Source organism: Caballeronia ptereochthonis, from assembly GCF_001545075.1.
GTDB classification, from domain to species: Bacteria; Pseudomonadota; Gammaproteobacteria; order Burkholderiales; family Burkholderiaceae; genus Caballeronia; species Caballeronia ptereochthonis.
Map to the genome: position 1 here is coordinate 281359 of NZ_FCOB02000003.1, position 48289 is coordinate 329647.

The window sequence follows — 48289 nt, forward strand, 5'->3', positions numbered from 1 at the left end:
TCGTTCCTTGCTCGTAGCGCATGCTGGTCCGGCGATGGAGCGCCTGGCGCTCGGCGCATGCTCGCCAATGGCCTGGTAGACGGAAGACGAACGCATCGTCGCTTGCTCCGTATCCCACGCGCGACGCGACGGTCGCGGAGCGCGCAAGTGTTCGCAGTGTCGATAACTTAGTCATGAGCCCCCCAGGCATGTACCTAGGCCGTCGCGTGAACGTGGAATCCCTCCCTCGATATGCGCCCCGGCGCTCCAACCGGCGAAGCAATTTTCACTGGCGCGTAGTCGATGCGCCGAGGGACTCAGTTTCTTGCCCTGCGATTCATACGCTCGCGAATAAGGCATCAACCCGCCACGTAATCTGCTTGCGCGCGGACCTAAGTTCAGCGGGCGCCCCCGTCCAGTCGATCACGTTTCGTGTGTTCGCCTTGCGCTTCGATGCACGGACACAGCACCTTCATCGCTTCTGCTGCTTTGCGCCGATGAGCCGGTCCGGCGCTCACCTGGCACCTCTTAGCTTACAAACGCCCGCGCCGCGTTGATGAACCAGTGGAATCGGCAGCGGGCACGCTTCGCTGGATATGCAAGATGCGGCGATCTGGCGACTTCTCCTCGCGGCGCCCATCACGCTTGCATCTTGATCTGGCAGTCTAACGCGCGTAACTTGACGACAGCGTCAGCTACTCGTTCGTGTTGCTACCCGCGTCTGCGTTATGCCAGGAAGACCCGAGATGAGGCAACAGCGTTTTGCTCAACCACCGATGGACACTTCTATGCCGCTGTTTCGCCGGATACGCGCGCTTCCGAAGCACTGCATGCATGCCGCGCTGGCGGCGGCGATTTTCGTCAATGGAGCTGGCGTGCAAGCCCACAATCTCAACTTCCTCGACGACACGCCCTTGTCATACATGAAGCCGCGTGACATGACTTCGATCAAGCACGCGCTGGCCGAAGTGCTCAGCACGAAGGGCGACGGACAAACAAGTCAATGGACGAACGAGGGCACGGGCAACAGCGTGAAGATCGAGGCAAGCATGACACCTGAGCGAACGACCCAAGACGCCAACAAGACCTGCCGCCAGATCGCGGTGGTGCTATCCGCGAAAGGCCAGTCGTTGAATCTGCACCCGTTATTTTGCCGCGCGGGAAAAACAGACTGGGCGCTTCAAAAGCGGTGACCGTCGAGGAGCGAACATCGCATGTCCGAACTGAGCGTCCATAGACTGCCGTCGCAGGCGCAATTGCCAAGCCGACGACGATGACCATGCCCCATCGAACCACCAACTCGTCATGATTGCGTATTCTGATCTTTGTTCGCGGCGCAGTGGGCATCTTGCGCATCGCTGGCCGGCAGCAGAAGCACTTCCCAGCCTGCTGCGACACTCTCTGCTTCTCGCCGCGCTGATGAGTGCCGCAGCGAGCGTGCACGCGGCGAATAAGCTGCCCGACCGAGATGACACGAGCGACGGATGGCAGTTTGCGATCACACCGTATCTTTGGTTGCCCACTGTCGGTGGCACGCTGCGGTTCTCGCTACCGGGCGGCGGCGCCGACGCCTCGACCGGACCATATAACTACCTCCAAAATCTCAAATTCGTGTTCATGTTGCAGGGCGAGGCGCGAAAGGGCGACTGGAGCATCTTCGCGGACGCGGTCTACCTGCGCTTCGGGCGCCACGAAAGCTCGGTGAATGCCGCAAACGGTCTTTTCGGCCCTCTCAACACCGAGCGCAGCTTGGAGACAAGCTTACGCGGCACGCTGATCCAAGTGGGAGGCGGACGCACGGTGACGGGAACGTCCTGGGGAACTGTCGACGCGGTCTTGGGAGTGCGTTACCTTGGTGTAAAGACGACGCTTGACGCGGCGGCCATGAGCTCCCTCGCTACGGGGGCGAGCGTCAACCGGGCAGTCGAGGTAGCCCAGGTGCAGAATATTCTCGACGGCTTCGCTGGCGTTCGTGGACGTGTGTCAATTAGCTCAGATGGCCGCTGGTATCTTCCGTTTTACCTTGATGCCGGTGCCGGCTCGTCAAAATTCACCTGGCAGGCGCTGGCAGGCGTTGGATACTCAATGAAGTGGGGTGAGCTCAGTCTCACCTACCGCTATCTCGCGTTCTATGGCTCGGGAGATCAACTCGTGCAGACCCTGCGCTTTAACGGTCCGAGCGTCAATGCGACTTTCAAATTCTGAATATGAGGTAGCAGGACAATAATGCCACGATGAATGACACGCACCGGTCTCGGCCCCTCTCGCCGCAACCGGACAATCGTCGTTCGACCGATCGGAGAATACCGGTCTGGACTTTTGTGAGGTCCACGGCGTTGGAGTTCCCACTTTTCGCTCGTTACTTGTTTCCTGCCGGCTGCACGGTTATGGCGAGGGCCTCCGTATAGACTACCTTCACCTGATCGCCTTTTTTAATGCGCTTAAGGTGCGCGGCGTCGTTGATATGCAATTCGACTGTTTCGCGCGGCCCACGCAACGTGACCGTGTTCGCGTGCCGGTCCACCGCGATTACGTCGGCGAGAACGGTCACTTCGCGTCCCACCGTGCCGCCCGGTTTTTCGCCGGCCAGCGCTCGCTCTGCAGTCTCGTTCTCCGAGCGGGACGGCTGCGCTTTTTTGTCAACGAGGCTGAGCGTGAGCGACTCGCGATATTGCGTTGTCACAACGTCGCCGACAGCGAGCTGTTCGAAATTGCGCACTTCGTTCGGTATCTCGAGCTCAAGCATTTTCCCGGCCGCGCTCTTTAGCGTAACCGTGCGCGTCGCCGGATCGATTGCAACGATGGTCGCCGTCATCCTGGCGACGCCCTGCAACGTCGCGTCGCTCGCACCGTGCGTGATGCTCACATCTGTTTGAGGCTCGGCGCACAGGGCACTCGCGGCGATTAAACATGACACAGCGACGGCGCTAATGTGCTTCATGGTCGCACTCCTTCTTTTCATTGAATACGCCAGCACGCTACTGGATCGAATAGCCTTTCCCCTGCATGCAGGCTGCCCAAGCGCGGTAGTACGTGGACATCGCGCCCTGGCTCTGCGCCTGCGCGTTGGCGTCCTGCGCGCGTCGGTTCTGCCGCGCGCGAACGCCCCCGGCCATCGTACCGGCGGTCGCGCCGATCGCTGCGCCCTTGCCCGCGTCGCCCGCGATCGCGCCGATCACCGCGCCACCCGCCGCCCCGCGTGCGGCTCCGCCCAAGCGCTCTCCGCCGCCTACGGCAGGCCCGCTTTGCGGAGGCGGCGCCGTTGATGCCACTGCAGGATCGATGCCCGAGCTGCTTTTGGCCCAGCTATAGCACGCGCCATCGTCGCTTTGCTGTTGCTGCGCACTTTGCCCTTTCGCCGGATACGCAATGGGCTTGCCCTGCCCGGCAGCGTCCAGCGTGATCATGGTAACCATGACGGCAAAAGCCAAGCTCAACGTCCTTTTGGTCATACTTGCTCCTTGTCTGAAACGGGCGCTCGGGCACCTCGACAGCTTGATCGGACCTGTGCCTGCAAACTCGTCAAGGCTCCTGCACACGGGTCCAAGACGCATCGGGATCGAACGCCGTCAACGGCTTTGCCGCTGCGCCGCGATTCTTCTGATACACCACGCCATTGTTGTTGACAACGAAAGTCATCACGCCGCTTGCACCGTATCGCGCAGGGTACGCGGCCATCGCGAAGCCGGCGAGCATGCGCCCGTTGATGATGTAATTGAAAGCGCCGCCCGCCGCGTGCTTACCCTGTCGGGTGAGGATGCGAAAATAGTATCCGTGGTAACCATCACCCGGGGTTCGGCCCTCGAAATAGTTCGCGCTTGCGGCAATCAGAGGACCGAACGGGCTCGGCTCCTCGCCCTTCGATTCGTCGGCGGCCCAATAGAGGCCGTCGCGCTTGCCCGGCAAACTGCCGAGCCTACGCGCGTATTGCAGCACGCCGTCGCCCATGCGATCTTGCGTCGAGTACTCGCGTTGCGCATCCACGTACGTGCGCAGAACCTTGATCGCTTCGAGCTCGTTCGCGCCGATGCGCCGGTCCAAGACTTCTTGCTCGCCCTCTTCAGTTGCAAAGCGCCACCCGCCATGTTCCCGAACCAGTGGAATCGGCATCGGCCAAGCTTCGTCGCCGATGCGCAGGATGCGGCGGTTCTGCGACGTTTCCTCGAGCATGTGATATGCATTGAACTCGGCGAGCGCGTTAGCGCGCAGATCGCGGTTTTCGGCTTCATCCGGCGTCACAACGAGTTCCTTGTGTGCATTGCCGAAGATCGCGATGAGCGCGGCATCGTCGTTCGACTTTAGCGCCTGCTGGAGCGCGCTGATCGCTTCGTCGGGCGTGGCGAACGTCTGCTGCTGATCGGCGACAGCCGCGCGCAGCGGGATGACGAGCATCGCCCAGACAAGGCAAGGAACAGTTAGACGAGACCATGTGCTCACGACGCCTCTCCTATCGGCGGCCCATGCGACCGCCGCCTCCGCCAAATCCACCGCGCCCGCCCCCGGAAATGCCGCCTCCCTGGAAGTTGCGCCCGCCCTGCCCGCCGGACATCGACTGACGGCTGGCGGCGCCGCGCGCGCCATCCGCCCGCGCACCCTGGGCAGAGCCATAGCCGCTGAACGCTTCGCCGCCGCGTCCTTGGAAGGTGCCGCTACCTTGACCGCGTGCCGCTTGCGCGGAATTCGGCGCGCGCGTGGCGGCTCGATTGCCATCGCCGGCTGCGCCGAAGTTGCCGGCGCCGGCGCGCGACGGCGGATCACCGACACGTTGTGACGTGGCACGCGTGCTGGCGCCCGACACCTGTCCCGGCTTTTTTTCCGAGCGCCACTGCGTCGAGCGCTGAGAGGCAGATGTCCCGTTCGCCGAGCGGTTCGCCGCGCGATTGCTCAGTTCGTTCTTGACCTCGGCCCGATTGACGCTGCCTTCGCGGTTGATGTTGATCGTGTTGTTGCCGCCGTTATAGTTCGTCTCGTAGTGGCCGCCGTGCCATGCTGCCGTGATCGCCGCGCCCCAGATGAGGCCCGTCGCGAACGCCGCGCCCGGTGCGTACGGATAGTAGTAGACAGGGTAAGGCGCAGGCCAGTAGCTATAAACCGGTGTCGGGCTGCTGACGACGACCGTCGTCGGGTTGTACTGCGGCACGTAGATGATCTCGGGATTGGACGGCACGATCTTGATAACTTCCTTCTCGACCACCACCGTCTGCTTGTCATCCGTTTTAAGATTCCCCGCCGATTGCGTCTGACGCCGGAAACGCTGCACGGCCTGCAAGACCGCGCTCTGGTCCGCGACCACCGCCTCACCGAGCGCCACTGTCCAGTCCAGGTCGGTGCTCATTTTCTTCACGACTTCGGGGTAATTCAGCAGCGCCTTGACCGGGTCCTGCCATGCTTCATTGACCGGCAGGTCCTTCTCGGTTTTTCTCCGGTCAAGAAAGCGATCAGCCTGCACGATTTCGACGGGATACGTCGACGCCGGGAGAATGATCGCGACGAGGTCATCAGGAAACAGGGCGATCGGACCGACAAGCACGTCGAGGGAGGCGGAATCCATCGAGACCACTTGCGCACCACTCGGCGCCGACGCAGGTTGGGCGGTTGCCGCACCGCTTGTAGCCGGCGGCTGAACAACGGCCTGCGCACCCGTCTCCGTCGGTGCCTGGGGGCCCGCGCACGCGCCCGCACAAATCGCCAACACGATGCTCAGCAGCCGGGAGAACTCACGCATTTCGACACCCGAACGGAGAACTGTAGAGCCCATGTTTTGAGGAACGCCGACACTGTACTCGCGCCGCGAACTCCCGGGTGAGTGCGGAAAGTATCCAAATACACGTCTCATTCGACGCTAAGCGGATGGATCGAGTTCATGACATCGCCCCTGCGCCCAATTACGTACCGGGGCGTGCTCGAACCCACTTGGTCAAGAGGCGCTCCGGATTCCCCAGCAAAGCCGCAGCATCTTTATTGGACTGATAATCTATCGCTAAGGAGTTGTCATCCGGGTTTATCCGGCGTTCGACTGAGGGTACTTGAGATCGCGGCAAATATTACATGTGGCCGTAAGAAGTGGCGTTGCGTGACTTTTCAATCGTCTGCGCACGTAGCTGCCAACAACTCGTCGAGACTTGCCACGCGCCCGTCACCATAAGCTTGGATCGCTAAGTATTGGCCACGGCGCTCCGAGGTACTCGAACGTTTCGCCTTTGCGCCAGCGGTCCCACATCAGTGCCTTCTGACTCTCAGAATAATAGATCCTCGGTCTCTGCTTCATTGCAACACCTCCACTGCTCACGCAGATTCTAGTGTGTTGCATCGACCGGTTGAATCCGCCACCCACTTCGGTCAGATCACCTCCTCCAAACCGGTCACTCAGCCGAAGTCGGTTCCTGCGAACTGAAGTGCCAATGAACGGCCGTTGGCGACCCCAACCAATCGGCCCATCTACAGCCGTTCGCACATCGTCTGCAAATGGCGGATCTCGAGCGTATCGCTGACTTTGGCCGCGAGCAAGCTGGGGATTGAATCCGCCAGCGGAGCAATCTTGGTCGAAGGCCGGACGCTGCTCTGCACCGTTTCCGCCCGTCCCGGGCCTACCGGCCGCCGAAGCGCTTCTGGACGCTCAGCTTGTTGATAGTTTGGCGCGACCTGACGCGACTGCGCGAGAACGGACGTCCCCCCCGGGACGCGGGCGATTTCTGCGACTTTGTCGATCGGAGGCACGTCCGACAGAAGCGCGCTGTCACGCTGATGGCTTGAACCGTTTTCATGCGCAACTATGCTGTAAAAGTCGAGGGGCCGATATTCAAGAAGACCTCGAAAGCTCAGACGATTTCGGCTGTAATGACGGTCCAGACGGACCGAGCGCAAGGCTGAATCCCGACAAATTCGGTGTGTATGATGCGTTTCGCTCGTGCGTGCCTGCTATCAGGCTTGTTGTGCGCTTCGCTTTGCTTATGGAGCGCAGTTTTCGCTGCGGCTCAACCGGCATCCGCGCCGTCATCTGCGTCTGCGTCACCGACAGTGTCCGCGCCGATTCCTGCGAGTGCGACACGCCGCATTGATCTGACCAACAAGCCTTGGCGCGGCGATTTCGACGCGATGCTAGACCGTCGCATAATTCGAGTTCTCGCCCCCTTTAGCCGTACGCTCTACTTCAACGATCGCGGACACGAGCGCGGGGTGACCGCGGATACCGTGCGCGACTTTGAGCGATTCGTCAACAGGACCTACGCCGATCGCCTCGGCAAACGCCCGATTACGGTCATCATAATCCCGACAACACGCGACCGGCTGCTGCCCGGGCTCGCGGAAGGCGTCGGCGATATCGCAGCCGGCAATCTGACGGTAACGGAGGATCGCCTGAAGCAGGCCGACTTTGTTACCGCACACGCGCTCAGGCCGACGCGTGAACTCGTTCTGACCGGTCCGAAGTCACCTGCGCTTTCCGCTCTCGATGACCTGAAGGGAAAGTCCGTCGACGTCCGCCGCCATAGTAGCTATTACGAAAGCCTGATTGCACTGAACAACCACTTCCGGCAGGTCGGAAAGCCACCGATCCGGATCGTGCTGTTACCGGATGCGCTCGAAGACGAAGACGCGATGGAGATGCTGAATATCGGCCTGCTTCAGATCCTGGTCGTCGACGACTGGAAGGCGCGCATGTGGGCGCAGATGCTACCGAACGTCAAGGTGCACGAGAACATGGCGGTGCGGGAGGGCGGCGTCATCGGCTGGGCCATTCGCAAGAATAGCCCTCAGTTGAAGGCGGTGATCGGCGACTTCTATGAGAAGGTCATCAGGAAGCAAAGCATAGCAGAGGTCCGCCTCAAACAATACGTGCAGGGTGCGAAGCAGATTCACAACAACACAGAAACGGCCGAACTCAAACGTTTCAGACAGACGGTGGCGTATTTCGAAAAATATGGCCGGCAATACGATTTCGACCCATTGATGCTCGCCGCCCAAGGGTTCCAGGAATCGCAGCTCAATCAGGATGCGAAGAGTCGGGTGGGCGCGGTCGGCATCATGCAACTCATGCCGGCCACAGGGAAAGAACTCAACGTCGGGGACATCAAGGTTACCCAGTGGAACATACAGGCCGGCGCGAAGTATCTTGATCAATTGATGACCCGCTACTTCCAGGATGCCCATTTTTCCGAGGTGGACCGGCCGTTATTCGCTTTTGCCAGTTATAACGCCGGTCCGGGAAACATCGCGAAGATGCGCAAGGAGGCTGCTGCCCGCGGACTCAACCCCGATGTCTGGTTCAACAACGTGGAGATCGTGGTGGCCGAGAAGATCGGCATCGAGACGACCACGTATGTGCGAAACATCTACAAGTACTATGCGTCCTACCACCTTCTCAAGGAAGCGCAAGCGCAGCGCAGCCGCGTCGTTCGGCAGCGGAGCGGCTGACGGGGGCAACGCACATCGTATAGCCGACGCTCAGCCGACACGCGGCGAGGTTGCTTCGCGTCTGGTGGAACGCGGGAATCGCGCGACGTGATTTGCAACTCTCGGCCCCTTGGCGCATTTCTTCTTTCCAGTCCACTCCGGCCACTAAATGCGACGGGCCGAATGACGCATAGGGGTCGGGCTGCGTCAGTCCTCTCCCCGACCTCATTGCTCGAAAACGGTCACTGGAATTTTGCGGCCCCTGAGCGGCCAGTCGGCTGCGCGTAGTCCCGACCTATTGTCGACGGTGGCGTTGTCAGCAGTCCGAAGGCCGGTCTCGGAAGCGGTCCGGTCACTTCGCACCCTCAATGGCAACACCCTTGTAGCCGCGATCGACGAGGACGACTTCCGGCTTCACGTCGCTCAAGATCGCCGCTTGCATCAACGCCTCAGGCAGGGTGTGACCGTGGTATGGGTCGCCCGACATCGAGCGGGCAACTCGCGGCCCGTAGAGTCCCTGGAGCGCGAACTGTTGCTTCGCGGCCTCGAAAACGCGTCGACGGGTGCCCTCGGATTTCCTTTTCACTCGCGGCACGTTCATAGTTGGCGCCTCCAGCCTCGCAATGTAACGGAAAACTTCGCTCACCTCCGCCACATTATGCGCGCCCACTCACCCTGCGAACCGTTTCCCCCGCGCGGGCCACGAGCGCAACCTCCTCCGCACGGGCTCGAGGCACGTTGCGCCCTTCTCGTCCGTAGCTTACCGCCCGCTTGAACAACGGCTTCTATCGCGCTCAAATCGCCCCCTAGCGCGACTTGGCCGCTTGGGAGCTTCCAATCAGAAACGGTGACGCACGCCGACGGTTGCCTCAATCTGATTCGATGTCGATGCGGGCGAACTCACACCGTTGATCCAGGCGACCCCCAGCGGGTTGCCAGCCCTCGCGCTCACACTTTGGTAGGTGCTTTGAATATAGACGTCCGTGCGTTTTGAGAAGGCGTAGTTCGCGAGCCCGCTCACCTGATTCCAGTGCGGAGCACCGCTCCCGGCATTGCCTCCGGCCCGTGAGTAAGTGTAAGCGGCCGCGAGCATAACGGCTGGTGTCAAAGCGAACCGGATGTTTCCTTCATAGTTCTGGAAGTGGGTGTTGAAGCCAGTCAGGAACAGCTCGGTCAGGTTCGTTTGTGTATAGACGAAGCCCGCGACCAACGGACCGAACGCGTAGTTGACGCCTCCGCCCCACGTCTGTTGCCGGCGAGCAAGTGCACCTAATGGCACCGAGGTCGGAGTCAGAAGGCCTGATAGCGACGTTCCGAGCGTATCGGTGACTGCTCCGTTCGTGTTGAGTTGTGCCGGGCTGCCGGCGGCGTTGTTCAGGTGTAGATACCCCGCGCCGAAGTTCAACGGCCCCCACGCGTACGACATGCCGACGCTGTACGCACGATTGTTCGCGAACCCACCGGCCTGGTTCGAGAAGCCATACAGGGCGCCGAGTTTGAAGCCGGCAAAATCCGGGCTCTGATACTTGACGGAATTGTTAATTTGGAACGAGTCGTTCAGATTGTCGACGTCGAACGGGTGCGCGAAATGCGTCCCGCCATACTGTGTTCCGGTCAACGAGAGCGGCCCGAGGAAGTCAACCATGCCGTCGGTTTGACGTCCCAAAGTCAGCGAGCCGAAGTCACGACTGGAAACTCCGACGTAGGCCAAACGGTTGAAGATGCGATTGGCAGACGACAACTGCCCGTTGTTCAGGTTAAACCCGTTTTCCAAAGTGAAGATCGCCTGCAACCCGCCGCCTAGATCTTCCGCTCCGCGCAGCCCCCAACGACTGTACTGCACACCTCCACTGGTCATCTGCCAGTTGCTGTGACCACCTGCTCCGGTGCCGGTGATTTGGCTGTTCGTGTAAGTCAGGCCTGCGTCGATCAGGCCGTAAAGCGTCACGCTGCTTTGCGCTTGCGCCACACCGGCCAAGGAGGCCAGCGCGGTACCGGCTATCAGAGTTTTCTTCATTCGTTACTCCAGGGTTCGAAGTCTGTTTTCATTAAACGCTCACGCACCCCGTACCGCGACTGTCCTCTCTGCGGAGAAGTTGCTGTCGCTGTAATACGATAACGGAAATTGGGTGTCCGAATCTATCGAGTCGTCAAGTTTGTCGCTGGATCGCAACGTCTGCGGATATGCCGTATGAGACGACCGTGCTGCGAGGCAAGCAACGCGGAATTTCCTTCGGCATCCCTTTATCCGGAACCGGCGTTCGAATGCCGCGATCGAATCTTCGCCTTGTGTTTTTCCGGTTACGCGCTAACCTACCTCTGCTCCGGCTGAAATTGAGCGGGGTTTAAATCTCCAAGGTGGTTCACCCGCTTCGGCGGGTTTTTTTTCGCTGGCGCGTTCGCGACGGGTTTTCAAACAAGCGACCTCGGTTGAGTCGATCGTCTTCACACTGCTGTGCTATAACACTTCGTGCATCTCGCTAGTGCTTTATGGCGTTTTTTTCATTCCACGATGGAGAACTTCGATGCAGAGACGGAACTTCATGCGCAAGTCCACCGCCGTCCTGGCACTGGCAGGCCTCGCAGTAGCTGGCTGCACGACCAACAGGAACGCTGGAGGCGAACAGGCCGCAGGCGCGGCCGATCTGCACCGGTCGATCGACGCCGACGTCGATAGCACCCTTCAGCGTCTATACGCCACGGTAGGCGGCTCGCGTGAGTTGGTCGCAAAAGCGAGCGGCGTGCTCGTGTTTCCGTCCGTAATCCAAGCCGGCCTCGTCGTCGGCGCGCAATATGGCAAAGGCGCGCTGCGCGCGGGCGGCCACACCGTCGGCTACTACAGCACAACTTCGGGCTCGTTCGGCCTGCAGGCAGGCGCTCAATCGAAGGCGCTCATCTTTCTCTTCATGACTCAGGACTCGCTCAGCAAGTTCCGCAACTCCGATGGCTGGTCAGCTGGTGCAGACGCCTCCGTGGCGCTCGTTAGGATGGGCGCAAATGGTGCGATCGACACGAACACAGCAACCAAACCGGTTCAGGCATTCGTTCTGACGAACGCCGGCCTGATGGCTGATGCCTCGCTCCAGGGAACGAAGGTTTCGCACCTGACGGAGTAAGCGCGTCGCGCTGGCATGGCGCGTCGCGCAACCGCCCATATGGCGTGATCGTCTCGATCGCGCCATTCTACGTTGCCAAGCATGCTTCTTGAGAGTTTCGCCGCGCGACACTGAACTGGCCGCGCGCCTTCTTCGCCAGAACCAGGTTGCCCCTTGGGAACCAGCAACGTTGCCCAAGTGCCTTGATTGGCGCGGAGGGAACTTACTTTTCGAATGCGACACGGAACGACGAACGGTTTGGATGCTCATTGGTGCCGGCTGCACTGCGATCGCATACACCCATGCTCGGCAAGGCCGTTCGTCGTGAACTGCTCCGTCGCCGCTCCGCGAACGCGCCTGCGGCTAGCCACCGATTCCGTGGCCAAGCCTTCCGAAAACTAAGAATCCTTGGCATTCGAGATATTCGTTGCGACTGGCGAAACCACGGCACTGACTTACCGCCGTCGCCATCACTCTCCTCGCCTCCTTCGCCGACAAGCCCGTAGGCAATTTGACGTAATACGCACCAAGCCAAGTGTTTCGATAACGCGGATCAAACGAGGTGGTTCGTTCAGAATCGCTCGGGCACGTATCGAAGGGGTCGGCCAGGCTCATGATAGCCCTCCCGCTTCTGACGCTTTGGCAGCTTCACCTTCTCTCGCGCCACAGCTTCATACGGAACGCTGTCGAGAAGATGGCTGATCAGGTTCAGCCGAGCGCGGCGCTTATCGTCCGACCGCACGACGTGCCACGGCGCTATATCCGTATCTGTCGCTTCGAACATATCGTCGCGCGCACGCGAATAGTCGTACCAGCGGCTATAGGAGCGAAGGTCCATCGGCGAGAGCTTCCAGATCTTGCGCTCGTCGTGGATGCGCTCTTCGAGGCGCCGCGTCTGCTCTTCCTGGCCGACCTCCAGCCAGTATTTGAGCAGAATGACTCCAGAATCGATGATCGCGCGTTCGACGAGTGGCACAGCCTTCATAAAGTCGCGCGCCTGATGCTCGCTGCAGAAACCCATCACGCGTTCGACGCCCGCGCGGTTGTACCAGCTTCGATCGAAGAGCGTGATTTCGCCCGCTGCCGGCAAGTGCGGCAGATAACGCTGCACATACATCTGAGTCTTTTCGCGTTCGGTGGGTGCGGGTAGCGCCACGACGCGGAAGATGCGCGGGCTCACCCGCTCAGTGATCGCCTTAATGGTTCCCCCCTTCCCCGCGCCGTCGCGTCCCTCGAACACGACGCAGATCTTCGCGCCAGTCCGGACGGCCCATTCTTGCAGCTTCACAAGCTCGATATGCAGGCGCGCGAGTTCCTTCTCATACCGCTTGCGGGAGAGGCACTCCACAACCGCGTCTTCACCCACGCCCTTCGCTTCGCTGGCTTCCTTGTCCTTTTCATCTTTCATCGCGGCCCCTGATGATGCCCGATGCGACGCTTGCGGCCACGCCACCACCAACTCGTCGCCAGTTTTTACGGCACACCGTCAGTCACGGTGATAGCACCCTCAGAGTTCGTGGCGCTCGGGCATGACCTGCACCACAAGCCTGTGATTCTTCCAAAACATATTGTGGATGCGCGGCTGGAAAGTGCGCAGCACGTGAGGTTCGACCGAATCGAAGCTTACGACCGCCGCCGGACGGTTGCCGGTTCCGGACACTCGCTTGATCGAATCGCTCAGAGGAAACCCGTACTTGCAAAGAAAATCCCGGATTTCCTCGTCGGTCGTCGACTCGTCAACATTACCTACCCAGAGATCACCCATCGCGAAGCTCCCGTTGTTCCTGCAGCAGCTTCTAACCCGTCGGACTCGAACGAGAAAACGTATTGGCCGTAGCGCTTTTGTGACGCCGCCTCCAGCCAAGCGCGGCCACCATTCAATGGATACCACATTTCTGAACTCAAACGCCAGCATTTCACTTGCGAATGTACTGGTCCTTTCCACACATCCGGGCGTCGCTTGAAGATGACTTGTGCCATGAGCTTGGCGTAAGGCGATCGCTCGGCTAAATTCGCTGCGTATGCCCTCTGGAGAGCCCCCGACCGCGCTGGGATAGCGGCAAAGCAGCCGCATGCAACGTACATCCAACCAGACGCAAAACGTTCAAACGAACGCACCACATGCGAAAGCCGGTCCTCTTCCTATCCTCGTTGCGTCTCTTCCCTGCGCTCGTCTGCCTTGCATCAATGGGACCAGCTATGTCGCACGCGCAAGGGGCGCCAGACCGAACAGTCGTTGTCACCAACGTGAGGAACTACGCAAACGCCGTCCTTGCAATCACGTCGTACACCGCGGTGCCGGACGTCGGCAATGAAAAACATCGCGCCGCATGCTCCATATTGCGCGCGTTAGGCGGCCATCGCGAAGCCCGCGAGCCAGCCTCGTTCGACGATGTAGGTCAAAGTTGCGCCCGGTGCGGGCTTCCTGTCGCACAGATATCGAACCACGACGCCGGTCTGCCGCCAGATGAGCTTGATCGACTGATCGATTCGCGCCGACTTGCCAACGAGCGCGTACACCTTACCACTCGTGACTCGGTTGAGTGTTCGCGCGGCGCGTTCGAACGGCCGCGCATGTTGCACGAGCGCGAACAGCAAGAGCACCGGCATGAGGCCCGCCAGGCCCCACGCCAGCCTTCCCGCAAGGCGCACGGAGTCCGACGAGGCCAGCTCCGCCACGTATCCGAGGGCGATGAGTGCGAAGACGACTTGGCTGATCAACGTGAGCTGCATGTCCACGACGAGGCTCGCCACGGCCGTTACTGGGCGCACGCCGACCCGGCCGAGCAGCCGGAATGAAACGATCTCCCCGCCGATGCGCGCCACGCGCAGCAGTTCGTTGATCGACTCGCGAATCCAGACAAGCTTGAGCATGGTCGCAAGCGAGGGGCGCTCCGCATCACGTATCAGCATGCGCCAGTCCCATGCGTTCGGCAGCATCGCCAGGATATGGACGAGGGCGGCCAGCACCAGGCCCACTCCGGCCGACTCCAGCAGCTGCAGAATCGCAACAGGATCATCGCGCCAGATGAGCCACGCTGCGATCGCCGAGCCGACCAAGGCGGCAAGAGATCCGAGATGTTTCATCCGGGCACGGCCGGTCCAATGCTGCCGGTGCGATGGTCGATGCCCAATTCGAAAAATCGAGGATTGCGTCAACGTCGGTCCCCAGCTTCAAGAACCATGGCCCGATGAAAACGCCCGCCACCAGATAGCCGGAAACCACGCCGAAGCCAAGGCGTATTGATAGCGGTAGCGGCACGGGGATCAGTGCCGAAGCAAGAAAGAACGTCGCGCCCGCCCGGCTGGGCTATCCTTCATTTGGAACGGCAGTGCCGCACACTCCGGATCGCGACTATTTCGATCACAACCATCCGACAAATGCAATCCGACCGTCCTATTCATGAAGGTGGACAGGCTGGCGTCGGCGCAACGCGATGGTCGCGTTGGCTGCCAGGCCTGGCGATGCTCAAGACGTATCGGGGTAGCTGGCTGCCCAACGATCTGGCTGCCGGACTGGTGCTCACCACGATGCTGGTACCCGTCGGTATCGCATATGCCGAGGCGTCAGGCGTTCCAGGCGTCTATGGCCTCTACGCGACGATCGTTCCGTTGCTGGCCTATGCCGTCTTTGGTCCCAGCCGGATTCTGGTGCTCGGTCCGGACTCGGCACTCGCCGCGCCAATTCTTGCCGTCGTTATCGCTACCGCGGGCAGCGACCCCTCGCGCGCGATAGCGACGGCCAGCATGATGGCGATCGTCTCTGGGCTGTTCTGCGTCGTGATGGGACTTCTGCGGCTCGGCTTCATCACGGAACTGCTCTCCAAGCCCATCCGTTACGGCTACATGAACGGCATTGCGCTGACCGTCCTGATCAGCCAGTTGCCGAAACTTTTTGCCATCTCGTTTGATGATCGGGGGCCGCTGCGCGATCTGCTGGCGCTTGGAACGGCCATCGGTGCGGGCAAAGCCAACTGGTACAGTTTCGCCGTCGGCGCGGGAAGCCTTGTGTTGATTTTGTTGCTCAAGCGTTTTGAGAAGGTGCCGGGCATCCTGATCGCCGTCGTTCTCGCGACGCTAAGCGTCATCGCATTCGGGTTGGACAGCGTCGGCGTTAAGGTACTCGGCAAGATCCCGCAAGGCCTTCCGTCGTTCGCATTACCATGGGTCGGTGACGCCGATCTCGTCAGGATTCTGCTTGGCGGCTGCGCGGTCGCGCTGATCTCGTTTGCGGATACCAGCGTGTTGTCACGAACCTTCGCTGCGCGTTTTCATATGCGCGTGGATCCGAACCAGGAGATGGTCGGTTTGGGGGCGGCCAATCTGGCGGCCGGTTTTTTTCAGGGTTTTCCGATCAGCAGCAGTTCTTCGCGCACACCCGTGGCCGAAGCAGCAGGCGCCAGAACGCAGGTGACGGGCGTGGTCGGCGCGGTGGCGGTTGCGGTGCTCCTGATCGCTGCACCGAATCTGATGCGGTATCTGCCAAATAGCGCACTGGCCGCTGTCGTCATTGCCGCCGCCCTCGGCCTGTTCGAATTTACGGATCTCAAGCGCATCTACCGAATCCAGCAATGGGAGTTCTGGCTCTCCGTTGTCTGCTTCGCAGGCGTCGCCGTTTTCGGTGCGATTCCCGGTATCTGCATTGCAATCGTGATCGCGGTCATCGAGTTTCTCTGGGACGGTTGGCGTCCCCATTACGCCGTTCTCGGGCGTGTGGAAGATCTGCGCGGCTACCATGACATCAAGCGCTATCCACATGCCACGCGGATTCCGGGGCTGCTGCTGTTTCGCTGGGATGCGCCGTTGTTCTTTGCAAATGCCGAGCTTTTCCAGGAATGCCTGCTAAAGGCCGTCGACGAGTCATCGACGCCCGTGCGCAGGATCGTAGTGGCCGCTGAACCCGTAACCAGTATCGACGTGACCTCAGCGGACATGTTACGGGAACTGATTCTGATACTGGGCGAGCGCAATATCGCGTTGCACTTCGCCGAAATGAAGGACCCGGTGCGCGACAAGCTCGAACGTTTCGAAATGTTGGACATCGTCGGCGACGATCGATTTCATCCTACCGTGGGCAGTGCAGTCGACGACTACGTCGACCAGGACTGAGCGCGATCGCTCGTCCTTAGTGCGTATCGTAGCGAAACAGCGAACATGGTCTTGCCGCGGCCGTGACCTGCTGAGCTTGCGCCATATACCAGTCGGGCGGCGTCGCGATGTCGCGATAGTGGGCCTAACGGCAGGTGAGATTCTTCACGGCCTCATGATGAAACGCATAGCAGTGAACGTCGCCCGAGGCGCCTTCACATTGGATGCGGTGTCCACTGTGGGACATCGCTCGTGATCGCTCCCTCACGTTCGCCATCACATTCGGCGCGTCACACCGAGCAAGAATATGGCAGGCAATGGCGATCACAAGCCCCACCCGTTCGTTCAATTAGCTGGCGCAGGCGTGGCACGCCGCGACTGGACCATTTGCCGCAACACGACGTCCCGCTCGGGGTCAGGCATCGCAAGTATGGCGTGCATGGTCACCCGCATCGCCCAGCATGCGTCGACGGGAGGCACGCTTCGCGGATTGGCGGAGAAGGCCGAATAGCGCGCGACATTGCCGGGAGCGTAGTCCAGCTCCCGAAGCAGCGAGAGCTTGAGGCTTGTCTCCGCCTGCGCATATTGCTGCGGGCTCGGCGTGTCGAGCGTGGTCCCGGTTTGCGCCGCGCGAAGCGCCGCCAGCAGCATGCGGAAGTAACCGTCGATATCCGCGTCGGACATCGCGTTCAGCGAGACTCGGTCAATCACCGCGTCCATCTCGTATAAGCCGAAGCAGTCGGGAGGAACGAGAGTGTCGAGTACCTTGGCGATCAGCGCGACGTACTGCAAACGCAGTGCGGGCGCCATGCGTCCGAGTCCGTCGGCCAACGCTTCGGCGCGCGCGCCCGGATTCAGCATGAGATTGCTCATGCGCTGGACGTTGCCGGCGACCGCCGGATCGCTGTTGATGCGCACGATCCACGCGAGAATCAGCTGCCCTTTTTCGGAAGCCGGATCGACGCCTTTCTCGACCAGCACTTCGTCATAGACAGACGGCCTGGGATTCGACGCGGATGCCCCGGACTGGGCCATCGACGGCGCGACATAGCCCCAGAGTTCGTCGTACCGGAATGCGGCATTCGCCGCCGTTGCGCTGGCCAATACAATAAGGCAGCCGGCCAGACCTGCGACCTTCGCTTTCATGTCCCCCCCGGGTCTTTTTAAACGCGTCTGCGCGCATGTTTTTATCAGGCTCTCACTATCACGATAGGTCAGCGCGCGCCATTGGCACAGCATTATCAAAGGTGGCGGGCGGGGAACAGTCCCTTCTAGTTGCCGCGTGCTCCTAAGGACGCTACTCAACAGCTTCATGTCGATGGCGTAGAAAGACCCCGCGTGGTCGGACGTGCCCCTAACCCTTCGCTCTCTGCGCCACATGCGCTATCCGGTCCCGCACGACCCCAATCGCCTGTTTGAGAGCATAGACGTCCTGAAAATACCGATACGGAATCCGTATCCGGCTCGCGTTCGCGTCGATGCTCTCGATCTCGTCGCTCCATTGCGCAATTTGCGAGCGGGTCGGGGCGGGGCTGTTCCACACTTCATCTTCTAGTGCTTTGATCTCGCGATACCAGACCACGAGCCGTTTTCGCATCCGAGCTTCGAGCATGCGCGGCAATGCCTGAAGCAGACCGATCAGGAGCGCCGCGAACGGCACGAGGATCAACAGCCGTCGTTCGATCAGACTGGCGAGCCAGAACGGCAGATTGCGGTACAGGAACGGCTGGCCGGATCTGAAGTAGCGAATGCTCTCATCGGAGATCGGGAATTCTTCGGTGTTCGTGTTCGGAAACGTGCCAAGCGGCGTGAAGTAATCTTCATGACCGTGGACCATGCGCGCCGCGTCGAGCAGCAAATAGATGAGCGCCGGATGCATTGCGTCTTTCGATACGAGCAGCGCTGTGGCCGCGAGCAGCGTGACGTCGGTGCGCGGTAGGTCTTCGGCGACACTCGTTGATGCGCGCGGTAAGACGATTTTTGAAAGCGACGGGATTTTCTGAACCAGCGCATCGGCCTGCGAGAAACTCATCAACTTGAGACTGCTGTTCAGCAGCGTCTTCTGCATCTCGGCGTCCGGCCGCCCAATGAAGAAAGCAGCGTCGATTTGCCCGGTTTCGAGCCGCTGATAAGCCGCGGGCGCATCCATTTGCAGTAGTGTGGAATTCTGGCTCGTGACGCCGCTATAGCCGAGCAGCAACTGCGCGACGTTGAGCAGGCCACTGCCGGGCACGCCCATCGAAATCCTTTTGCCGCGCAATTGCGAGAGCTGGTCGACCGCAGTCTCGCCACGATAGAACACCCAGATAGGTTCATACGACACAGCGGCAATCGTCTGCAGATTGTCGGTCTCTTTCGGACTCACGGTGCCCGACTGGATGAAACCGACGTCGTAGACGCTCTTCGGCTCCCTCAATCGTTCGTAATTCTCCACCGAGCCGGAAGAACCGCGTATATCCAGCTTGATGCCCGCACGCTTTAAGATGGGCGCGTAGCGATCCGCAAAGCCGCGATAAATGCCGTTGTCCGCGCCGCTGGTCATCACGATGGTGCGCTGGAAAGCAGGTTCGACCACGATCATCATCACCCAGCCGGAGGCGGCCGACAGAACGATGAGGCCGATGGTCAGCAGGCGCCGCCTCGCCGGCGTCATGGGCGTTTTCTGGCTGCGTTGCAGCGCTGGATTGTGTCTGGGCATCATTGCCCGGCGCTCCAGGTTTCGCCGCAGTAGGGATCGCGGCAAAACCATGATCCGGTACGGAAGAAATGCCTAGATACGAACGAATGGAACGGCTTGGGGCGCAGGCACGGGAGTGCTGTGAAACCTGGTATCGGCCAGGTAGTGCTTACCCGACCGGTTGGAGCTTTCCGGCCGTCCCGGGAGCTCGGCGCGTGAGACACTCTTAGGCGGCGCGATCGCCGCGCAGCGGTAGCGGCGGCATTTGCGTGATGTGCGTATCCGGAGCCACCCGCCGTACAACGGGCGTGTCCGGCGTAGGATATCCCGCTTCTTCGAAGGTCGCTATGATCGCGCGATTGGTGTCGAAATAGACCTGCCAGTAGCTTTCTGTGTTGGTGTACGGCCGCACGCAGAGTAGCGGTCCTTCCGGTGTGAAGGAGAGCACTTCGACGTCCGGCGCGGGCGATGCCGTGACGTTTGGGATTCTCGCGACCGCAGCTTTTAGTCGCGCGATTGCATCGAGTACATCGACGCCATTCGCGACTTTTGCGGTCAACTCAACTCGCCGATGCGGCAGCAAGCTGAAGTTCAAGATTGTGTCGGAAAATATCTTGTTGTTGCCGACAATCGCCGCGACGTTGTCGGGCGTGGTGATCGTCGTGCCGAACAGGCCGAGTTCGGTGACGGTGCCTGTGACGCCGCCGGCCGTTACGAAGTCTCCCACTTTGAACGGCCGTAGCACCTGCATGAACACGCCCGCCGCAAAGTGCGCCAACAGTCCTCCCCATGCGGTGCCGATCGCAAGGCCCAGGCCAGCGAGCAGCGCAGCGAAGGAGGTGGTCTGAACCCCGAAGATCTGAAGGATCGCGAGAACGAGCAGCAGATTGAGAATGACGCCGAGGATCGAGCCGAGGTAGTGCGCGAGCGTGGGATCGACTCGGCCGTTGCGTGCAAGGAGTTTCCGCAACGCGCGAATGACGAGATTAATGAGCCAGCGGCCGACGATCCACACTGCGATGGCGCCGAGCAGCATGATCGCGAAATCGACGCCACGCGTCATGATGAAAGCACGTACGGTCTCGAGGTTCATGTCTCGCTCCCGTTCTTCGTTCAGCGACAAAGCTGGGTGAGGCCCGTAACCGTTATAGGCGACTCGCCGCATGGCCGCAAGCCGATTCCGGGCCGCGGTATCGCCGCGCCTCCGTGGCTCGAGGACGTCTCGCCAATTCGAGCAGACCACGAACGAGCGCATGCTTAAATGCTATGCGAAGGGCATGGAGGAACTTTTGGTCACCCTACGCTCCGATCCGTCAGCGCTGGTCACTCAGCAACGCCGCGAACCGCGGATTGCCCGGGCGAGAGGGGCAGCGGCACGAAACACGGCCTAGTTCAATAGCGCGCAGCCGCCACCTTGCCCCATAGCCGCGCCCACCGCCCCGCCTGCGTCTTTTCCGAAGGTGTTGTAGCAACAATCAAGCGCCCAACCGCCGCCGTTACACGGCGCTGCGCATAAGCTTGGCGCTGGTGCTTACGTTTCATGGCAAAGCGCTCCCCACAGATCTGATGCTGTCTGGCTGCAAAAACTGACTGCTAGCCTCATAGGCCAGAAAATCAGTCGCAGCAAGACGGCGGCGACACGGTGGAGGAGGTGGAAAACCCCGTAGATTTGCTGTTCAATTTTTTCAATATACCTAGATCTCGGCTTCGTCAACACCTTCACGCCGCGCTCGATAACGGAGATTGACGATGCGCGAAACCGTGGCAAACGGCACCTGCTGCGCCAGCATCGGCACCAGCGCGTCGAACAACAACGTGAAGCTGCCGACTTGGCCGTCCCGATCCGGTTTGGCCAGCCGTACCGAAAGATCCGGGGCGTCAATGGATTAACGGCGCTGCTGCGCCGTCCATCACGGATGGGGTCGAGACGACCGTCGGCATAAGGCATCGCTTTTAACCTCTTCAGTGGCGGCACCGTGATATCGTCGCCGACCACTGGCAAAATGGCAAAACGACGACGTGTTCAATACACCGCCGCTGCCCCTGCTGGACGATGCTTAAAGCGTCGATGTACCCAGTAATACTGTTCCGGGCAATCCAAAATCTGTTCTTCAAGAAACGCATTCATGCGGCGAGCGTCCACCGCGTCGTTCTCGGATGGAAAGTCGTCGAACGGTTCGAAAACGGTCAACTTATATCCTCGGTAATTGGGCAACACTTTAGTCACGAAAGGTACGACCCGCGCATGCCCGAGCCGCGCAAGTCGCGAAACCGAAGTGAGCGTGCAAGCCGGGACGCCGAAGAATGGAACAAAAACAGAGTTGTCAATGCCGTGGTCCATGTCCGCTGCGAGCATCACGGGTTTGCCTGCGCGCAACAGTCCCACGATCTTTCTCGCACTGGTCGAGCGTTCAATCATTTCTGCGCCGAACCTGCCGCGTTGTCGCCTGGCCAGGTCGCACAAGCGTGCATTCGACATGCGCGTGTATAAAGAAGCAGCAGGCAGGCGAGTCGAGTAAAGGATGCAGCCAACCTCGATTGCGACGAAATGAAAACCCATAAAAATGGTAGGCGGCGCATCCTTGTCGTGAAGATCAATTTTGCTGTCGATCTCGACGTGCTTGTTCAGCGATTGCGCGCTACCGAACCACTGAATGCCTCGCTCGAGATAGCTCCGCACCACGTGGCGGAAGTGGTTCCGCGCAAGATCATCGTATTCGGGTTCTGTCTTGTCGGGGAAACAGAGACGCAGATTGACCAGGACGATGCGTTTGCGTCGACTTGGAAGCACATACAAAGCTGCCCCGATCGCGCTGCCCAACCTGGCGACCAGCCCGTAAGGAAGCAGAGACAGTCCTCGTAGCAGTGCGACGGTCAGAGCAAAGCCAAGTTGGTCCAAAAGTCTCTCTCCTGATGCGATCGAACGCCGAAAGCGAACTTGCATATCGACGTCTACACAATTCCACTGCCGACTGACAGATCCGCCTTGGTCCAGAACGACAACGCGGAAGATTTGGCGACCGTGGTGCTTCCTTTCGACTGCGCTAACCGGCGGGCCCTGCGTTCGAACGGCCCGCGAGGCGGCAGACCAGCGTGGCGATGGGCCGATGCCAGCCGAGGTGAGCACGGACGACGTGCTGGATCACAAGAATGGTCCCTGCTCACACTGACGGCAGCAGACTCAAGGCATTCGGCATAAGAGTCAGAGGCCGAGGCATCCCTATCCAAAGCTGTACCTTCGCAACGCACGTAGATGTGCTTGCGGCGCTTCGCTAAGGGCCGAGCGTCCTGCCTATGGCGAGATCACCGGCGGCCGGCGCATCCGCCAGCGGCGGAATTGACGCCACCGTAGCCGGGGGAGATGGCGGTATTGAGGCCTTGAGCAGATACCCACTCGACGTGAGGAAAATCGCAAGCAACAGAACGGCGACCATAATGTTTACCCTGTACGTGTTGCCAGCGACGGGTTGGTACACGTGATCTGGAGCGGTTGAATACGGCCACGGAAGGTCATTCCTCTCTAAGAAGCGGTTTCATAAAGGCTGCTGATCTCTCAGAAGAGTGTTCCAGCAGATCGTTCAACGCGACCCGACAGTGAATGCGAACTTGGCAGACGGCCACGCAGCGCGGCAACGACATCAGCGAATCCCGAATAGTGCTTGACACCCGAGGTTGATGTCGAGACACGACTGAGGCGGGCGTGTGGAACACGTTTTTTACTGGCCCACGCGCTGATGAGCTGCCGCGACCGCAATGTCGCGCTTTTTCTTCGCTTCGGCTTTCTTATGGTCATACACCTTTTTTGCCGTGGCGACCTCCCGGTCATATTCCCGGTCCGCCGCGGCAACCTGCTGGTGCATCCTCACTATCTCGTCGGGATGTTCAGTGGCCGTAGATCCGCTCGCTCCAGAGTTGTTTTGCGCCTGTGCGCCCGACAGGGGCGCCAGCACCAGCGCAGCGCTGACTAGCAATGCAACCGCGTTCTTCATGAAGCACCTCCCATTTTGATACCTGCGTCGCAGTCCACTATGAACACTTGCAGGCTCAGGTCCCGTTCGCCAGGACGCCAGCTGTATCAGGAATTGTCGCTACCTGCTGCCAAGCCAATGTAACGCGCGCCGGCATTCGTCAGCGACATCTCGCGAGTGGTGCGGTCGATCGGACGCGTTCCAAGGTGGGTTTCGAGTAAGGCAATAGCCCGACTAACCGGCGCATTTGAGACGTTGAGTTCACGAGCAACGCAGCGGAGACTCTCCGTCTCCGCTACGCGCACGAAGACACGCATCGCCCGGATCGTGCTCATCTTATCGTCCTCATACGCCGCGTTGTCCCGACAACCACCGGAGCGCGCACTCAGAAAAGCGGGAGCGCGAAGCGAATACGGAGCGTTATCGCAATTCTGTACGCTTATTAGATATTCCTTTTCAAGCCGATTGTCACCCGCTATTCCAGCGGCTCGCCCAGTTTTCTTCCGGCATTGCAGTAAATGTTACGGTGCGCAACCCTTCACATCATTCAGGAAGGTCGTTCCTGTCTCGTCGCGCAAACGATTAGGCAAGCTCGGATTCGGGAAGCACTGGAAGTCTCTGCGTGGCGCCTCGAACCACAACGTAGTGCGGGTGCCGGGAGTGCCTTTTGCAGGATCTTCCGATACGGCTGGTCGATCCGGATTAGGTCCGACAAGTCGGCGGCGACACGTAATTTTTTCCAAAACGAGTGCTATGTGAAATTCACGCGGGGGTCAAGGCGGCTCATGACCCAGCCATCGATACTGCACCGCCAACGAGATCGCCTCGTAGTCACCGCCGGCCCGCACGATTAGGCCTTTAGACGCCGCCAGCTTTGCTGACCAGTTACGCGTAATGGGTATCGACAAAGTAGCGCCGTATCGTACGTTGTTCTGCCGATCATCGTTCGCGACGCCATTTATCGTGGTGGCGCCACCGGTATAAAAGCCTAAGTCTACGGCGAGCCAAAGTCCGGGCCTGAAAGTGTATCCGCCGTGAAGCTGGAGTACAGGCATAGGCGCCTGGCTTCGGTGGGCGCTGCCCAAGAACTCAGTGTTCTCGGTAAATAGCCAGACGCCGAGCGCCGCCTCGGCGAACCAGTTTTCGATCGGCTGGGAGATACCGAACTCGGGTTTTAATGCCCATCGGTTGGCGCCTACATTGATGAGGCGGCTCGGTTGATATTGGCCAGTCGGTGCGACGACCACCAGGCTTGCGCCGACTATCGTTTGCGGTGCTCGACGGGCAAATTCCTCCGGCGTGAGCGCCGGTCCTCCGAGCAAATCTACGGCAAACCGCACTCGCACATCGCCCAGTCCCGCACGATGCACCTGATTCGGTGCATCGAAGACCCTGCCAGATACATCGCCGCTTACGAGCGGCACAGCGAATCCGACTGATGCGGTACGGCCACCCAGGTTGAACACACGCGCGTATCCGAGGCCAAACGCGTTGATGGTTGCATGTATGTCGGTAACCGGGAGCGACGGGTCCGTAAGGACCTGACCAGTGAAGCGGGTGTAGCCGGCCACAAGAAAGTTGGTGCCTGTGGGTGCGGCGGAGTACGCCCGCGGCTCAAGCTCCTGGGCATCGGAATCCGCTACAGACAGCAGCAGCGCCAGTGCGACCGAGAGGCGCGCCAACGCGACGGTGAACGCGATGCGTTTCGTCGCGTACCGGAGGCATCGCAAATCCACGATACGCGCAAAATAGAAGGCTGAATGCACGGAAGGAGCAGTCTCTTCGAATCCGTCTTTTATGTCACGCATGCGGAACTCGGATGACACCTCACGCCGCACGGCGGCTGGCAGTGTCGACGCGCCGCGTCACCGGAGTGAGCCGTCCATCGAGAGGCACATTGTCTTCAGAGCTTCAAACCCGGCCGTTCGTCTGGATAGGCAACTGCCGGTCGCACAACAGGTCGCAGTTCCAAGCGGCTTCCGCCGGCGTTTGGGATACGAAAAAGACAAGAACGAGCTTTTCTGCCCTTACTCTTCACGTTCGACACGCTATGAGCAGCAGCACGTGTCGCACGATCAGCGTTTCCCCTGGGAAGCCCTCTTTAATGGCATCTCGCGTTCGCTGTTCGCAGTCTCTTAACGCAGCTTGTACGTCGCCGAAATATCGCCCAAGCCACTTCGCTAGGTCGCTTGCGCTCCAGAGACTTGGCTTTCGTCAAGCTTTTTAGTGACTGCCGTCGCGCGAAACCCATCAAGCACAATTACCTGGGGCGGGTGATGGCGCTCTGCCTGGGGGTCGATGACCGTCTTATATGGCAGCACTTCGACTCGCGGTGCAAATCGGACGGCATAGAGGTCGATTGAGCACACCTGACGAATCCTGCCATGAAAGCGCTCAGTTGTCCGTGCGGAAACTATCGCGACATCCTGAAGCGCGAATCCCATTCGATGACGCCAACTGCGTCGACCCGCCGCGGTCGCGGTGTCCGCAGAGAAAGATAGCCAATCAATGGGGAAATGCGCCCAGCCATACTGCGAGCTTCCACAAAGCGAGCACGCACAATATTCCGACGATTGTGGCAATGAGAATTTGTCGCTTGCAGGCAATCGGGTCGCCTAAGTGATGCCGCTCAGGTACGTGTATCAGTCGCATTTTGGCCACCTCAATTGTGAGCCGCCGCATTCCAATACTAGCACGTGGAAACCGTCTGACGGTTCCGTTTGGGGATCAAAAGATTGAGCAAGAACAGCAAAGCTAAATGGACTTATCACATTGAAAGGGCCCGAATCAGCGAATTGATCGCCTTTGTCAATTCTGCCGAACGACCGTGTATCTCGGCTCCATGACACGCTGATATGTGCACGCAAATTGCATCGTTAGAAGGACCGCGAGCGTGCACTACGAGCCAAACGACGCGAAGAGGTCGAAGGCATCGACCGGCTCCGCAACTGCGTTCCCGCGCGCAAGGCTCGTTTGTACCTAACTGCTGCGTACGATTAGACGCTCCGACCCCGCGAATCCGTGGGCCACGCAGTTTTCCATGCTATCTGCGCCGCGCGGCATGCGCAGCAACCGTTCGCGCTCCAGCGGCTTGAGGTCCGGCGACGATCGGAGCACACGCAATGACCGAACCTCTCTATCTCGATGACCCGAAGATTGGCCTGCAATTTGAATCGCCGACCTTCACCGTTACCGGGGGCGACATCCGGCGCTTCGCATTGGAGTTCGATCCGCAGCCATTCCATCTTGACGGGAACGAAGCGAAGATATCCATCTTCGGCGGTCTGGCCGCGAGCGACTGGCATACCGCCGCGATCACGATGCGTCTGCTCACCTCGGGCGGGTTGCCGCTTGCGGGCGGCATTATTGGCATGGGCGTGGAAATCAACTGGCTCAAGCAGGTCCGCCCGGGCGATGTACTTCGCGTCGTCAGTACGGTGCAAGACATCAAGCGTTCAAAATCGAAGCGTCAAGGTGTGGTGACGGTGATGTCGGAGACGCAAGACAAATTCGGTGAGGTCGCTCAGCGCCTCCTCTCGAAGCTGCTCGTCACGGCACGCGAGACTGAAGCCTCGTCCAACTGATCCCAGCGCCCCACGGCGCGTCAATCTCTTCCCCGGACAAACCGAGCCACGCGTCGAGCACCCGCGCCGTATGCGCGCCGACCCTCGCAGCGCTAGATCAAGGCCTCTGCTTGGCGGCGGCCATTCCTGCGACACGAAAGCCCGAGCTCTGCTCAGCGACGGGGTAACCGCAACGGGTCGCCAGTTTTCGCTTGTCCACGTTCAAGCTTCGCATCGATGGTCGCTGTCTGATGTTAAGCGGCCACTTGAACGTCAGCTTGACGGCGTCAGCGAACGTCCCTTCTTGGCCGGGTTGAGGCAGTGCCACCGGCAATTTGCTCGCCGGAAACCGGCCATTGAGCGGGGCGGACGGGATCCTCGCTATTCAAATTGGATGGCGACCTCGACCGGCGGCTCGTGGCCGAGACGAGTCTTCGGTCGAAAACCGCATCTCTTCGCGTTATCAAAACGCAAATGCCCTCGGCTGGTGTCTATTCCGGAAGGACCTGTATGGTCAACCATACAGTTGATCGTCGAGCGGCATCGGCGCGCGTCGACGCCATGCCCCACAGCCTCAGCGTGCCGTTGAACGTTACGCCCATATGCAGTTCGGGTGAGAACAGGGGACCCGTGTACGCCATTGGACAGATTTGGCGGTCATTGTTCGCGGCTGGCATCTGGCTGTTGAAGTCGACAACGATGTAGGCGAGCGTCGACATCTCGCCCGGAGTCTCGGTCTGGAAACCGCCCTCGAGAAGACGGCTGACGGGGTGGCCTACGGGAACCGCATGCCGAAGTAGTACAGCGGACCCGGAAGATGTCGCAGTGTAAAAATACCCACACTGGACCTCGCGAATGCTGCCACCCAGTGTCAAGTTGCCCACGCCCTGCGGGCTGCCGGCATACAGTTTGACCAAAAACGCGTGAGAGCCGATTACCGCCGTTGAAAAGTCGCCCGGAAACAATCCCGACGGGCTCAAGACCGGTTGCGAAGAGCCGGGGGTCAAGTCCAGCACCTCCCAGCTGAGGTGTGGCGACGCCAGCGAGTCTGTTGTCGCCGAAAGAACAGAAATATTCGGCGCTGCGACTCGGGCGTTCAGCATGGTACCCGGACCGCCACAGCTAGCCAGAAAAAGCGTTCCAAGGGAAAGAATCCATGCAAGCCGTGACAGTGACAGGGCCCCTCCCTTCAACTGCACCTTCCACTCATAGAAAGCACGCATCCTGAAGTTATAGACGGCGCACTGATGCCTGACAAGTTCGCTCCCTTGCCTTCCTCGATGGATGTTGGCGCCGGCGCCAAAATGAACCAGTTGGCAACTGGTCGATGCTTCGGGCGACGAGTTCGCGAATACCGCCTGTTCTATGATGAGATTGACATAGAGACCCCGGACGGTCAGTTGAAACTCGGCATCCGGATCGAAATGGAGTCAGCGACAACGCATTCGCGCTCTTGCTTGTACTGGCGTCCACGGGGCGTTAGCGCCTGTTCGATTTTTCTGAGACCGGTCATTCAAAATTGGCCAAGTACTGAAAGGCTCAAATGACCGGACTGGCCGACAAGCAACGTTTCAACATTGCCAACTAATGGCCGGTTCCCGAGCGGAGTCGACGCCTGAATGTCTGAGCGAAGTTGCTCGCGATTGACGCTACACCGCTGCCGCTTACCGCGGAACAGGACGCGGAAGTAAGACACTACATAAAGGAATGCGGCGTGGCCTGTCGTGGGATACGTCGGATTGAACGCGATGCTCAAAGACATGCTGCAGCCCCCAAGTGACGGCAACGACGAATTCGATGGCTCCGGCAGACGAAACGAAAATTGCCGCTGAGCGCGCAATGGCGTCAACGGTTTCGTCCGGCCGGGCTGCGGCCGTCGCCATTGACGGCCGACCCGTAGTCGACGGTTGGCCTGATGTCAGCCCAGCGGCAGCTCGCAATCCACAACCATCATTCGTGGCATCGTCGCAGGGCCGGCTATTCATCGGTGCCAAAGCTCAGCACCTGTTCCCAGGCGAAGTGCGGGCGCTTGATCTGCTGACGACGGTGTTCACCGAACGCGGAATATGCAACGACGAGACGTTCACGCGGGAAACCGTATGAACTGAAAACTGGGTGATCTTGCCTATATCGTCCCTGCTCAGGGGTTGCGGTGGGTAGTCCCTACGGGTTTCGAACTGTCCAGGTTCCGCGCTGCGTTTCCAGATCGCGATACAAGCGCTCAATTTCCTCTCGGGCGCGCCGTACCTCGCTAATCTGTACAACACGGCCACGACTCCAGTCCGCCGATTCATGGCTGTCCCTCTTTGGTCGAATTCGGGAGGGTAGTCCCTTGAAGTCGGCGTACCACCAGGCGTGCACAGCGTCGTTGCGAAATGTGCCTAACGGCAACACCTTCTTTATCAGATCACAAAAAGCGTCTGCATCCGTTGTGGATAGCTCGCTCTTCGCAAGCTTCGTCAACTTCCCTGTTTCCCCGCAGAAGTCGGCGAACGCTTGTGATTCATACTCGGCTGCAGCCATCCCTATAGTAAAGCCCTTCCCCTGAAGGTCTTTGAAACACAGCTTGATAAGATATTCGAGCCGACCGAACGCTATCACGAGGCGACCGACCTCCTCGTAAAAGCCTGCTGGAAAATCGTCACTAATCGGAATATCCCGCAGGAGCACCCCGCGACGCCGCGTGGCATCGGTTACCGGTTCTAGTATGCGCCAACGCGGCCCGCATGATTTTGTGCCGGACGTTCGAATGGCTATTCGCGAGGATGTGTCGATCGACCCTTCTTATCCGACCGCTGCCCTCCAGTTAGTCGGCCGTACCCGACCCACTCCGATCAGACGACCCGCTCCAAAGCGGTCAGTCAGCCGAATCAGCGTGTGGCGGACTGGAGCGCCATGAAGCGGACGTTGGCGACCTCACCCAACCGGCCATCGAAGGGACGTTGACGTAGCCGTCTCCTGGACGTTCGTGCGACCGCTTCGCCTTTGTGAACCGCCGTTCGATCATACCGATCTGTCTTGCGTCGATGGCCCTGGTTCAAGGTTAAATGCACCACCGCAATGCCGCGCCAGCGATTGAGGCCAGCGCCGACAAATGCGAAGGAGGCCACAAGCAGAAAGAAGTACCGCTGCATGATGCACAGCGGGCAGGGATCTTCGCCAAAGAAGAACTGTAGATCCAGCGCACCGCCAAGGAACCCAAGACACATGAGGCCAAGCATCGCCAGAAGCCTTCGCTCGCGTTGCAGGGGGCGCTCATCTTCTGGCGTTGTGTCGCAATCGGGGCGGTTGTTCAGTGGATGGCTACGACTTTTGCTGCCTGACATCATGTCATCCATGCGATAACGTCAGCGCTGCCTGCACACCGCCCTCTAATATTTCTTCTGCAAGTTCTGGATCTGACACAGCCCGCGCGATTTGCATCGTACCTACCATCAGGCCGAAAATCGCGGCTGCCTGCCGTCGGGCTTTGGCCGACCCAGGGTCGGGAAGCAGCGCTGCCAGACCCTCGCCATAAGAGAGATAGGCTGCCTCATACATCTTTCTTGTGGAGTCGGACTGGCGGCCGATCTCCGGCAGCAACGCCGCGGAAGGACTGCCGTCAGCGCACCCGGAAAGGTGCGATGTGTTGAGGTAACGTCGAATAGCCTCTTCGATAGTGCGCGCCCCTGTCTGATCGTTGGTCAATGCACAATACTGTTCGTGCAATGCACTCGAAAGCGCCTCCTTGACCAAGGTTTCCTTTGAGTCGAAGTGGGATAGAACGCACCGTTGGTCAGCCCACACTCTGACATGATCCCGGCCAGCCCTGACGCCGAAATGCCGTCCCGTCGGAAACGCTTCGCAGCGACGTCTATGATGCGCCTGCGCGTGTTTTCCTTATGGCCTTTTTCAAAACGCATGAGTTTTCCAATATCAGCTTAATGCTGGCGCAGAACGGTCTGGATACCTGCTTCTGCGCGAGCCAGATCACGACGCTGCTTGTTCGAGTACTGCGCGAAGGTCCTTGTCCAGTTGCTGGGCAACCGTATCGATGTCCGGGCTATTAAACTGTCCAAACGTTGACACGGGACGATCGTACTCGATAGACACAGCGCCATCCGCATCCTCACTAAGAAGCACGCGAATGGGGGCATACAGCCCCGCAGCGATTTTATGTCGCGTCATTTTAGATGCTGTGAGCGGATTGCCGATGTCGTATTGGATTGCGTGCCGACGCGGACCTATGATTCCGAGCAACGCCCCGTGGTCTCGAAAACCAAAGACCGACAGCGTGGGCAGTGCCTCCAGTTCTTTCAGCGCGCGGGCAGTCTCGCCGTAACGCAGCAACGTGAAAATCCCATCATCTATACGACTTACCAATCTTTCCAGCTTCGCCTTCACGGAGGCGAATGAATGATGCGAACGGATCGTGACATGCTCAACGGAAATCGTTTCCGACAAATAATCAGGCTGGGACATTTCAATTCCTCAACGTAATTCGACCAATGAAGTCTGCGCAGCGAGGGCTTTTTCAGGCAGATCAGACCGTTGCTTGCAACGTACCTAGGGCGTTTTCCACGCGGCAGGCGACATAGAGAAGTGCTTTATCTCGGCCGAAGGGACCGTCCAGCTCTAGTCCGACCGGCAAGCCCTTGTCGGACAACCCGATCGGGAGACTGATACCCGGAAGACCTGCGGCACTGGCGGGGATTGTGTTATTTGCGAGGACGAGTTGGCTCGTCTCTTGGCCACCCAGTGATTCTGTCTTCTTGCCCGATCATCGGTGCAGTGGACGGCGTAGTTGGCAACAGCAGTGCCTCCGCGCCAGTACTCAGAAAAGCTTCGGCGTACCGACGCTTGATTTCCTTTCGTTCGGCTCCCAGCGCACGGTGGTAGACCTCGTCCGAGATATAGCCTTGACCGGCAGGCAGTACAAGTCGGGTCCATACATCTTTGAGGCGTGGCGACCTCAGGCGCAACCAGCTCCAGATACTGACGCGGGGCATAGGACAGGGTAATGCCCTTCAGGCCCGCATGCACATTGTTGTCAGGCGTTTCGTCTCGCGTCACCACGGGATCTATCAAGATGCAATCGTCGACGCTCCGGGCGAACACCCCGGTGGTATCAAGAGTGTGGGAGACTGGAGCCACACCACTGCGCGGCCAACGGCCGGTCGTGGGCTTGAATCCGATGACTCCACAAAGCGATGCGGGAACACGGATCGACCCGATCGTGTCACCGCCTAAGGACGCCGGCACGAGGCAAGCGGGGCGCCAAGTCGCAGCAGGCAGGAATGGACGAGGGTTGGGCGGTGGTTGTGTTGAAGTAGGATCAGCGGATATGCGGCTCTCAACTGGTCAACTGCTCCGCGCGCAGTAGCTTTGACAGGCCGTGGCCCCACACGGAAGCCAACAGGAAATGAATGGCACAGCGACGCCAGATCCAGTGACGCTTTGTGCACCGAAAGGAGCCATTACCGACCGATAGACTGTACGGCGGCTTCGGGTCGCGCTGCGTTAGTCCGCTCCCCAAACTCATCGCTCCGAAGCGGTCACTGAATTCAGCGGCCCGAAAGCGGCCAGTCGACAGTGCGTACTCCCGACCCTGACTTGCCGTTCAGCCTCGCGTAACCTAGACGGCCGCTTCCAGGGGTACAGCCGGCACTCGAAGGTAGCGGGAGTGCCGACCGACACCCACTATGCCGATACAGCTTAAAAAGACATCCACCTGCTGAATCTGTCAGCAACCGCTGAAAGGTCCGCTTCAGCCGGCGCTCACCGAACGCGCACGCATTTATAGCTTGCTAGCGCCACGATCCGTTCCCCGAAGCGGTTGCTGTAGAAAGACTCTCAAATGCTGGCTCAAACCGCGCCTGCTCCCCATGCAAGAAAGCCACCGTCTACCGGAAGCACGATCCCGTTGGTATAGCCTGCTTCCTCCGACGCCAAGTAGCAGACGGCCGCGGCGATTTCCGACGTCGTGCCGTAGCGCTTCATCGGAATCGCATTGGAGTATTCGGCACGAAATTCTTCGCTGTGGAGCGCCTTAGTCATCGGCGTATCGACTGGCCCCGGGGCGATCGCGTTCGCGGTGATGCCGTAGTCACAAAGCTCCACCGCCATCTGGCGCGTCAGAGCGATGACAGCCCCTTTCGATGTCCCGTAGGCCGTGCGTCCTTTACCTACTGCTCGCATCCCAGCCACCGAAGCTATATTGATTATGCGGCCCCAGCGGTTCTTCAACATCAGACGGGCGGCATGTTGCGAGCACAAAAACGCGCCCGTTACGTTGACCTGCATCGTTTTGAGAAACGTGTCGAGTGGGTAGTCTATGAACGGCACCAGCTTCGCAATTCCGGCGCCGTTCACCAACACGTCGCAACGCCCATGCGTCTTGCCGATCTCATCGAACGCAGCGGCAATCGATTCGGCGTTTGAAACATCCATCTCAGTAGCCGACACTGAAAGGCCCGCGTGCAGAAAGCTCGACGCCGCTTCTTCCGCCGCGCTCCTATTGATATCGGCAAGAACAACGTGATAGCCCCGTTTTGCGAGCTGCTCTGCCGAATCTGCTCCGATGCCCATTGCGCCGCCCGTCACCACTGCGACGCGGCTTGCTTCACTTTGCTTCATCTGTTCCACGTTGTCCCCTTTTGCTGTAAGACCGCTGCGCGGCTTCGATTGCGAAGCCTGGAAGCGACTCAAATGACGGCGCTGCGCGCCATCCCGTGGGCAAATTATTGGAGCCTAGGCGGACGAGGTCAAAGGATAATAAAGCCGCGTATCGTGACAAAAAGTCACAGAGAGAATGCGCGGGTCTCGTCAACAGGAAACATGCAGACATTTGCTTCATGCCTCCATCTCCTGTAACTCGCTCTTCAGCCATTCCACCAAGGCGACGGTTTTTACCTGACTCTCCGCATGAGGCGCCACCCACAGCACAAGGCTCACAGGCCCTCGGACAAAGCCGAACGGCGCCACAAGACCCGCTGAGTCCAGTTCGTCTCGGACAAGCATTCTCGGCACCGCTGCGACCCCCAATCCGCACTTAGCGGCCTGGATCTGAACATAGAAATGATCGAACGATTCAGCGATCTCGGGCGGATTTTCGAGCGCGGTCGAACTCGCCTGGTACCAGTCGGCCCACGCGGACGGTCGCGTATTGGTCGCTAGTAGCCGCGCACGTTCCAGGTCGGCCGGCTCTTCGATCCGGTTGGCGCGCATGTACTCCGGTGAGCACACTGCCCCGATCCATTCCTCAATCAGCGGAATAGGCGTGACCCCCTTGGGGACGGGGATGGAGGAAAGCCGTATTGCCACCGTTATCTTGTCTCGGGTGAAGTCGATCTCGCCATGACTCGTGTTGAAACTCAGCTCAAGGGACGGGATCGCATTTTTCAGCTTTGAGAGGCGCGGCAACAGCCAGTACATCATGATCGAAGCGGAGCACGAGAGCGTTAAGGGCCCCGGCTTTAGCTGATCGACGGTCTTTTGAATAAGGTTGAACGCCACACTCAGGCCCTCGGCCATCTGCGCCCCTTCAGGCGTCGGCTCCGTCAAGTGTGCATTGCGTGACAGCAGCAGGACACCCAGTTGGTCTTCAAGTGCGCGGATATGTCTGCTGACCGCACCATGCGTGACGCTGAGTTCTTCGGCGGCGGCGCCGAAACTTCGCAGACGCGCCGTGGCTTCAAAGGCTCGCAGCGCATTCAAAGAAAGACGAGGCACATGGGCTCCTAGTGGGCCCGAAGCCCACTGCTTACATAAGTGGCCTATTGTGAGTTTTTCGCTCGGCGTGGGGAAATCATATCGTTTGATGTCACGAGACGTCAAATCTATATTCTGGTCATTCCCCGGCTAAAGCGCGTGCTTCCACAGTAGGTCATGCGTCCCGGCTTCACCTCGTGTATCCAAGACGAAGAGACAAACATGGTCGAAATCTCCCATCAAAGAGCGGAATTCACCGCGCGCTATTTCGTCGAAAGCTCCGTGCCGATTTCAAAAGCCGCTGAAGTCATCGCGGGCGAGCAGTCCAGCGGGACCTTTCTCGCGCTCCCGGGAGAGACCGATGCGCTGAAAAATCGCGCCCGCGCTCGTGTAGTCAAGGTGGATTCGCACCCTCCGGTTCTGGAGCCTTCGCTGCACAGTGCCCACGTCGAGCGCAAGGGTTCGCCGAGTGTCTATTACCGCGGCGAGATCGAGATCGCCTTTCCGGTGGACAACATCGGCCCTAATCTGCCCACCCTTTTATCCACTGTCGCAGGCAACCTGTTTGAGTTGGGGGAAGTGACAGGGCTGCGCCTTCTTGACATCGATTTACCAGAAACGTACGCCGCCCAATTCCCCGGCCCTCAATTCGGTATTGGCGGAACCCGTGACTTCGCGAAGGTCTACGACAGACCAATGATCGGAACGATCATCAAGCCGAGCATTGGCTTGCTTCCCGAACAGACGGCCGAGATCGTCGATAGTCTGTGCGCCGCAGACATCGATTTCATCAAGGATGACGAGCTCCTCGCTAATCCAACATACGCGAGCTTCGGTGAGCGTCTCGCAGCCGTCATGCCGGTCTTGCATCGGCACGCCGACCGCATGGGTCGCATGCCGATGTACGCGATCAATATCTCGGGCACGATCGACGAGATGCTCCAGCGACACGATGCGGTGCTACGAGCCGGCGGTACGTGCGTGATGGTCTGCATTAACTGGGTCGGTTTTGCCGGCGTCGAGCATCTTCGCAAGCATGCCCAGTTACCTATCCACGGCCACCGCAATGGCTGGGGTGCATTCACTCGCTGCCCCCAACTCGGGTTCTCTTTTCAGGCGTTTCAGAAGTTGTGGCGACTTGCTGGAGTGGACCACTTGCACGTCAACGGCATTCGCAGCAAGTTTTGGGAGCCGGATTCATCCGTCATCGAATCGGCCCGTGCCTGTCTGGCACCGTTCGTGGGCGTGCAGCCGTTGATGCCCGTTTTTTCATCGGGACAGTGGGCATCTCAAGCCCCTGACCTGTACGCCCAGCTAGGCTCCGTGGACCTGATGCATCTGGCCGGCGGCGGAATCATCGGACATCCGCATGGAATCGCCGCAGGCGTTGCCAGTATGCGAGAAGGGTGGGAAGCAGCTGTCGAAGGAATCGATCTGAAAACCTTCGCAGAGTCACGACCTGCGCTGCGTGCTGCGCTGTCTCACTTCCAATCGGCGTGATGCGCGATGAGTACAAAACTCGAACCATCAGACGCGGCATTGCGTCTGGCCTTCTACGGCGACGACTTTACCGGCTCGACAGATGCTCTGGAGGTCTTGGCCTTCGCAGGGCTGCGGTGCGCGCTTTTCTTGAAAACACCGTCGTCCGAAAGACTATCGCAGCTCGGCGGATTTGACGCTATCGGTGTCGCAGGCGACAGTCGAGGCATGAGCCCGTCCGAGATGGAAGCCTCCCTTCCATCGGTATTCGAGGCTCTACGCGCGCTGAATGCTCCGATCCTTCACTACAAAGTCTGTTCCACTTTCGATAGTGGCCCAGCGATAGGAAGCATCGGAAAAGCCCTGGAGATTGCCCGCGCTGGAATCACCGGGCATCCAGTTCCGATCGTTGCCGGCACTCCGGCATTAAAGCGCTACTGCGCGTTCGGCAACTTGTTCGCTCGATCCGGCACGGACAACAAGACGTATCGAATCGATCGCCATCCGATCATGAGCGTCCACCCGGTCACGCCGATGCTCGAGGGGGATCTTCTGCGTCATCTGGCTTTGCAAACAAATTTGCCGCTCTCGGGCATCTTCCTGCCCAGTCTGGAGGGTCCTCGCGAAGAGGTCGACCGGGCGTGGTGGGAAGCAACCTCGACGGGCGACGCGGGAATCTTGCTCGATACGGTGACCCCACGTCACCTAACCGAAGTCGGTCGGATCTTGGACAGCTACGCGAAGACCGTCGGTTCCGTATTCACCATTGGTTCATCCGGCGTCGAATATGCGTTGACCCAATGGTGGCGTGAACTCGGCGATCCTCCCAATGCGCAGCGATCCTACGACCGTATTGCGCCCACGAGTCAAATTCTTGCCATTTCTGGGAGTGCGTCACCGCTGTCGTCTGCACAGATTGACACAGCGATCGCCGCAGGCTTCGCCGAAATTGCCATCGACGCAAAAGCGCTCGTTCGGGAAGACTCTTGGCAACAAACAGCTCAAGGCATCGTGGCTCGCACAATCGCACTGCTCAGCGAGGGGCGAAGTGTCATTATGCACACAGCCCGCGGCCCGCGCGATACGCGCATCGCCGAAATGCTTGAGTACTTTACCGCTGACGGACTGACCCGAGACGACGCTCGACATCAAGGCGGTCGATTGCTTGGCCAACGGCTTGGCGCGATTGCCAATGAGGTCCTTGAGGCCACTCATCTGCGACGCTTGGTCCTCTCCGGCGGGGATACATCGAGTCAAGTCACGCAAGTCCTTGGACCGGACGCGCTTGAGATCGACGGCCGCCTCGCTGCAGGCGCGCCGCTGTGCCGCGTGCTTTCCGACAAGCCTCATTTACGAGACCTTCAGCTTGCCCTGAAAGGCGGCCAAATGGGTGACGAAAACTTCTTTGTCATCGCACGGGATGGCACCCCGAGATAAGCGTCGCACCGCATTGTGGGGCTACATTTTCTGACGCCGCAAAGTGAATGTTCACGGCGGGATCCGCGACTGAATGCGCGGTCCCGCTTTTTTCGATCAGCCAAGTCCGGAAATGGGCTGAGGCCTCGGCGATCGCAACTGCAAGACCTTGGCACCGCGTCACGCGCGGTCAAGTCTCTATTATCTAAGTTCCCAGTACGGATGGAGACCCACTGCAGTATCGCGTCCGAAGGCGGTCATTTGCTCGCTCTTCGAGCGGCGTCATTCCGCTCGCTTCGATACCGCGTCTCTCCTCTCCCCTAGGGGAGTGTCTCCGTAACCTGAAGATTGTCATCGATGAACAGAAACCGCTCCACGAAAATTCTTGCGACCCTCGGACCTTCTAGCTCATCTGAGAACCTGATTGAGAGCCTGTATATTTCGGGTGCCGATGTTTTCAGACTAAACATGAGCCACGGCAGCCATACGGAACAGGCTCGACGATTGGCAGCAATTAGACGTGTCGAGGCCCGACATGCTCGTCCGATCGGCGTACTGCTTGATCTGCAAGGACCGAAGCTACGGGTGGCGCAATTCAGAGATGGAAAGGTCGAGCTTCGGCCAGGACAGACTTTCAACTTCGACCTGGATAGCGCGCCCGGCGACGAGGCTCGGGTCTGTCTCCCGCACCCCGAAATCTTCGCCGTCGCAGCTGTCGGCGATACCTTGCTCGCCAACGACGGCCTGTTGCGTTTCAATATTGTTGAAGCGTCGCTTACCCGCATGACGACAGAAGTTGTCATCGGCGGCCTCCTTTCGGACCGAAAGGGCGTCAACGTTCCGAGCGTCGTTCTCCCCATTCCGGCAATGACCGATAAGGACAAGCAAGACCTGCAATTCGGTTTGGAACAAGGGGTAGAGTGGATCGCATTGTCTTTTGTACAGCGGGCGGACGATGTGCGCGACGCGCGCAATCTGATTAAAGGCCGGGCTAAGATTATGGCCAAGATCGAGAAGCCGTCGGCCGTCGATTCGATCGAGGAGATCATCGAGGCTTCCGACGGAATCATGATCGCGCGTGGCGATATGGGCGTTGAGTTGCCACCCGAGGAAGTTCCGGTGATTCAGAAGAGAATCGTGAGTTTATGCCGAGAAGCGGGAAAGCCGGTTGTTGTAGCAACGCAAATGCTGGAGTCGATAGTGAGCTCTGCGGTACCCACGCGAGCAGAGACATCTGACGTAGCGACGGCTGTTTTTGACGGCGTCGACGCCGTTATGCTCTCCGCTGAGTCCGCGTCAGGGGCCTTTCCAGTCCAGGCGGTCTCGATGATGAATAGAATTGTCGAACGCACAGAAAATTCACCGTCGTATCGTCAACTGCTGAAAGCGGTTAGGTAGCCTGCCTCCGCCGACACACCCGAGGCGATCAGCGCAGCCATTTTTTCCATCACATCGATGTTGTCGGTTGCAGCGATCGTCGCCTATACCACTTCCGGCGCAACCGCAACCCGGATTGCACGCGAACGCCCGGCCTCTCGCATTCTGTCGCTCGCCCCTGATCAGGCCGTTGCACGTCAACTTGCGTTGACCTGGGGCGCCTGTCCTTTGCATGTCGACGACGAGGACAACATTGAAGATATGGTCACGAAGGCTACAGCGGCAGCGCATCGGGTCGATGTCGCCCCCCCACAAACCGATACTGATCGCAGCAGGTGTCCCGTTCGGCACGCCTGGCACCAGCGATCTTCTAAGAATCGTCTACTTTCCTAACTTCTTACTCACACGTCGAGAACGGGGACGGGCTACCCGCGTCTCCGTGAGCTTCGGCACGGCGCTGGCATCCGCAATGGTTACGAAAAAACGAAATCAAAAAAACCACGACACGGACCAGCACCGTCGAAGCATATGTTCCGTCCGCTTCCCTTGGCGCTTGTCAAAGAACGGTCTTTAGTCTCGCACCTCGCCCTCGCTTCATTTCAATCCGGCCACGGCAACCAGCATCTTCTATATCAACTCATCCGAACAACCTACCTCTCATATTTGATGTGGAACGAGGGGCTAGGCGCCGGCAATTATCAGCTTTACTGTGACGCCGAACGCGAGCTGGAGGTCACAGCGGCTGCTCACGCAGGCGGTGAACCGTGGACGCTCAGTGAGAGCGCTAGGCCGATTCTCGAGAAGATCGTTTGTATCTACGACGTCCAGCTTAGCGGCATATCGGCAGGACTCTTTACCCGATGCCACGCTAAACTGGAACAGCTTCTTGGCAGGTTGGTCGTCCGATCCGGCGAACCCTTGCTGCATCGCGGCGTAGCCCGCAGCACCGTCGGAACCAACGAGGATTGACCGCACACCTGCATGCTGCTCCCACGCCGGCGAGCTGCGGGATAACGATCCGCTTCGCAACTTGGTCATCAGTGGCATTGCCATTGCCGTCCGAAAGCCGTCGCGCTGCCGATCGTAGAACGGCTACTTCTTGCGGCGGCCACGTTCATAAGACAGTTTCCGAGAACGTGCCCTTGGAAAGTGCCGCGGCGGTCGTTCCGCCGACTTTCAATATGCACCTGTTGTCAGCGTCGCAAAATTTGCCTCGCCCGACGCACTGTCCGCAGGGTCCGAACCGAGTGGGGCTGTACCTGTTGTAACCCCACCGTATCGTTTATGCGACTGTCAGAATCCACGCGCTCACCTGAATCCTTACCTATCCATCGCATTCGAACCGCACAGTGTCGCACACAATCGTCCGAAGAGACTGCCAAATAAAAGAGGCTGGACGTGTGTCCAGCCTCTTAAGCCTTTTCGTTATACCCGCCTAGCTTTTCAAAAAGCCGGTGGAAATCCAAGGTACCGCCGCGATCACCGCGATGCCAATGAACAGTGCAGTCATATAGCCCATGATGGGTCGGATGCCCAGATTCGGCGAGATCTTGCTAACTGCACACGCCCCGTAATAGCCGACACCGAACGGCGGCGAGAACAGTCCCAAGCCCATCGAGAGAATCACGACCATCGCGTATTGAACTTCATGAATACCAACAGCTCGGGCGATAGGGAAAAGCAGCGGCCCGAAGAGCACGATCGCTGGAATTCCCTCGAGGACACTGCCCAAGATGATGAACATGAAGATTGACACAACCATGAAGGTGAATGCGCCTCCCGGCAAGTGCTGCATGAAATTGGCCAGTCCATGAGAGAAACCAGACTGTGTCAGCGCCCACGCCATCGCGGTAGCCGTGCCAATGATGACGAGGATCGCTCCAGAAAGAGCAGCCGTCTCCACGAGCATAGGGCCGATACGCTTCCAACTAAAGCATCGATACACCAAAAGGCCGGCGACGACAGCATACGCGATGCCGACAGTTGAGACTTCCGTTGCCGTGGCCACGCCTTCCACCACAGCCATGCGGATCACAACCGGAAGGGCCAGAGCCGGGATCGAGATCACAAACGCTTTTCCGACCAAGGACCACGCAGCCCCCGTGGACGACGTAGGCTCAAACTTCCGAGCCCGCCACCAGACAAGCAAGCACAGCATGAACGCCAGTACGAGGCCTGGCAACAGACCGCCGGTAAATAGCGCGGAGATTGATACGCCCGTAACCGATCCGATCGTGATCAGCACGATGCTGGGTGGGACCGTTTCGGTCTGCGCGCCGGTCGCCGACAGCAGTGCGACGAGCTCGCCGGGATTCTCGCCGCGCTTCTTCATCTCGGGGAACAGAATCGGCGCAACGGCCGCCATATCGGCCGCCTTTGAACCAGAAATTCCCGAAATAAGATACATCGCGCCGACCAAAACATAGGATAGGCCGCCCCGGACGTGGCCCAGCAACGATGCGAGGAAGTTGATCATCGCTCGCGCCATGCCCGTCATTTCAATGAGAAGCCCGAGGAAAATAAACATCGGCACGGCCAGCAGAAGGATCTGAGACATTCCTTCGTCCATCCGGCTAACGACGATCTCCAACGGCATGGACGTTGACAACGATAGGTAGGCAAACACCGAAAGACCGAAAGAGAATGCGATGGGCATTCCGCTCAAGACCGTGAAACCGACCACGCCAACGAAGAAGATGACGAGGTTCAGGTTTCCAAGCGATTGCAGGACCGGCCCGGCATGTTCCAGCGCAAACACAGTCACTAACGACACCGCAATCCCAGTGATGGCGGTCTTCGCGCCAATTGCGAGCAACTTGACCACGCAGATCAGCAGCATCGACACGACCCCGAAGATGATGGCCGCGACGCGTAGACCGTCGTTGATCTCCATAGTCGGGGTCAAAATATCCCACTGCTGCCTGATGTATGCGATAGAGGGAACAAGTATGAGGCCGAGAAAAAGCATGCTCGCCACCAGCGAAATGGTGTCCCAGAACGGATCCCAGTGCTCGCCCATGCGGTTGACCAGTGCAGTCATGCGCATGTGACTTCCTCGATGCAGCGCCGTAGCGGCACCAGTCATAGCCAACCACAGAAACAGAATGGCAGCAAGTTCGTCGCTCCAGATTAGTGGGTGATGCAAGACATAACGAGCAATAACGCCGCTGAAAAGCAGGACGATTTCTGCGAGAACCAGCACCGCCGCCGGCACAGAGACGATCAGGCCGAGCGCGAAGTCCAAACGGGACAGCCATCGGGGCATAGTCTTCGTTGTGTGGTGGACGGTTGCGCTAGTCTGTTGTTCGAGTGCGTCGTCCACATCTTTCAGCGTTTCCGTTCTCATGCCAGCTTCCCCGTGTATTTCTCCATGAGACTCCATTCTTCGTCGCCGAAGTATTGCTTCTGCTCCGTGTAGAAGTTCGCGGATTTCAAGGTTTGGCGAAACGCGTTGGCGTCAGCGGCGTTAAAGGCAAGCCCTCTGCCTTCAAGCGTCTTTTGCAAGGAGGCGTTCAGTTGAATCACGTCTTGGCGCTGCTTCAAGGCCCCCGCGTTAAGGTGTTTTGAGACGATGTCGCGGACGGTGGGCGGCATCTTTTCCCACGCCGTCTTGTTGCCCAACAACCAGTAGCCGTCCCACATGTGGTTCGTCATCGAGCAATACTTCTGGACTTCGTAAAGCTTCGCAGCGTCCACTACGGCGAGCGCGTTCTCCTGCCCGTCGACGACCTTTGTCTGCAACGACGAATAGACCTCGTTGAAGCTGATTGAGGCGGGGGCTGCGGAAAGCGCCTTGAACAGTGAGATCCAAAGGCGACCGCCAGGAACGCGAATCTTCATGCCTTGCAAGTCCGCGGGCGTCTTGATGGGCTTCGTACTGGTCGTGATTTGGCGGAACCCGTTGTTCCAGATCTTGTCCTGCACAACCAGGTTCGCCTTTCCGATCAGCCCGCGAATATGCGCGCCGAGATCGCCGTCGAATGCCGCGAATACTTGGTCATAGTCCTTGTACGCGAAGCCGACCCCGGATATAGACGCCTTTGGAACGAGCGTCGACAAGGTATTCGCGCCCGACACAGTGTAGAACTCCAGAGCCCCGGCTCTAAGCTGCGAGAACATATCCGGGTCGCCGCCGAGCTGATTATTTGGGAACACGCGAAGGTCCACCCGACCGTCGGTCTCCTTCTTGATCGCCTCCGATGCCTCTTGAATACGAACGTTCAGCGGGTGGTTCGCCGGCAGGTTCGTCCCGACTTTATACGCGAACTCTGCTGCGTTGGCGCGTCGAACCCACGGACCACCGACGCCTGCCGCTGCGACAACGGCTGCTCCGGTTCCGGTGATGAGAAAGTTTCTGCGATTGAATCCCATGTTGTCTCCGACGATTTGGATAATGGTCCGTGAAGGACTCGCGCTTTCTATGCTTGCGCGTCATTCCCTGGCAAAGTGGTCGAATGAGCGTGTGCGTGCGCTTATGTTTTGACGCGCCGATGAGGGTCGGTGCGTGCATTCAGATTAGCGGAGGTGTCGCCTCACAACAAACGACTTTATCTCGGCCTACGGTGAGAAAAACTCGCTGAACGTGGGTCCGACATGCGACGGCGCCCGAAGACATTCTCAGACGCTGTGCATCAAATTTGGAATGAAAGCTGCGTAGGGTTGAACTGGCGCATCTACGCCTCCGGGCTTTGCCAAGCAGAGGCGCGCTGAACGGACAATAGTTGACGCACGCGGCGATTTCAGAGCCGGTCGCGCTCGGAACAAGTCAGCGATTGCCCGGACCTCTGTACACGCTTAAAAGTGTTCCGCTTTGAGAAAAACTCGTCGGTGAGCCGAACTCTCAGCGCCATCACTACTGTCGACAATGGGAGGTTCAACAGTCCCTGGCTTCATGAGCTTGTGTCGCAAGCGCTACCTAGCGGCCGCTAACGGACGTAGTTTGGTCATTTCAGCGACCGGTCGTTCTAACCGCTGAACGTCGCCTTCTGGCCGCTTGGCGAAAGTGAAGGCAGGAGCGCTAAGCACCGGAAGCACGCTCCTCGAACAGACCGTATCGACCCTGAGTCGCCGTTCGGACCCGCGCGGTCGTAACGGCCGGTCCCGAGGGTGTAAGTCTCTCGGCCCGACGCGGAGCTTGGTGCGCTCATGCGAAGGTCCGTCGACGGAAGAGACGTGTATCGCGAGAGATCTCGTTGTCCTCATGCTTTTTGGTGGCGGTGCTCACCTTGCGACAAGCGCCAGCGGAGCAGATCGTCTGCACCGGGGCCTTCCTTGATGACCACATCCGCAGAGCTGATCTGCTCACCTGTCTGTTGATCGACAAAGCTCCACCGTACCTCGGCCCCGGTCTTGCGATTCACGAACTTCATCGGCGGCGCCGACGCTCCGGAAACGCCAAGGCTATCCCCTATCTCGGCGAGCACCGGCATCACTGGAGCGATCTGCCAGCCCTTTCGGGTCAACAGATATTCATATCGATCCGGATTGACCTGATAGCGTCTGCGCTCGACGAGGCCATTGGCCTCCAGATGCTTGAGTCGATCGCTGAGCGTCGCATTGGTTATGCCCGAAGACTGGCGAAATTGGTCATATCGGCTGAGGCCGAGGATGAGATCGCGCAGGATCAGCAAACTCCACCGGTCGCCGATCACCGCCATGGCGCCAGCGATCGAGCACACCATTCCGTCAAAACCTTTCGAGCGCATGCGTTGTGTCCCTAGTAGTCCCACGACCGTCGCAGGCTAAATCTCATTATAAGAGTGGCGATGGCTACGCATAGCGATTCGACGAGGCGCCACGGGCTCGTCCTTAATCCGCGAACCGGAAAAGTACTTGCCGGGCAGGTCACTAACTCTTATTATAAGAGTTAGTGACCTGCCCGGTGCTAGGTGTTACCGGTTCCGATGCCCGTTCAATCAAACTTGAGGAAACGACCATGACCTCCCACGCCACTTCCAGGATTTTCGTCGTTGGCGGCACTGGCGCGCAGGGCCTGCCCATCATCAGCGCGCTCGTCGCCGACGGCAAATATTCTGTCCGGGCCTTGAGCCGGGATCCAGATTCCCGGCGAGCCAAGGCGCTGCTCGCACTGGGCAACGTATCGATCCTGAAAGGCACGTTCGCCGACGAAGGCGTCCTTCGGGAAGGCTTCGGTGGTTGCGACGGGGCATACATTAATCTCGACGGATTCAACACCGGCGAGAAAACAGAGATCTATTGGGCGATCCGTTGCTACGAAATCGCGCTGGAAGAGGGCATCAAGTTCTTCGTATACGGCAATCTCGATTACGCACTCAAGAAGGCCGGCTACGACTCCCGCTTCCGCGCCGGCCACTATGATGGCAAAGGCCGCGTAGGCGAATGGATCCTGTTCCAGAACCAAACGAACCGCGACCGCATGGGCGCGGCCGTGTTCACCACGGGGCCGTACATGGAGATGGCGATTTCGGCCATGACGCCAATGATGCCGATCGTGGAGGACGGCGTGCTGACCTGGCGCGTTCCACTCGGCAACGGCTCTGTGCCCCACGTCGCATTGGACGATTGCGGCTATTACGCACGCTGGCTGTTCGACCACCCCGAGCGCTCGAACGGCATGGATCTCGAAGTCGCGATCGAGCAGGTCGAGTACCGCAAACTAGCCGAGGCGTTCAAGCTGGTGACCGGGCATCCGGCGCGCTATATCGACACTGATCTGGACACCTACTGGAATGGCCCGCTCAAGATGGCCGCGAGCCTGCCCGCCGGATACAACGCGGATCCAAACGACAAGAGCACGATGAGTTTCCGCGACAATTTCACCGGGTTCTGGAACATCTGGAAGCACGGCGTGATCCAGCGTGACTACGCGCTGCTCGATGAAATCCATCCGAACCGCATCCGGACCGTCGAACAGTGGCTCCGTCGTGAAGACGAGCGCGGCCAGCAGCAAGGGAAAGGAAGCCTCTGGGAGCGTGTGCAGCCGGAAAACCTGTTCAAGTCGACGCCGCTTCTGAAGCTATCGGAAGACGGTAGAAAGGGCGAACTGTAACTCGCCGGCATCGCGTGTGGAAGGCTGGAAGTGCATCGATAAATTAGTATAACTAATTGGCTTATACAATGAATCAGATAGTCGAAATTGGAAAAAGCAGCGGGACGCGCGTTTTGCTGGGGGTGCTGACCGTCTGGGGACTGGCCGTTGTTGCCGCCGCCGAGGCGGGCATCTATCGCGCCGTCTACCCGCTGTGGCTCGCGGGCCTCATCGCTTTGGGCATCGTGGCGCCGGTCGTTGTGTACGCGCTGTCCAGGAGGTTTCGCGCATACATCGAGACTGTCGGGCTGCGGACGCTGACAGCATTCCATATCTGGCGCATCGCCGCCGCGCTGGTCTTCTTCTGGTATGGGGCGCACGACCTCCTGCCGGAAGCTTTCGTCCGGAACGCGGGATGGGGCGACCTCATCGCTGGATTGCTGGCCCTCGGCGTCACGCTGCTGCCGAAGACGCGCAACCGGTATCTGGTCTTCCACCTGTTCGGGTTTGCCGATTTCGTCGTGGCGGTAGGTACCGGGCTGACCTACTTCCTGCTCAACGATCCCCGCATGTCCGGCATCCAGACGCTGCCCATGGCCTTGATCCCGTTCTACGGCGTCGGAATTTCGGGGGCGAGCCACATCATGGCGTTCGACCTGCTGCGTCGCCACCCGGGCCTGTCTAACGCCACTTGAAGCATGCCGTTGTAACGGCATGAGCCGAATCGAGGCGCATACGCCTGTCCCGACCAAGCAAGGAAATCATCATGAAGTCTCGTCGTACCCGTGCCGCAGCCAGCGCGCTGTTTGGCTTACTGGCGTTCGCCCTCATGTTCGCGGGTATCGCATCGGCCCAGTCCAATGCACCGTCCGCCGGTTCCGCCAATGGAGCTGCGCCGTGGGACCAGCGCGTGAATCCGGCGGCCGTTCAGGCCGATGTCTGGTTCGACAATTACAAATTCCGGGACGGCGAGGCGCTGGCCCGGTTGAAGCTGCACTACGCAACGCTCGGCACGCCGCATCGTAATGCTCAAGGGGCCGTCGACAACGCCGTTCTGGTCTTGCACTGGACAGGCGCGGACAGCCGCACGCTGCTGAGTCCCACTTACACTAAGGCGCTGTTCGACCCGGGTCGTCCGCTCGACGCGAACCGCTACTATCTGATCTTTCCCGACAACGTAGGCCACGGCCAGTCGAGCAAACCTAGCGACGGACTGAAGGCGAAATTTCCGAACTATGATTACGGCGATATCGTCGATCTCCAACACAAGCTGGTGACCGAAACATTGGGCATCGGGCATCTGCATGCGATTCTGGGTATGTCGATGGGCGGCATGAACGCATGGCAATGGGCCGAGATGTATCCCGATATGATGGACGGCGTGTTGCCGGTGGTCTCGCTGCCGATTACAGTCTCGGGCCGCAATTTGCTCTGGCGGCGTATGGTGATCGACGCGATCCGATCCGATCCTGACTGGAAGAACGGGGACTACACGCAAACGCCGCGCGGCTGGATCGACGGTTTCAGGGTACTGCGGATGATGATCGACAGTGCGCCCGCGCTGCAGCAGGAAATTCCCGACGGCGCGGCGGCGGACAGGTTCCTCGCGACCGCTCGCTTTCAGGCCGAGCACGTCGATCCGAACGACATCCTGTATTCACTCAAGTCGTCATTCAGCTACGATCCCCAGCCAGCGCTTCCCAGGATCAAGGCAAAAGTCTTCGCCCTGAATTTTTCCGACGACGAGTTCAATCCCGACTCGCTACAGGTCCTCGAGAGACTTGTTCCGACGCTTCAGCGAGGCAGGTACGCGGTGCAGAGGGGCACATCGTCGTCGCCGGGACATTTCACCATGACGCGTCCCGACCTGTGGGCGCAGCATGTGGGCGGATTTTTGCAGTGGCTGGGCGATACGCCCTCACAAGCAGGCAGTAGCGCTGCCCGATAATCGTGATCCGTCCACGTCATGAGTATGGGGTTGCGACGACCGTTTCTGAAAGCCTAAGAACCTTTAACAAAATGAACGTAGGGGCTGTTAAGGACGCTCTGCAGAACACGGTTTCAGAGGCCTGCGCACCATGTAGGCGTTGGAGCAGTTTTTTATCCGGCTCGGTCCATCAACGGCAGAGACGATTGGCTCGCACTTTGTGCCCTCATCGAGAGTGCGGGAGCGGGTTCAACCTCCGGTGTCTTTTACGCTTTGCGTAGCGCCTTGCGCATCATCCATAAATTGCCCAACGCAAATAATGTCGTGATCTGAGCCGTGTTCTTCGCCAGCCCCCGGTATCGCGTCTTCAAATAACCAAACTGTCGCTTGAGGATTCGAAACGGATGTTCGACCTTTGCACGAATGCCGGCCTTCAGTCGTTCGATCTTGTCGTATATCGCATCGAGAGGATCCTTCAAGTTCAATTTCCTTCGCTTACTGGGCCGCATCGCAACATGCCATCGAGCCGAGCCCGTTTGCTTACGTTTTTCGATGCCCTGGTATCCGGCGTCAGCGTAAACATCCGTTTCTTCACCGTGCAACAGTGCAAGGGCCGCATTGATGTCGTGCT

General features: G+C 59.2%; 39 protein-coding genes and 3 pseudogenes. 13 read left to right on the plus strand and 29 right to left on the minus strand.

From position 1 onward, the window contains the following. Positions 1-725: 725 nt before the first annotated feature. Together AWB83_RS04835 and AWB83_RS04840 are read left to right on the plus strand one after the other, a co-directional pair. Positions 726-1172: a hypothetical protein gene (locus tag AWB83_RS04835; RefSeq protein WP_244197573.1), complete on the plus strand. Its 447-nt coding sequence runs from the start codon at positions 726-728 to the stop codon at positions 1170-1172. Between the two features lie 112 nt (positions 1173-1284). Beyond that, a complete protein-coding gene (locus AWB83_RS04840) occupies positions 1285-2184 on the plus strand; it encodes a hypothetical protein (protein ID WP_087043088.1) in 900 nt (299 codons plus the stop codon). Positions 2185-2338: 154 nt separating this feature from the next. Here AWB83_RS04840 and AWB83_RS04845 read toward each other — a convergent pair whose 3' ends face one another. The 5 genes from AWB83_RS04845 to AWB83_RS04865 all read right to left on the minus strand — a co-directional run bounded on the left by AWB83_RS04845 (position 2339) and on the right by AWB83_RS04865 (position 6843). After that, positions 2339-2920, minus strand: a complete 582-nt coding sequence (locus AWB83_RS04845; RefSeq protein WP_087043167.1) for a hypothetical protein — start codon at positions 2918-2920, stop codon at positions 2339-2341. A gap of 37 nt (positions 2921-2957) precedes the next feature. Next, the gene (locus AWB83_RS04850; RefSeq protein ID WP_087043089.1) at positions 2958-3395 is read right to left on the minus strand and encodes a glycine zipper family protein; all 438 of its coding nucleotides are present in this window, start codon (positions 3393-3395) and stop codon (positions 2958-2960) included. A 106-nt stretch (positions 3396-3501) separates the two neighbouring features. Then, the gene (locus AWB83_RS04855) at positions 3502-4416 is read right to left on the minus strand and encodes a DUF2950 domain-containing protein (protein ID WP_244197574.1); all 915 of its coding nucleotides are present in this window, start codon (positions 4414-4416) and stop codon (positions 3502-3504) included. A gap of 10 nt (positions 4417-4426) precedes the next feature. Beyond that, positions 4427-5530 carry a DUF3300 domain-containing protein gene (locus AWB83_RS04860; protein WP_244197575.1) on the minus strand — a complete coding sequence of 368 codons (1104 nt, stop codon included), beginning with the start codon at positions 5528-5530 and terminating at the stop codon, positions 4427-4429. A gap of 887 nt (positions 5531-6417) precedes the next feature. Continuing rightward, positions 6418-6843 (minus strand): hypothetical protein, encoded by a 426-nt coding sequence (locus AWB83_RS04865; RefSeq protein WP_143750014.1) that lies wholly within the window; start codon positions 6841-6843, stop codon positions 6418-6420. Between the two features lie 27 nt (positions 6844-6870). Here AWB83_RS04865 and AWB83_RS04870 point away from each other — a divergent pair, with 27 nt between their 5' ends. After that, a complete protein-coding gene (locus AWB83_RS04870; protein WP_087043093.1) occupies positions 6871-8391 on the plus strand; it encodes an MltF family protein in 1521 nt (506 codons plus the stop codon). A 334-nt stretch (positions 8392-8725) separates the two neighbouring features. On the opposite strand, the pseudogene AWB83_RS35730 reads toward AWB83_RS04870, so the two are convergent. Next, positions 8726-8872, minus strand: a pseudogene (locus AWB83_RS35730) (IS5/IS1182 family transposase); the annotation flags it as partial. A 336-nt stretch (positions 8873-9208) separates the two neighbouring features. After that, complete coding sequence (locus AWB83_RS04880; RefSeq protein ID WP_087043095.1) at positions 9209-10387, minus strand: porin; 1179 nt, start codon at positions 10385-10387, stop codon at positions 9209-9211. A 508-nt stretch (positions 10388-10895) separates the two neighbouring features. Between AWB83_RS04880 and AWB83_RS04885 the strand changes: the two genes are divergently transcribed. Next, positions 10896-11486, plus strand: a complete 591-nt coding sequence (locus AWB83_RS04885; protein ID WP_087043096.1) for a BPSL1445 family SYLF domain-containing lipoprotein — start codon at positions 10896-10898, stop codon at positions 11484-11486. Between the two features lie 550 nt (positions 11487-12036). Here AWB83_RS04885 and ppk2 read toward each other — a convergent pair. From ppk2 to AWB83_RS04900, 3 genes and pseudogenes are all read right to left on the minus strand, one after another. Further along, entirely contained in the window at positions 12037-12873 is an 837-nt protein-coding gene (gene ppk2 / locus AWB83_RS04890; protein WP_087043097.1) for a polyphosphate kinase 2, read from the minus strand. A gap of 99 nt (positions 12874-12972) precedes the next feature. Continuing rightward, complete coding sequence (locus AWB83_RS04895) at positions 12973-13230, minus strand: RNA recognition motif domain-containing protein (RefSeq protein WP_087043098.1); 258 nt, start codon at positions 13228-13230, stop codon at positions 12973-12975. 668 nt (positions 13231-13898) lie between these two features. After that, positions 13899-14552 (minus strand): annotated as a pseudogene (locus tag AWB83_RS04900) (lysylphosphatidylglycerol synthase domain-containing protein); the annotation flags it as partial. Between the two features lie 294 nt (positions 14553-14846). Here AWB83_RS04900 and AWB83_RS04905 point away from each other — a divergent pair. Next, positions 14847-16574, plus strand: a complete 1728-nt coding sequence (locus tag AWB83_RS04905; RefSeq protein ID WP_096059351.1) for a SulP family inorganic anion transporter — start codon at positions 14847-14849, stop codon at positions 16572-16574. A gap of 324 nt (positions 16575-16898) precedes the next feature. Here the strand turns inward: AWB83_RS04905 and AWB83_RS04910 are convergent, their stop codons facing one another. The 7 genes from AWB83_RS04910 to AWB83_RS04945 all read right to left on the minus strand — a co-directional run bounded on the left by AWB83_RS04910 (position 16899) and on the right by AWB83_RS04945 (position 25006). Then, positions 16899-17699 (minus strand): hypothetical protein, encoded by an 801-nt coding sequence (locus tag AWB83_RS04910; protein WP_087043099.1) that lies wholly within the window; start codon positions 17697-17699, stop codon positions 16899-16901. 208 nt (positions 17700-17907) lie between these two features. After that, positions 17908-19206, minus strand: a complete 1299-nt coding sequence (locus AWB83_RS04915) for a TAXI family TRAP transporter solute-binding subunit (protein ID WP_087043100.1) — start codon at positions 19204-19206, stop codon at positions 17908-17910. Between the two features lie 250 nt (positions 19207-19456). Then, the gene (locus AWB83_RS04920; protein WP_087043101.1) at positions 19457-20323 is read right to left on the minus strand and encodes a mechanosensitive ion channel family protein; all 867 of its coding nucleotides are present in this window, start codon (positions 20321-20323) and stop codon (positions 19457-19459) included. A 930-nt stretch (positions 20324-21253) separates the two neighbouring features. Next, entirely contained in the window at positions 21254-22174 is a 921-nt protein-coding gene (locus AWB83_RS04925; RefSeq protein ID WP_208636700.1) for a lipid A biosynthesis lauroyl acyltransferase, read from the minus strand. Positions 22175-22946: 772 nt separating this feature from the next. After that, on the minus strand, positions 22947-23219 hold the full coding sequence (locus AWB83_RS04935) for a hypothetical protein (RefSeq protein ID WP_087043104.1): 273 nt from the start codon (positions 23217-23219) through the stop codon (positions 22947-22949). Positions 23220-23305: 86 nt separating this feature from the next. After that, positions 23306-23533 carry a helix-turn-helix domain-containing protein gene (locus tag AWB83_RS04940; protein ID WP_087043105.1) on the minus strand — a complete coding sequence of 76 codons (228 nt, stop codon included), beginning with the start codon at positions 23531-23533 and terminating at the stop codon, positions 23306-23308. A gap of 438 nt (positions 23534-23971) precedes the next feature. Beyond that, the gene (locus AWB83_RS04945) at positions 23972-25006 is read right to left on the minus strand and encodes a transporter (protein WP_244197576.1); all 1035 of its coding nucleotides are present in this window, start codon (positions 25004-25006) and stop codon (positions 23972-23974) included. Positions 25007-26320: 1314 nt separating this feature from the next. On the opposite strand from AWB83_RS04945, the gene AWB83_RS04950 reads away from it, so the two are divergent. Beyond that, complete coding sequence (locus AWB83_RS04950) at positions 26321-26782, plus strand: MaoC/PaaZ C-terminal domain-containing protein (protein ID WP_087043106.1); 462 nt, start codon at positions 26321-26323, stop codon at positions 26780-26782. A 470-nt stretch (positions 26783-27252) separates the two neighbouring features. Here AWB83_RS04950 and AWB83_RS04955 read toward each other — a convergent pair whose 3' ends face one another. Continuing rightward, on the minus strand, positions 27253-27864 hold the full coding sequence (locus tag AWB83_RS04955) for a hypothetical protein (protein ID WP_143750015.1): 612 nt from the start codon (positions 27862-27864) through the stop codon (positions 27253-27255). A gap of 694 nt (positions 27865-28558) precedes the next feature. Here AWB83_RS04955 and AWB83_RS36920 point away from each other — a divergent pair. Next, positions 28559-28864, plus strand: coding sequence for a hypothetical protein (locus AWB83_RS36920; RefSeq protein ID WP_208636701.1), 306 nt, complete (start codon positions 28559-28561; stop codon positions 28862-28864). 767 nt (positions 28865-29631) lie between these two features. Here the strand turns inward: AWB83_RS36920 and AWB83_RS04965 are convergent. From AWB83_RS04965 to AWB83_RS04990, 7 genes are all read right to left on the minus strand, one after another. Then, the gene (locus AWB83_RS04965; protein WP_279629074.1) at positions 29632-30099 is read right to left on the minus strand and encodes a disulfide bond formation protein B; all 468 of its coding nucleotides are present in this window, start codon (positions 30097-30099) and stop codon (positions 29632-29634) included. Beyond that, the gene (locus AWB83_RS04970; RefSeq protein ID WP_244197577.1) at positions 30092-30496 is read right to left on the minus strand and encodes a hypothetical protein; all 405 of its coding nucleotides are present in this window, start codon (positions 30494-30496) and stop codon (positions 30092-30094) included. Before AWB83_RS04970 ends, AWB83_RS04965 begins: the two co-directional genes overlap by 8 nt. A 234-nt stretch (positions 30497-30730) precedes the next feature. Then, positions 30731-31222 carry a DUF302 domain-containing protein gene (locus AWB83_RS04975; RefSeq protein ID WP_087043109.1) on the minus strand — a complete coding sequence of 164 codons (492 nt, stop codon included), beginning with the start codon at positions 31220-31222 and terminating at the stop codon, positions 30731-30733. A 61-nt stretch (positions 31223-31283) separates the two neighbouring features. Continuing rightward, entirely contained in the window at positions 31284-31454 is a 171-nt protein-coding gene (locus AWB83_RS36925) for an amidase family protein (RefSeq protein ID WP_374729087.1), read from the minus strand. Then, positions 31376-32002 (minus strand): amidase family protein, encoded by a 627-nt coding sequence (locus AWB83_RS37680; RefSeq protein WP_374729083.1) that lies wholly within the window; start codon positions 32000-32002, stop codon positions 31376-31378. Before AWB83_RS37680 ends, AWB83_RS36925 begins: the two co-directional genes overlap by 79 nt. A 603-nt stretch (positions 32003-32605) precedes the next feature. Continuing rightward, complete coding sequence (locus AWB83_RS04985; RefSeq protein WP_087043171.1) at positions 32606-33376, minus strand: SDR family NAD(P)-dependent oxidoreductase; 771 nt, start codon at positions 33374-33376, stop codon at positions 32606-32608. 216 nt (positions 33377-33592) lie between these two features. Beyond that, positions 33593-34471, minus strand: a complete 879-nt coding sequence (locus tag AWB83_RS04990; protein ID WP_167389066.1) for a LysR substrate-binding domain-containing protein — start codon at positions 34469-34471, stop codon at positions 33593-33595. A gap of 201 nt (positions 34472-34672) precedes the next feature. Between AWB83_RS04990 and AWB83_RS04995 the strand changes: the two genes are divergently transcribed. From AWB83_RS04995 to pyk, 3 genes and pseudogenes are all read left to right on the plus strand, one after another. Continuing rightward, positions 34673-35950, plus strand: coding sequence for a ribulose-bisphosphate carboxylase large subunit family protein (locus tag AWB83_RS04995; RefSeq protein WP_087043173.1), 1278 nt, complete (start codon positions 34673-34675; stop codon positions 35948-35950). Positions 35951-35956: 6 nt separating this feature from the next. Continuing rightward, a complete protein-coding gene (locus AWB83_RS05000) occupies positions 35957-37366 on the plus strand; it encodes a four-carbon acid sugar kinase family protein (RefSeq protein ID WP_087043110.1) in 1410 nt (469 codons plus the stop codon). Positions 37367-37702: 336 nt separating this feature from the next. Beyond that, positions 37703-39101 (plus strand): annotated as a pseudogene (gene pyk, locus AWB83_RS05005) (pyruvate kinase); the annotation flags it as partial. Positions 39102-40157: 1056 nt separating this feature from the next. On the opposite strand, the gene AWB83_RS05015 reads toward pyk, so the two are convergent. The 3 genes from AWB83_RS05015 to AWB83_RS05025 form a co-directional block, all read right to left on the minus strand. Continuing rightward, complete coding sequence (locus AWB83_RS05015; RefSeq protein ID WP_087043112.1) at positions 40158-42068, minus strand: TRAP transporter large permease; 1911 nt, start codon at positions 42066-42068, stop codon at positions 40158-40160. Further along, positions 42065-43093, minus strand: coding sequence for a TRAP transporter substrate-binding protein (locus AWB83_RS05020; RefSeq protein ID WP_087043113.1), 1029 nt, complete (start codon positions 43091-43093; stop codon positions 42065-42067). The genes AWB83_RS05015 and AWB83_RS05020 overlap by 4 nt, the downstream gene beginning before the upstream one ends. Positions 43094-43920: 827 nt before the next feature. Continuing rightward, a complete protein-coding gene (locus AWB83_RS05025) occupies positions 43921-44427 on the minus strand; it encodes a winged helix-turn-helix transcriptional regulator (protein WP_087043114.1) in 507 nt (168 codons plus the stop codon). Positions 44428-44657: 230 nt separating this feature from the next. Between AWB83_RS05025 and AWB83_RS05030 the strand changes: the two genes are divergently transcribed. From AWB83_RS05030 to AWB83_RS37070, 3 genes are all read left to right on the plus strand, one after another. Continuing rightward, the gene (locus tag AWB83_RS05030; RefSeq protein ID WP_087043115.1) at positions 44658-45752 is read left to right on the plus strand and encodes an NmrA family NAD(P)-binding protein; all 1095 of its coding nucleotides are present in this window, start codon (positions 44658-44660) and stop codon (positions 45750-45752) included. A gap of 68 nt (positions 45753-45820) precedes the next feature. Then, positions 45821-46426 carry a DUF8737 domain-containing protein gene (locus AWB83_RS05035; protein WP_087043116.1) on the plus strand — a complete coding sequence of 202 codons (606 nt, stop codon included), beginning with the start codon at positions 45821-45823 and terminating at the stop codon, positions 46424-46426. Between the two features lie 71 nt (positions 46427-46497). Continuing rightward, positions 46498-47679, plus strand: a complete 1182-nt coding sequence (locus AWB83_RS37070) for an alpha/beta fold hydrolase (RefSeq protein ID WP_244197578.1) — start codon at positions 46498-46500, stop codon at positions 47677-47679. A gap of 245 nt (positions 47680-47924) precedes the next feature. On the opposite strand, the gene AWB83_RS05045 is transcribed toward AWB83_RS37070, so the two are convergent. Next, the coding region (locus AWB83_RS05045; protein ID WP_143750016.1) for a transposase at positions 47925-48289 on the minus strand (365 nt) is incomplete at its 5' end.

Coding starts and splice junctions, on each gene's coding strand:
- AWB83_RS05025 (WP_087043114.1), bottom strand. CDS start 44,427: ATGCGCTCGAAAGGTTTTGACGGAATGGTGTGCTCGATCGCTGGCGCC.
- AWB83_RS04950 (WP_087043106.1), top strand. CDS start 26,321: ATGACCGAACCTCTCTATCTCGATGACCCGAAGATTGGCCTGCAATTT.
- AWB83_RS04965 (WP_279629074.1), bottom strand. CDS start 30,099: ATGGATGACATGATGTCAGGCAGCAAAAGTCGTAGCCATCCACTGAAC.
- AWB83_RS04925 (WP_208636700.1), bottom strand. CDS start 22,174: ATGCAAGTTCGCTTTCGGCGTTCGATCGCATCAGGAGAGAGACTTTTG.
- AWB83_RS05030 (WP_087043115.1), top strand. CDS start 44,658: ATGACCTCCCACGCCACTTCCAGGATTTTCGTCGTTGGCGGCACTGGC.
- AWB83_RS05035 (WP_087043116.1), top strand. CDS start 45,821: ATGAATCAGATAGTCGAAATTGGAAAAAGCAGCGGGACGCGCGTTTTG.
- AWB83_RS04935 (WP_087043104.1), bottom strand. CDS start 23,219: ATGAAGAACGCGGTTGCATTGCTAGTCAGCGCTGCGCTGGTGCTGGCG.
- AWB83_RS36920 (WP_208636701.1), top strand. CDS start 28,559: ATGGCTCCGGCAGACGAAACGAAAATTGCCGCTGAGCGCGCAATGGCG.
- AWB83_RS04905 (WP_096059351.1), top strand. CDS start 14,847: ATGCAATCCGACCGTCCTATTCATGAAGGTGGACAGGCTGGCGTCGGC.
- AWB83_RS04870 (WP_087043093.1), top strand. CDS start 6,871: ATGATGCGTTTCGCTCGTGCGTGCCTGCTATCAGGCTTGTTGTGCGCT.
- AWB83_RS04940 (WP_087043105.1), bottom strand. CDS start 23,533: ATGAGCACGATCCGGGCGATGCGTGTCTTCGTGCGCGTAGCGGAGACG.
- AWB83_RS04985 (WP_087043171.1), bottom strand. CDS start 33,376: ATGAAGCAAAGTGAAGCAAGCCGCGTCGCAGTGGTGACGGGCGGCGCA.
- AWB83_RS04845 (WP_087043167.1), bottom strand. CDS start 2,920: ATGAAGCACATTAGCGCCGTCGCTGTGTCATGTTTAATCGCCGCGAGT.
- AWB83_RS04915 (WP_087043100.1), bottom strand. CDS start 19,206: ATGACGCCGGCGAGGCGGCGCCTGCTGACCATCGGCCTCATCGTTCTG.
- AWB83_RS04835 (WP_244197573.1), top strand. CDS start 726: ATGAGGCAACAGCGTTTTGCTCAACCACCGATGGACACTTCTATGCCG.
- AWB83_RS04920 (WP_087043101.1), bottom strand. CDS start 20,323: ATGAACCTCGAGACCGTACGTGCTTTCATCATGACGCGTGGCGTCGAT.
- AWB83_RS04895 (WP_087043098.1), bottom strand. CDS start 13,230: ATGGGTGATCTCTGGGTAGGTAATGTTGACGAGTCGACGACCGACGAG.
- AWB83_RS04880 (WP_087043095.1), bottom strand. CDS start 10,387: ATGAAGAAAACTCTGATAGCCGGTACCGCGCTGGCCTCCTTGGCCGGT.
- AWB83_RS04885 (WP_087043096.1), top strand. CDS start 10,896: ATGCAGAGACGGAACTTCATGCGCAAGTCCACCGCCGTCCTGGCACTG.
- AWB83_RS04955 (WP_143750015.1), bottom strand. CDS start 27,864: ATGCTGAACGCCCGAGTCGCAGCGCCGAATATTTCTGTTCTTTCGGCG.
- AWB83_RS04995 (WP_087043173.1), top strand. CDS start 34,673: ATGGTCGAAATCTCCCATCAAAGAGCGGAATTCACCGCGCGCTATTTC.
- AWB83_RS37070 (WP_244197578.1), top strand. CDS start 46,498: ATGAAGTCTCGTCGTACCCGTGCCGCAGCCAGCGCGCTGTTTGGCTTA.
- ppk2 (WP_087043097.1), bottom strand. CDS start 12,873: ATGAAAGATGAAAAGGACAAGGAAGCCAGCGAAGCGAAGGGCGTGGGT.
- AWB83_RS04975 (WP_087043109.1), bottom strand. CDS start 31,222: ATGTCCCAGCCTGATTATTTGTCGGAAACGATTTCCGTTGAGCATGTC.
- AWB83_RS04945 (WP_244197576.1), bottom strand. CDS start 25,006: ATGCGTGACATAAAAGACGGATTCGAAGAGACTGCTCCTTCCGTGCAT.
- AWB83_RS04910 (WP_087043099.1), bottom strand. CDS start 17,699: ATGAAAGCGAAGGTCGCAGGTCTGGCCGGCTGCCTTATTGTATTGGCC.
- AWB83_RS05015 (WP_087043112.1), bottom strand. CDS start 42,068: ATGAGAACGGAAACGCTGAAAGATGTGGACGACGCACTCGAACAACAG.
- AWB83_RS04850 (WP_087043089.1), bottom strand. CDS start 3,395: ATGGTTACCATGATCACGCTGGACGCTGCCGGGCAGGGCAAGCCCATT.
- AWB83_RS04840 (WP_087043088.1), top strand. CDS start 1,285: ATGATTGCGTATTCTGATCTTTGTTCGCGGCGCAGTGGGCATCTTGCG.
- AWB83_RS05020 (WP_087043113.1), bottom strand. CDS start 43,093: ATGGGATTCAATCGCAGAAACTTTCTCATCACCGGAACCGGAGCAGCC.
- AWB83_RS05000 (WP_087043110.1), top strand. CDS start 35,957: ATGAGTACAAAACTCGAACCATCAGACGCGGCATTGCGTCTGGCCTTC.
- AWB83_RS04860 (WP_244197575.1), bottom strand. CDS start 5,530: ATGGATTCCGCCTCCCTCGACGTGCTTGTCGGTCCGATCGCCCTGTTT.